Genomic DNA, 57,671 nt, shown 5'->3' with positions numbered 1-57,671 from the left:
AAGGAGGTCCACACCGCCCGCCGTAGCGAAGCGAAACGCCTGCTCACCGAGGCAGGACTCGGCCCGCACCAGGTGGAGACCACGGTGGCTGTGCTGCGGGCCATCGCAGGCGCCCGCTCGGTCCGCACAACCATTACCCCCGTCTGGACCATGCCCGGCTCCGAAGCCACGATCGGCCGCCTTACCAGCGAAGCGCAACGCCTCATCGAGGAAGCCCGCATGTCTATCGTCTGCTCCAGCTTCAACTTCACCCCCCATTCGGGCATGTGGCCCGCCCTACGCGCCGCAGCCACCCGGGCCGACCTGAGCGTGAAGGTCTACCTCGACGCACATGCTGGATCACCCACGGCCGTCGCGGCGCACCTGCCGAAAGCGACGGTCTTCCGAACGTTGACCTTGCCCGACGCGCACCAACCTCTCGTCAGCCACGCCAAGTTCATCGTGATCGACCGCGCGCTCACCCTGATGACCAGCGCGAACTTCTCCTACAGCGCCGAAAACACCAATGTTGAACTGGGCCTGCTGGTCCACGACACCAGCCTCGCGGAATCGATTGAGTCCCTGATGCGCAGCAAGCACGGCGTTCTCTACGAACGAGTGGTCTGACGAGGGTTGGAGCGCTGACATGACGGCTGCACCCGGCACAGTCGCGGATGAGGTGCCCGCGCCTCGCTGGATCGCGGCTTCCCTGCGGGAGAACGAGGGCCGCGACCCGCTCGGTCTGCAGACGACTACCCAAGATCGGCTCATGCCGCTGCTCCTGCCGGGCATCCTTGAACTGTCCCGACGGGCCCGATACTTCTTGTTCCATGCGTTTCTCCTCAACGAGTACAAGGTCCGACGGTTGCCGGCGGACGGTAAGTCGCTAGCCACATTCATCCGCCGACGCGAGTGGGAACTCGGCCTCGCGGTGCAGCGCTGCCCATACGGTTGTGGGTCGAGCCCGGTCGGTGCTCGGCGGCTGGGCGACGTCGCCGAGGGGACGGGGCCGTTCCCACGCGGGGAATCTGTGGAGAGCAGCCTGGGCGGATACGGGCTGTACTACCGATCGCCGCTGATTGAGCTTGGCATCGTCGCCAGAGCCGGCACCATGCTCGGCGACGAACCGATTCCGATCGATGTCCTTCGCCCCACCGAGCGGGCCGGACGTTTGGCGTCGACATTCCGGAGCGCGGTGGAGGGCACGGAGTACTACCAGCGATTCATGTGGACCAGCGAGCCGGTCCCCGCAGCCGTCATCGACGAATACGCCGGGGTCGCTTGCCTGTGCCGGCTACGTGAGCGGCCGGACGAACGTGACGCCGTGCACGACGCCATCTTCGGTAGCGACCCGCCCGTTGCTCGCGAGGACGACGAGTCCGGACCCGGCGCTAGCGCCACGCTGAACGCCGGTGCGGTCCAGCGCCGACGGAGCGTGGGGCACTATCTCAGCCTCGTCGCTGCCGATCCAAATGTGCCCTGGTCCGGCCGCGCGTACCGGGACGCGTTGTGGTCGTATCCGGACCCGCGAAGCGACGGGCACGCTCTCGTCGCCGGGCAGTGGGCGGCGCTGATAGCCAAGGATGTATGGCAGGAGGTCATCTGCTCGGTCTGGTCGCAGTTCTGCCGTGCCGGCCTGGCCCGCAGTCGCGATCTGGGTCGCGGGCTCACCCATGCCGAGGTACGTGAAGTGGCCTCAAACATGGTTGGCGGACCACCCGCCTGGGCCTCCGGCTACCCGACGGCTGCGATCGCCGCCGCGCTGGAGCCTGCGGCGTTGACCGTGCCTGACTGGGACGGCGAGGACATAGACGTCGCCACGGCGTCGCTGGATACTCTTCGGTGGTTGACCGCCGGTCTCGACACCGCCACCTCGGCTGTCGTGGTGCTGCTCGAACTTGCCCGCCGTACCAAGGGTCGCTCCGATCCCGGCTGGGTGAAGGCGTCGCGGGTGAGATCGGCATGGCAGCCGTCGGTTGCCGAGGTTCTGGCCGCTGTCGGTGAGCATCTCGACGGTCAGCCCTCGCTCGGTGAGACGCTGTGGTGGCTGGTGTCTAGATTCGTAGTCCCGGTGCATGAGCGCATCGCCTACTCCAAGCTGCCAGACTTCACCTTCCGGTTCCGTTGGGAGGAAGGGCTCCTGCGGTTCTACGACCACGGCATCGAGCGGTTCCCACTCGCCGCGATCCGCGCGGATCCACTGAGCTGGCTCACCTGGGACCTGGGCCTGTGGGAAGGCGACGAGCCTAGCGAATCACGGCTGACCGATCGTGGCGTCGCGTTCGCCACCGAGGTTCTCGGATGACCGACTCGGCGGCCGTTCCGGTGGAGCGATGCCGCCCGGTCCACGAACTGTTCACTGGCGCCGCGTCGGCGTTGTGGGCCACGACGTACAGCGTGGACCTGCCGTTGTTCAACGAGTTCCTGCTACCTCGATTGGGCGACCCGCCGCTCAACGTCGTTGTCCTTGCGGACCATCGCAGGCTCAGCGCCAGCCTCGACCGCCTCCCCGCCGATGCGGTCGAAGCCCTCGCCGCCGTGAACCGGCGTTGGCTGCTGCGCGGTGTACGGCCGGGCGGTCAGGCGTTCCACCCCAAGACGTATCTCGCGGTGACCGGAACGAGGGCGACTCTGCTGGTCGGCTCCGGAAACCTCTCGATGAGCGGGCTCGATCGCGGCAAGGAGGTGTTCACCGCCTTCCGATCCGGGACCCCCATCGGTGACGCAGCCATCGCGTCCTGGCGCACATGGATTCATCGCGTTGTCGGCCTCGTCGATGACACCACCCTCGTCCAGCGGCTACTCGATCTGGACGCTCGGCTGCCGCCCCAACCAGCCGGTACGTCACAGGCAGCCTCACCTTTGATTCATAACCTGGACACCTCGATCGCCTCCCAGTTCAAGGCGGCTCTTGCTATCCAAACACCGTCGGACATCGAGGAACTTCTGCTGAGCGCCCCGTACTACGACGACGATGCGGCGGCGGTCGGGCAGCTACTTACCGATCTACGCCCTCGACGCGTTCGCGTGTTCCTCACGAAGGCCACCAGCGTCAACGGCAACCGGCTCAGGGAACGGCTGATCGCCAGCGGCGCAACGACCGAGATCCTCATGTACCAGCCGGACGAGTTCGTGCACGCCAAACTGGTCGGTGCCGTCGCCGGTAATCAGGGATGGCTACTTTCTGGATCAGCGAACCTGTCCCGAGCCGCGATGACCCGCATCGTTGGCCACAGCGGCAATATAGAGGTCGCCGTCCTCACTCAGCTCACCGCAGAAGAGGTCCGAGCGGCGTTCACACCGCCGGAAACTACGGCCGTCGCCGCCACCCTCGATCAACTCCCGTCATGGTCATTTAGGCCAGATCCGGAACCTGTGGCGCCCGCCGTTCGCCTGATCTCCGCCGTCGTGACCGACGACGGACGTGTGGAGGTGGCCTGTGAGCCAGCCGCCAAGCCAGATTGGCTCCTTGACGATCTGACTAATCGACAGCCGCTCACCCGCCACGCCTCCGGAAGAACTGCCACCGTCGGCCCGGTGCATGGGCGACTCGTTCGCGTGGTCGACACAGACGGTTCGGTCCTGTCCAACCAGGTGGTCGTGGACGACACCATCGCACTCGCGGCTGCGCTCACCGGCACGGCGCGGCCCAGCAACGATCTACCTGACGGCCTCACCACTGGTGACCTCGACAGCCCGCTCGGCAAGATGCTCGCCTGGTTGCACCGCAATTTGGTGATGGAGGTGAGCGAACGGCAGTCGCCCGCCTCCGCCGGCGGCGTCACGGCCGATGAGGAAGCCGAACAGGGCAACGACGACCTATGGGTACGCCTCGAACGTGAACAGCTCGGTCGTGACCCACGCGCGAGCCGATACGGGAGAATCTGGAGCGACAGCCTCGACGCCAGCGAGCCGATCATTGAGCTTCTCGACGCGCTACGGGCGCGGACTCCATCCGAGCCTGCGCCGGGTCGGGCCGGGCAATCCCTTCTTGCGCGACTCCTCGACGACGCAACCGACGTCGATTCACAGGAGGCGTCGACACGACGGAGATGGCGGCTCGCTGCCCGCGTCCGGGTACGCGCCCGCAACCTCTTGCGACGCTGGGCCGGCGCACAAGGAGACCCACGCCTGGCATGGGTCGAGCCCCTTGCACCGGCCGGCAACTTCGCAACGATCGTCGGCGCGCTCGCCGAACTTCAACTCACCTCTGCCCAAACCCCCGATCGGCTGGAGTTGACCGGGGAAGACCTTGATGATCTTTGGCTGCGCTGGCTCGGCGGATTCTCGGGGGGCGATACCCGCCCCGGCTGGCTCAACCAAGTCGAACAAGAAGTCCGCGCGAACGCCAAACGACGACTTCCCGGATGGCTGCCCGAAGCTGCTGCGGCATTATGTTGGCTGACCATTCAGCCTGGTCCACACCGCCGGGAACGCGTAGTGGAAGCCCAGTCCATCATCATGGCCGCATTTGACAATGGCCTGCTGGAGCCGACCGACGAAACCGCCAGGTACCTTAGTGCCGTCACCGGACACGCAATCAGTCGAATTGATGTTGATCAGCAACTTCTCGACGCCATCGCATACATCGATGATGAACTGTGGTGTGCTCGTACGGCGGCCGAGCTTTATCTCGATGACCTCACACTCGAAGCACCCCCCGGCGCCAGGGCTATCCAGGTCCGCCTCGGTGTGCGCGGCGTCGCGGACCCTCTCCTCGATCCACGTATGCCACGCCTTCTCGCCGCAACACGCCAATACCGGCGTTGTCGCGGTATCGCCGTCTACGCCACCGACGGCACCTGGCGGCTCTCCCTGTCCGACGGTGAGACGATCGCCGTTCTCCCCGGCCTTGGCCAAGGAGTCATCGAGTCGACCAAACCGGTCGACGACCACATCCTCGGCCAGATCAACGCGGCCACGGGGGTCCTTGCCGACCTGTGCCGATAGTCCGGACTATCGCCCTATTGAAATTGGATGCGGTGTCATCTTCGATGAGGCAAGGCTGGTTCCGATGGCAGCAGCGAAGTCCGAAGCGGGCGGAGAAACGCTCAAGCGGCTACGCGCACGCGTCGCGTGTGAAGTAGTCGCCGCAGATGCGGGGTACTCGCATCGCGCATACGACCCATCCATTGCTCTCCTTTTGCACATCGATTTCCCACCGCTCCGGCGGTGTTCGGAAATGCCGGCTTCCATGCTGGTCGGTAAGCCTGACGAACGCCGAAACGTAGAATCCGACGGTTGCTCTCGCGCTTCCCCTGTAAACTACTTCCTCCTCCGCGTCAGGCTTAAGCTCCAGATCAATATCGTATTCATGTGCCTTCTCGATCGCATACAGTTCATCGATAATAAGATCTCTCTGGCTGGCGAGTCGCTTTTCGTTCTTTTTGCAGAACAGGTGCACGAAGCCTAGTTCCTTGTCCCGGCCGGCGTAGGCATCAAAGGATTGGACCAGTAAGAATGCGGCACTTGGCGGATCAGTTCCGGCCGCGTTTGCGTCCACGGCACCCTTGGCAACTACCGCGACCACGACCCCGACCGGAACAAGAACGACGAGGACGGCAACGCAAATTGCGATCGCCTGGCCCCGGCGAGCGCTCAGCCGCCGAAGCCAGCCGCGCCATCCAGGCATCATCACGGGAGGAATGGCAGGCAGTCCCGCCGGTCGGGGAGTGCCGATATTGAGATGATCCGGTCTGATGGAATCGGTCATGGAATCCATTCACGTGGCGTGGTGATGGTCGGGGCGATGGATCGGCCTTGCGGGTGTAGCAGCGAGGTCCTCGGACCGCCGGGTCGGTTGTCGCTGGGTTTTCTGGCGGATGAGAACGAGGCGACTAGTGGTGTTGGTGTTCGTAGGCGCCGGGTCGGACGAAGGGCACGATGAGTTGGTAGCGGTCGTCGTGGCGGTCGATAAGGAGTGCGCGGTTGGGGCGGTGGTGCCATTCAGTTTTGTAGTCGCCGGTCAAGTTGTTGAGGTCGTTGCTAGCGATGTTGAGGGCGATAAGGCATGCGACGTCCTCGAGGTTGCTGCTGCCGCCAATGTCGTCGATGAACCGTCGGGCGCCTCGCCACCAGGCGAGTAGGTGGATTCCGCGGGTGGGGCCGACGCGCAGCACGGTTCGCAGATCGTCGTGCCCGGATCGGAAGGTTGTCAGGTCTTTGGCGGCCAGCAGGGCGCTCGCCGCGTCGGCTCCGAAGACGACCAGATAGGTGGGCGGTGCCGTTGCGCTGTCGATCGCGGCGGCAAGGTGACCGAGTCGTGTCTGGAGTCCGGCGGCGTCGACAAGTTCGACCGGTTGGTCTACCGCGTGGATGGCTGCGGCGGTGGCGTCGGCAGCGGCGTCGGCGGACGCGACGAGGCAGGCGATAACGAACGTGACAGTGCCCGGTGGATGCTGACGGGCGACGGAAACCGCCCCGGCGTGGACGATGTCCGCTCCGATCGGGCTCGGGCCGAGGACGGCGATGTGCCGGCCCGGGGAGGTGTCGAGGGTGAAACCGGCGGAGGGCAGCCCGACATCGACGGCTCGGCCGACCAGGGCGTGGGGTCGGCGTACCTGTGGGTTCAGCGCCAAGTAGGCGGGGTCGCTGTCGATGTGGTGTTCGGCGTAGCCGGCGAAGACCGCCGGTGGCGGGGAGCCGGGGGTGCGGGCGTGCCACAGGCGGTGACGGTGCGCGGTGATGAGGGCCGGGTCGTTGTTCGGGAACCGCACGATCCGGTTCGCGCCCGCGACTCCGGCGGCGGTATTGATGACCGCGGAGCCTACCGGCAGGTTGTCCGCGTTCCTGTTGAGCTTGTCGAGGACGCCACCGCCACCGGCGAGGGCGACCCGGAGCGGAAATTGGCCGAAAATTGACTCGCCCTTGGTGAACAGGGCCTCGACACCGGCGATCGTCTGCGACGCCAGAATCAGATGGATGCCGTAGGAGCGGCCCTTACGCGCGAGCTCCTCCAGTACCGCGGCGGCGTGCCCGGCGATGCGGTCGTTGCCGGAGAAGAGCACGTGGAACTCGTCGATGACGGCGACGATGCGGGGCATCGCCAGATCGGGCCTGCTCGTGCGCAGGTCGGCAAGGCGGGTCACGCCGGCCTTTTTCAACTCCATCGCGCGGCGGCCCATCTCCTTGGCCAGTTCGCGCAACACGGCGAGGCCGTATTCACGGTCGGACTCGATACCGACGGTGCGCGCGTGCGGGATCCAGGTGCCGTCGATCGGCGTCGGGGTGAAGTCGGCGAACGACACGCCTTCCTTGAAGTCCAGCAGGTACAACGCCAACTCATCCGGGCTGTACCGCGACGCCAGGCCGTAGAGCACGTCGAGGAGGAAAACCGTCTTGCCGGAACCGGTACGTCCACCGACCAGCCAATGCGGCGTGCTGTCGTCCAGCGCCAGCTCGCACCACGCCCGTCCGTCACGTCCGACCGTGGTCCGTAGCCCGGACGCGGATGAGTGCGACCAGATCTCGGCCGGCAGCAACGCCGCGAAATCGACGGAACTGCTCACCCATGCCGCCGAGGCGAGCGGCCCGCACACCGTCTCGATCAGTCCATCGACGGGGCCGGCAGACAGCCGCACCGCAGTTGCGAATCCGCTACCACGGGTCGACAGGCGTTCTGGGCCGGGCGGCTCGGACATGGCGAATCCGTCCGCGATCGTGGTCAAGGCGGTGGTGAAGTCCAATCGCGCCGGGGTTTGTTGCCCGGCGCCCGGCGGTGGCGGGTAGCCGGCCAGCAGAAGATGAACCCGCGCTGCAGGACCGGCGTGCGCGATCGCCGCGAGCCGTGCCAGTTCGACCTGCCCGCAGCCGGTGGGCAACGCCCCGGACGTGATGAGCAGATACGGCAGATGATGGCCGCCGCCGGACTGCGCCACCGCGATCTGCGCCTCCGCCTCATCCAGGACCGCGTGCAGCCCTGCCACGTCGGTCACCGGTGGGCGCCACAACTCCGCTTCGACCAGCTGCCGAAACGGCGCGAAGACCGCGCCGAGCGTGCCGCCGTCGACCGTCAGTACCCGCAAGGCGCCGTCCGGAACGGCCGCGACCAGGCGCAGCAGCACCCCACGCAGCCACGCCGCCACCTCCGGCCGGCGCGCATCGGCGTCCACGGTCACATGACCGCCGCCGAGCAGCGGCACCACCACCGGAGCGGTGAACTTCTCAGCCAGGACGGTCACCCCGGCCAACACGAAATTCACACCGCCGGGTCGCACATCGACGCCGACCTTCAACGAGGCGGTGGACCCATCGAGGGGCCAGCCCAGCCAACCGGGAACCAGATCGAGGGCACCACGGGTCAACCGTTCGGCGAGCCGCCGGTAAGCCTCCACACGTTCCGGCGGCAGTACCAACCGGCTCGGCGCACCCACAATCTCCGCTCTCGCCGCCTCGGTGTGCGCGGCAGCTTCGCGGTGCAACGCCACGGCGCGGTCGAAGTACCACGACGCCGACCCCACCAGTCCCCCCAACGATCAACAACCGAACATGAACCGCGGCCGAGACTACCAACGAGAAGCCTGAACGCATCGATCGTCGGCCACCCCAGATCTGCCGCATCGCAGGTCACGGATGCGGCCCACCGGATCTCGTCATCACCGACAGCACGCCGACACACCCACGCGGCAGCTTCGACGGCACTCAGCGCAACACTGTCTGACTCCGTGCTGCGCGAAGCGTCACATTCCCGCCAGTTCCGGCGGGGCGGGCCTGACATGCAGCAGCGATATCGATACGGTGACCGCCGACCAAGTTCGACCCTGGGAGGGCGCCGTGTCCACGGCTGACGAGATCATGCACGCACTTCAACAGACCGGCACCGGCGTCGGACAGGGCATCGCGGCAGCCAACGGCGCCAAGGGCAAGACAGAGCAAGCCATCGCCCAGGCGACAGCACTCGGATCACGCGACAAGATCGCCGAATACAACGCCCTCAAAGCGGCGATCGAGGAAGCAATCACCGCTCTCAACGGCGGCCAGGAAAAGGTCGTCCAAGCGCTCAACCGGGCACGGGCCGCAGCTGGTTGAGGGCCGGACGGCGACTCGACGGGCAACGACTCGACGAGAGGATCGCCGACCGACACAGCGCCAACGTCTACACGACGACGAGCGCCAGTTAACAACAACCGAAGAAGCGGGGACGTCGACGGCCCGGCGGAGCCGCCCGGACGCCGAACGCCCAGTCCCGAAGGAATTGGATTCCTGGGGGCCGGTATAGGGCTTTTGGTATCGCCGATCGTCGAGTTTCTGCCTCTAGCCCCCAAAGTTGCTGTTGGGGTAACACTGGCGTTCCTTGGTGCGATCAGCGGTGGGCAATCTTGGTTAAAGTCACGGCAGGAACGGCGGAGGAACCGCGATGAAGATCGATAAGAATGTCGAGCCCCTCGTGCGTAAGGCGCTGGCTGCCGCCGTCAAGCGCGATCCCGACCTGCTGGCGACTGCGCTCCGGGCTTTTCCAAACGACGACGCCATCCGGCGAGGCTCCGAGCTCGCGATTGCAGTGGCCGGGCTCGTCGCTATTGACATCCACTCCGGACGGCCAACCGATTCAGAGCTGAGGACACTCGCGCAGGAGATCGCTGACTCAGAGGCTTGGGCAGGGTTCAGCGCTGACGATGTCTATACGTTCCTGGCGACGATGTTCGCTGGTAGGCCGGTTGCCGAGGTTCTGACTCCCGAAAAGGTGAGCGTCCTTATATTTCTCGTTCCTGCGACGCTGCTGTCCGCGTTCCGCCGAGAAGATGAGAACTGGTGGGATCACCTTGATCGCGCTGAGGCTGCTATTGAGCGTGAACAACAATAGGTCGCTCCACTCGTTGGCTGCAGCGACGGCTGCCGGTCGACCGTCCGCGTCATGTCCTGGCGGCGCGTTCGATGCGCCAGCATCGCCAAAACGGTGGATCTCCATCGTCAGCCACGTCAGCACGGGTGAGTTCAGTTTGGGCCGGTCACTGAGGTAGGCGATGGACGATGGGGTCGGGCGTAAGTCGGTGGCTGAGGGCGGTGTGTCGGCGTCCTGATCCGGCGGTGCGTACGGCGATGGCGAGGGCTTTGCGGCTGCCGGCGAGGACGACGAGGCGTTTGGCGCGGGTGACAGCGGTGTAGAGCAGGTTGCGCTGGAGCAGCGTGTAGGCCGACATGGTGACCGGGATGACCACGGCCGGGTATTCGCTGCCTTGGGAGCGGTGCACGGTGATGGCGTAGGCGTGTTGGAGTTCGTCGAGTTCGTCGAAGTCGTAGTCGACCTCTTCGTCTTCGTCGGTGCGCACGGTGAGCTGGCGCTCGACGGTGGACAGCGCGGTGACGACGCCGACTGTGCCGTTGAAAACCCCTGCGGCGCCTTTGTCGTAGTTGTTGCGCACCTGGATGACCTTGTCGCCGACCCGGAACACCCGCGCGCCGTGGCGACGTTCGGGGGCGCCGTCACGGGCCGGGGCGATCGCCTGCTGCAACGCCACGTTGAGCTGTCCGGCGCCGGCCGGGCCGCGGTGCACCGGGGTCAGCACCTGGATGTCGCGCGGGGCGATGCCGAACCGTTTCGGGATCCGGCGGGCGACGATGTCGACCACCAGCTCGGCGGTGGCTTCGGGCTCGTCGTGGGGAAACAGGAAGAAGTCGGGATGCTGCCCGAAGATCGGGGTTTGGCCGGCGTTGATGCGGTGGGCGTTGACGATGACGCCGGACTCGGCCGCTTGGCGGAAGATGCGGGTCAGCCGTACCCGCGGGACGGTGTCGGCGGCGAGGACGTCGCGTAGCACCTCGCCGGCGCCGACCGAGGGGAGCTGGTCGACGTCGCCGACGAGGAGCAGGTGCGCTCCAGACGGGATCGCATGGATGAGCTTGTTGGCCAGCAGCAGGTCCAGCATCGACGCCTCGTCAACGACGACCAGGTCCGCGTCGAGGGGGTTGTCGCGGTCGAAGCTCGGGTCACCGCCGGGACGTAGTTGCAGCAGCCGGTGCACGGTCGTGGCCGGCTGTCCGGACAGTTCCGCGAGCCGTTTCGCCGCCCGACCGGTCGGCGCGGCAAGGACCACCTTCGCCTTCTTGGCGACGGCGAGGGTGATGACCGAACGGACCGTGAACGACTTGCCGCAGCCGGGCCCGCCGGTGAGTACGGCGACCTTCGACGTCAGCGCGAGACGGACCGCCTCCTCCTGCTCGGGGGCGAGGTCCGCGCCGGTGCGGGTACGCAGCCAGGCGAGCGCCTTCGTCCAGTCGACATCGGTGAACGCCGACAGCCGGTCACTCTTGGCTCGTAGGAGTCGCAGGAACCCGGCCGCGAGGGAGCCTTCCGCCCGGTGGAACGGCACCAGGTACACCGCGGGGATGGTGGACCCGTCGGTGGACGGGTTCGGGACCGGTTCGGCGACGACGGCCTCCTGCGCGGCGAGGTCGGCCAGACAGGCGCGGACGAGGTCTGCGGGCACCTCCAGGATCCCGACCGCGTCGGTGACGAGGTTCGGCTCCGGCAGGTAGCAGTGGCCGCTGTCGGCGGCCTCGGACAGGGTGTACTGGATGCCGGCCATGACCCGCTGCGGGCTGTCGTGCGGGATGCCGACCGCTTTGGCGATGGTGTCGGCGGTGCGGAAGCCGATGCCCCACACGTCGGCCGCGAGGCGGTAGGGCTCGTTGCGCACCACCGTCACTGATGCGTCGCCGTACTGCTTGTAGATCCGCACGGCGAGGGAGGTCGACACCCCGACGCCCTGGAGGAAGACCATCACCTCTTTGATTGCCCGCTGCTCGTCCCACGCGGTGGCGATCATGGCGGTCCGTTTTGGGCCGAGGCCGGGCACCTCGACGAGACGGGCCGGCTTTTCCTCGATGAGTCGCAGCGTGTCGACGCCGAAGTGTTCGACGATCCGGGCGGCCATCCTCGGGCCGATGCCTTTGATGAGCCCGGATCCGAGGTAGCGCTCGATGCCCTGGACGGTCGCCGGCAGGACCGTGGTGAAGGAGTGCACCTCGAACTGCCTGCCGTAGCGCGGGTGCGAACTCCACCGGCCGACCAGGCGCAGGCTCTCGCCGGGTTGGGCGCCGAGCAGCGGTCCGACGACGGTGAGCAGGTCGGTCTGGGAGCGGTCGGTGGCGACGCGGGCGATGGTGTAGCCGGTCTCCTCGTTGGCGTAGGTGATCCGCTCGAGGACCGCGTCGAGGATGGCACCGGGATGTGTTGGTCCGGCGGTCACGGCAGGTCGTCGCTCCGGCACAGCCGCCTGGTCGCCGTCGCGCCATGGTGGGCCTGGTCCGGGAACGTCTTCGAGTCAGCCAAGGTAGGAGTCGTGAACGGGGCCTCGGGAGCCGCGCTTTCGCGGCTGCCGGGATGGCCGTGTGCACCGGGTAGCCAGACGTCGTTCGTGGCGGTGATCGGACCGGCGATCGCGCGAAGGCGGTGGCGGCGGATCGTGCCGGTGCGCAGCCGCGTGAAACGTGATGGCAATTCGGCGAGCCTCCTCGCGATTCGGTCTTGTGCGGTGCGCCAGGCGCCGTCGTGGTCGGCAGCCGCGACAGTTGTTGCGAGCACGATATCGGCGTCGAAGACGTAGGTGTCGGCGGGCAGCCGGTGCGGATGATGGATCCTTGCGGCGGTCCGTAGAGCGGTGATCACCTCGCGACCTTCGCCGGATCGGATGGGGTGGCGCGCGACGAGTTCGGTGCCGTGCAGATGTGCCAGATCGGCGTTGATCGCGGCAACGGCGTACTGCCCTGCGGCGGCGTCGTTGGAGGACGTGACCGTTGTCGAAACGGTAACGCGGGCGGATACCTGGTACCGGCGCCGTAACGGCAGCAGATCGAGCCGTTGCAGCATCTGATTCGCCTCGTGGAAGGTGATCGCTTCGGCGTACACGAGGTTGATCAGTTCGGCGCGCAGGTCGTGCGTGAGTTGCGAGACGGCGCTGTTGCCGGTGTTGGGGATGGCGTGGCGGGACGGGTGCACTGACATTGTCAGCTCCATTCGGATGTCTGATGAAGGCGGCACGGCCGCACAGCTGTGGGCCGGAGCAGAGTTCCACTCCGGCCCACAGCCGAGGTTTCTTTGTTGCGCCGAACGCCTACATGTGATCGTTCGGGCGGAACGGCGAGCGGCCCGCGCAGGTTACGACCGGTTCCGATTCACTAGTGTTCGCCGTCGATGGGGCCGGGCGTGCGGCCGTGTCGGATCGAGTCCGGGTGCGGTTTCGTGGGATTCGAGGAGGTGTGGTGTCGTCCCTGGTAGTCCGGGTCGCCGTGTCGGCCGATGTAGGGGTCGGGGTCGCGATGCCGTCCGGCGATGTCGGTGTAGGTGAAGACGAGTTGTGGCGAGAGGCCGTGATTGCTTGGCCGGTCCTTGCGGGTTACGAATACGTGGAGATCGCGTGGTGCCCGCAGTTGCAGGCGCCACTGGCGATTGTCGGCGTCGATGGCGAGTAGTTCTTCGTCGATGCCGTAGGTGTATTGGTCGGTGTCGGATTCGGTGTCGATCACGATGATGCGTTGCAGGTGGCGAAGGGCCATGGCGAAGATGTCTGCGTCCTGCTGCGGTGGTCCGTTGGTGAGAGGGTCGGTTCCTTCGGGGTGGTCGAGGATGAGGACGAGGCAGCCGTCGTTGCGGAGCAGGCTGCCGCAGACGGACACAAGTAGTTCCAGCCGAACGCGGTCGGTGGTCCTCATGTCGGGACGCAGTGGCAGGGTCGCGACCACCAGACTTGCCTGCCGGTGTACGTCGCCGACGGTGACGTGCTCGCGCAGGACGCGGGGGTTCCCGGCGAGGTCGGTGCCGAACCACTGCGCGACGTCGACGGGCTCGTGCGCCCCTCCGGCCGGGTCGGCATCGTCCGGCGAGTCAGGCCGGGTCGCGTTGGTGATGACCAGGTCCGCCGCGCCGTCGAAGTAGGCACGGTGGTGGCGCCGCCGGCCGCGGAGGCAGGCCGTGGTGATCGCGTCGCTGTTGGTCAGGTCGATGACCGTGGCTGCGTGGAAGCTGTAGGTGACGACGATCCGTTGGGCAAGGCTCGCGCTGATGCCGGTTCCGTCGGTGCCGGTGCGGCTGGTGCGCCAGACCGACACCGGCATCGTCGGGCCCTCGAAGGGTTGATGCCTCTGGTGGCGACCCGAAGCTGCGGCGCCAGGAGTCGGGTTCTCGTGCGGGTTCGATTCGGGGCTTCTCATGATGGTCACGGCTCCGCGCCGCGCCGTAATGCGCTGACACCTCTACATATGCGTGCCGGACAGCGGCGGCGAACAGCAGCACCGCTGTCCATCCACTGTCCGCTGCGCCCGTGCGGGTCCGCGAGGTGGACAGCGGCGTCCTGGACGGTCGCTTCGCGCATCTGGACAGTGGCGGTCAGCGACCGTTGTGCCTGGACAGTCCTGCACCGTGACTGTCCAGCGGTGCGCTACTCCGGAGGGCGCGTGGACAGTCGCCGTCTGCTGAGGGCTCGATCGTTGGCGCCGACGGCTGTGCGACACCCCGCTGGGCATCAACTCCCGCACGGTGGCGCGGAGTCCTCGCCTTCCGGCCTCGGTAGGCGACGCCCAGCGAGTCGACGCTTGCGTCTGGGCCGAGCGCGACGTCGTCACGTACAGCCGGGTCGCACACTCTCCACGCTTTGCCGTTCGTAGCTGGACAGTAGCGTTCCGTGTATCGGCTGCTGTCTGGGCTCCGCGCTGCGGTCGTAGACAGTTGCTCGTCGTGTCGCGGGTGCCGACTTCCGGTGACCGTTGCGGTTGGACGGTGGTGGACATCGGATTGGCTGCTGTCGGCTGCGCGGGTGGACAGCGGCTCCTGAATTACTGACGCGCGGCCGGGTGCAGGATTCCCGGTCTCGGCGCGCGACTCGTAGCGCCGCCAGACCCTTCTCGCCGGGAGTCCCTTGTGTCCACGATCGTTGCGCCTCGCCGTTTCAGCACCCGTGCCGGCTCGCACTTGCGTGCGGTCGAGGCCGCGTTCGCCGCGCAGGAAACGCCGCTGTTGCTCGACTGCGATGCACTGTCAGCCGCGGGCAACGGCTTGGGGCTGCCGGCGGGCGTGGTGTCGTTGGTGGCTCTGCGGCGGTGGCTGCTGGACAACCCCGGCCGTCATGACGCGGCGGACGTGGTGTGGCGGGAGCTGGTGACCCGCGCCCGGGTGGACGGCGGCGGTTGGCGGCTGGCCGTCATCGCGATGGCCGCGCCTGGCCTGTCGCGGGTGACCCGTCGCCTGCGCAACGGCTTCACCGGTGACGCCGAGGACATGGACAGCGAGGTACTGACCGGCTTCCTGGCCGCGGTCGACCACCGGTTGGACCTGGCCAAACCGGCCGTGTTCATCCGCCTGGTGCGGGCCGGCCAGGACGCGGGGCTGCGTCTGCGGACACGGACGCGCACCGACGATGCGGAGCTGGTCGAGGACGTCGACCTGGCCGTGGCTGGTTCTCGCACTCCGCAGCGGCCGTACGGACATCCGGATCTGCTGGTGCGCCGCGCCTGCCAGCTCGGTGTCATCGCCGCCGCCGATGAAGAACCGTTCCTGGAGGTACGGCTGGGCTACCGGGCGATCGAGCCGGTCGCCGCGCGGCTCGGGGTCACGGCCGACTGTCTGCGGATGCGGCTCAACCGTGCCGGTGACCGCCTCGCGGCGGCTCTCGCCTCCGGCTTGCTGACCGGCTCGGTCGTCCCGGAGGCCGCTCGCGCCCGCGCCACGGCCGTGGAACGCCGGGTGCGCGCGGACACCGGCATGTCTGGCGTGGCCGTCTCCGGGTCGGACACCGGCCGCGGCCGGACAGCCATCGGCGTGGCCAATCGCGGACAGGGCGCGCCGGACGTGGTCACGCCGGCTGGCCACGGGATGGCCGCCTGACCGACAGGCCGGATACGCGGGTGGGTCCCGCCGCACGACACGCGGCGCGGGCCCACCCGCGTTCGCGAGTCCGACCAGCACGTCCGTGCCGGCCAAGCCTGGACATGTCCATCCCGGCCGGACGCAGGCACTGTCCAGCGGCGGCCGTGGGCAGCCAGCGGTGTGCGGTCGGACAGCGGTGGACAGCGGGGCCGCTGTTCGCCGGCGCTGTCCTGGGCGGGATTGACGGGGTGCGGGATCACCGATCGGCGCCCAGAGGCGGACGGCGGGGTTTCGCCCGCCGCCGGCCCGGGACAGGTTCCCGTGGAGTGTGCTGCGTCTGCCCCGGGTTGCTGCGCTGTCGATGCGCTGACACCTCATCGCCCCGTTTGCCAGATCCCCGGTTGGGAGGACTGGCTCCACCCCGGGCCTGATGCGCTCACGCCACGCATGAGCTGACCCGCTTTGGGTCGGCGGCGGTTCCCTTTCCGATCTCGGATCGCCCCGCACCGCCCCGCCCAGCCCTTTGTGCTCCTGCGGGGGCGGGCGTGGGGCGGGAGGTGAACCCCCGCCATGCCCGGCCCTTCTGCGCTTCCGCGCGCCCTAAAACCGCTTTTTCGTCGGCTTTTTCGCCTCGGTGCTCATGTCGGCGTTGTTGTCCTGTTGCTGTCGGTGCCGACGGCGGCGTTCGCCGACAGCACCGGCCCGATGTACCTCGCGGCCAACGACCTGCCGACGGTCGTGAACAACCTCCGCACCTGGATCATGGGGATCCTCGCGGCGGTCGCCACCCTCTTCCTCGTCTTGGCCGGGGTGTACTGGGCGACCGCCGGTGGTGACCCGTCGCAGGTCGATAACGCGAAATCGGCGTTGAAGAACGCGCTGATCGGCTACGGCCTCGCCGTCCTCGCCCCGGTCCTGTTGTCGATCATCCAGGGCATTGTCGGGACGCCGTAGTGGACACGTTCCTGACCGATATTGCCGAATGGCTTGTCAACACGATCCTGGATGCGTTTTTGGCGATCCTGCGGATCATCGAAAACGGGCTGCTGCTGACCCCTGACGTGACCGCGTTGCCGCAGTTGCGGGCGTTGACCACGAAAGCGGTCCTGGTCGTGGACACCGTCTACGTGCTGGTGTTCCTCACCGCCGGGATTCTGACGATGACGGCGGGCGGCAATGAGAAGGCCCGCTACGAGGTGAAGGCCCTGATCCCGCGGGCGATCGTCGGGTTCGTGGCGGCGCACTTCTCGCCGCTTTTTGTCGGCAAGCTCATCGAGGTCGCGAACGCGTTCATCCGGGCGATCGCCGGCGAAAAGTTCGACCGCGATGGGGCGGTCGCGGCGATCGCCCGCCTGGTAAAGGCGGCCGGGAAGAATCCGGCGCAGCCGGTCCTGACCGCGATCCTGATCGGCATCATCGTGGTGTTGTTGGCCTCGACCGTGTTCGGGCTTATCACCCGGGTCGCGGTGCTGCTGGTGTTGGCGATGCTCGGCCCGTTCGCGTTGGCGTGTTACGGCCTTCCGCAGACGGAGCGGGTCGCCGTGTTGTGGTGGCAGTCGATCGGTGGCTGCCTCCTCACGCCGATGGTGCAGGCGTTCTGTCTCCAGGCCGGGGCGTGGCTGCTGCTCGACCCGGCCGCCATGTTGCCGTTTCTGTCCATCGGCGGTGATCCGTTGCAGACAGCGAATCTGATGGTGGTGATCGTGCTGCTCTACGCCACGGTCAAGGTCCCGAAGCTGGTGAAGCAGTACCTCGTGCGTGGCGCACCACCGCACAACCTCGTGACCGCCGTTCTGCGCACCACGGTCGTGCAGCAGGGCGCCCGTGTGATCGGTATCCCGGCGACTCTCCGCGGAGGAAAATAGCCATGGACAACACCCGCAACGATTCGGAGGCGCCGGTTAGGGCGAAGATGTCGGCCGATGTCGACGCCCCCGACAAGGTCGTCTACGGCCTCACCTTCCGCCAGCTCGCGATCGTCGCGGTCGCCGCGGTCGCGTTCTGCGGCCTCTACCAGAGCCTGCACCGGCTGGTGCCGCTGCCGGTCCTGATCGGCATCGGCGTGATCGGCGGCGGTCTAGCTTTCGGCCTGGCGGTCGGCCGCCGCGACGGCCTCGCCCTCGACGTGTGGCTGACCCACGCGGTGCGGCACTCGCGCGGGCCGAAAGCGCTGTCGGCCACCGACGTGTCCACCGCCGAGGTCCCCGACTGGGTCGAGGACCCTACGCCGAAGCGGGTGCCGTTGCCGGCGCCGCTTCGGCTGCCCGCGGACGCAGTCGCCGACAACGGCGACATCACCCTCGGCGCCACGACCGCGGCGGTGGTCGCGGCCAGCACCGTCAACCTGTCCCTGCGCACAAACGGGGAGAAGGCGGCGCTGATCGACGGTTTCGGCGCCTGGCTGAACTCGCTATCGGGGCCGACGCAGGTGGTCGTGTCGGCGCAGCCGCAGGACCTGGCCGCGCACGCCATCACCCTCGCGGAGGGCGCACCGGCGCTGGTGCACCCGGCGTTGGCGGCGGCGTGCGCCGACCACGCCGCGTTCCTCGCGGACCTGGCGACCCGGCGCGATCCGCTGCGCCGCCAGGTCCTCGTCGTGGCGCGCACCGCGCCCGGCGAGCGGCAGGACCACGCGGCTCGGCGGCGGGCCGAGGACACGGTGCGGCAGTTGTCCGGCCTCGGGGTCGACGCCGCGCCGCTGGACGGGGCGGCGGTCACCGCGGCACTCGCCGCCGCCGCTGACCCGTACCGGCCGCCTCGGCCGGGCGGGCTCGCCGGCCCGGCCACGACGATCACCCGTGCTCCCGGGCCGCGCCGCAAGGAGTCGGCGTGATCGGCCGCAACCGCCGGAACGCCGGCGCCGCGGTCGTGCAGGTAGGAACACTCGCCGACACGGTGGCGCCCGCCTCGGTGGAGGTGACCCCGCGGTATGTGCGCGTCGGGGACGGATTCGCGGCCACGCTGGTGGTGACCGGCTATCCGAGCGAGGTCGGGCCGGCCTGGCTGGAGCCGCTGCTGTCCTGGCGCGGCCGGCTCGACGTCGCGGTCCACATCGAGCCGGTGCCGACCCCGATCGCCGCGGACCGGCTGCGCAAGCAGCGGGCGAAGCTGGAATCCTCCCGACGCGCTGCCGCGACAGGCGGGAAGCTGTCCGACCCCTACGTCGACGCCGCGGCCGAGGACGCCACCGACCTGTCCGAGCGGCTCGCACGGGGCGCGGCCCGCCTGTTCCGCGTCGGCGTGTACCTGACCGTTCACGCCCGCAGCGAGGCGAAGCTGGTGCAGGCGTGCGCTCAGGTCAAGGCCGCCGCCGCGTCGACGTTGCTGGAGGTGCAGCCAGCGACGTGGCGGCACCTGGCCGGGTGGGCGTCCACCCTGCCGCTGGCGCATGACGGGCTGCGGATGCTGCGCACGATGGACACCCAGGCATTGGCGGCGGCGTTTCCGCTGGCGTCGCCGGACCTGCCGGCGCCGCTGCCGGGCCAGCCATCACAGACCGGCGGGGTCCTCTACGGTCTGAGCCCGGCGTCGAACGGGGTGGTGTGGTGGGACCGGTTCGCTCAGGACAACTACAACTCCATCGTGCTGGCCCGCTCCGGCGCCGGGAAGAGCTACTTCGTGAAGTTGGAAACGCTTCGCCTGCTCTATTGGGCCGTGCAGGTCGGCATCATCGACCCCGAGGACGAATACGTCCGCCTCGCGGAGGCCGTCGGCGGAACGGTGGTGCGCCTCGGCGCTGCCGGAGTGAAACTCAACCCGCTCGACCTTCCCGTCGGTGACACCCGACCCGGGGCGCTCACCCGACGCGGCATGTTCCTGCACACCCTGGTCGCGGTGCTGCTGGAGCAGACCCCACCACCGGCGCAGCGATCGGCGTTGGACCGAGCGATCTTACGGGTGTACGAAGATGCCGGCATCACCGCCGACCCGGGGACGCATCACCGGGCCGCGCCGCTGCTGGCCGACCTCGCCGCCGTCCTTGCCGCAGATGCGGACCCGGCGGGGCCGCTGCTGTCGGCCCGGCTCGCGCCGTGGGTGTCGGGCACCTTTTCGGAGGTGTTCAACGGGCCGACGACCTCGATCCCGCAAGGGCACCTGGTGGTGTGGTCGCTGCGGCAGCTTCCCGACGAGCTGCGCTCGGTCGGCACCCTCCTCGCGCTCGACTCGATCTGGCGCACCGTGGATGCCCCACCGGCCGGTGGGCCACCGCCGCGGCGGATCGTCGTCGTCGACGAGGCGTGGCTGCTGATGCGCTCAGGCGAAGGCGCACGGTTCCTGTCCCGGCTGGCCAAAGCCGGCCGCAAGCGCAACACCGGCCTGACCGTCGTCACCCAGGACGTCGCCGACGTGCTCAGCACCGATCTGGGGCAGTCCGTGGTGTCCAACGCCGCGACCCAAATCCTGCTGCACCAGGCGCCGCAGGCGATCGACGCCGTCGGCGACGCGTTCGGCCTCACCAGCGGGGAACGGCGGATGCTGCTGTCCGCCCGCCGCGGACACGGCCTGCTGATCAGCGGCGTCTCCCGGACCGCGTTCGAATCGGTGTCCTCACCGGCCGAACACATCCTGGCCGACACAACCCCGGCCGATACCTACGACGACGGCTACGAAGACCTGTAACCGTTACACCGCAACGACTTTCGCTGCTTCACCCCGAAGGCGTCCCATCCGAGCTGCACGCTCGGGCGGGGCGCCTCTTCTCATGCCCGCACCCGCGTAGAGGACATCCGTTATGAACACCCTGTGGATCGCCATTGCGTCCGCGCCGACACCGCCACCGTCGCCGCCTTCGCCTTCTACACCGGCGAGGCCGGAGCCGATCGCGCCGCCGTCGTTGGACGGTTCGTGGGCGGTGACCGCCGCGCTGTGGGTGTGGGACCGGCCGTGGCTGTTGACCGTCGTCGCCGCCGCGGCGATGTGCGTGCTGGTCGGCCGCGAGGTGCTCGCGTCGTGGCGGCACCGCCATCACGCCGCCGGTGCCCGGCTGGTGACGATCGCCCCGCCGCCGCAGGTCGAACCCGGCGCGGCGCAACAGCTGTGGGGCAACCTGTCCGGCGTGCTGGCCGGCTCCCGATGGCGGCGCCTGCTCTACGGCGTGCCGCACGTGGTGTGGCAGTACACCTGGACCGGCCGGCAGCTCCTGATCGCCGTGTGGGTGCCCGGCACCGTCGCCGCCGGCGCCCTCGAAGCCGCGATCCGCGGCGCCTGGCCCGGCGCCGCAACCACCACAACCCCTGCCACACCACCGATCGCGTACACCCCGGACTCGACCGCCGTTGGCGGGCACCTGGTACCGGCGTACGCCGAGTGGTTCCCGTTCGCCGACGACTTCACCGCCGACCCGCTGCGCGCCCTGATCGCCGCCGGCTCCCAGCTGAACGCCGACGAACGGCTGTGCGTGCAGATCCTCACCCGGCCAGCGAGCCGGCGGCGAACGCTGCGGGCGCGTAAGGCCGCCGCGCGGCTACGCGCCGGCAAGACCGGTGTGCCGACGTTCAACCCGGCCGGGTTGCTCCTGGAGTTCCTGTCCGGCCCCAGCCGCCCGACCGGCACCCGAGCGCCGGCCGCGGGCCGTGATCCGCAGACCGTCCGCGACGTCCGCGCGATCGTGGACAAGACGGCGCAGCCGCTGTGGCAGACCGCGATCCGCTACATCGTCGTCAAAACGAACGGGCGACGCTCCGGCAGCGCGGTCGGGCGGGTCCGCAACGTCGCCGATTCTGTCGCGGCGTCCTACGCCGTCTACGACGGCCGCAACCAGCTGCGGCACCGGCCCCGGATGCGCCACCCACAGGCCGTCCTCGACGGGCGGCGTCTTGGCGCCGGGTTCCTCACCAACACCAGCGAACTCGCCCGCTTCGCCGCGCTCCCGCAGGACCTGGCCGTGCCCGGCCTGGACCGGGCACGGGCCAGGTCGATGCCGGTCCCGGTCGCGGTCCCGTCCGGTGGGCGGGGACACAAGGTGCTCGGCGACGCGGAAATCGGCGGCCACGCCGTCGCCCTCGCGGTGCCGGATGCGCGCTACCACACGCACATGGTCGGCCAGACCGGCTCCGGGAAGACGACGCTGCTCGCCAACCTGATCATCGCCGACATCAAAGCCGGCCGCGGCACCGTCGTCCTGGACCCGCACGGCGACCTCGTCCTCGACGTCCTCGACCGGCTCCCCGCCGAAGTGGCCGACCGGATCGTGCTCTTCGACCCGGACCAGCCGGTCCCGCCGACCCTCAACCCGTTGCAGGGCAAGGACGCCGATCTCGTCGTGGACAACATCGTGAGCATCTTCGGTGCGATCTTCGCCAAGGCGTGGGGACCACGGATGGACGACGTCATGCGCGTTTCGTGCCTGACCCTGCTGCGCCATCCGAATGCGACCCTGCAAGGGATTCCCGCGCTGCTGACCGACCGGGCGTTCCGGGCCCGGCTGGTCGCCGACCTCGACGACCCCGATCTGAACGCTTTCTGGGTCTGGTACGACTCGATGTCCGACGGCGTCCGCGCCCAAGTCATCGGCCCGGTCCTGGCCCGGTTGCGGGCGTTCCTGTTGCGTGACTTCGTTCGTAAGACGATGCGCCACCCGGCGTCCAGCTTCGACATGGGCAAAATCCTCAACGGTGGTGTCCTGCTGGTGCGGATTCCGAAGGGCACTCTCGGGGAGGACACGTCGCGGCTGCTCGGCTCGATGATCCTGGCCCAGGTATGGCAGGCCGCCTCCGCCCGCGCGGCCGTCCCCGTCGAACGCCGCCGCGACTGCTCCATCTTCCTCGACGAATGTCAGAACTTCCTGACCCTGGCCAGTAGCTTGGACACGATGCTCGCCGAGGCCCGCAAGTACCGGCTGTCGATGACGCTGGCGCATCAGGACCTGGCGCAGTTCCCGCGCGAGCTGGTCGCGGCGGCGTCGGCGAACGCGCGGAACAAGGTGTTCTTCTCCGTCGCGCCCGAAGATGCCCGGGTCCTCGCCCGGCACACCGTGCCCGAGCTGGACGAGCATGACCTGACCCATCTCGATGCCTACACCGCGGCGGCGCGGCTCGTGGCCGGCGGTCGGCAGAGTGCGGCGTTCACGATGCGCACCAGGCCGCCGCTGCCGGTGCTCGGCCACACCGCGGAGATCCGCCAGCGCGTCGCCGAGCGCACGGAGGCGTTTCTCGCCGCGGCCGAAGCGGATGGGTTCGATCCGACCGCGCCGAACGACGCCGACCCGGCCGGTCCTGCCGAAAACCCGAAAGACGACGGCCGCCACAACGGTGCCAGCCGCCGCAGTCGCGGCTCCGGCGACCGCCTTCGTAGGCCGAAGGGCACCGGACCCTAGCCGGCCTGAGGTATCGACCTCTGTCGCGGTGGAGCCGGTGCGTTGCCCGGTTCGTTGGGGGGTTCGTTACCGGGTGCGCCCAGCGGCACCGATGCGGCCACCCCGCCCAGCGCCGTTCATCCACGTTCTGCCTGCTCAGCGCCGCTGGGCGGGTCGCTTCGGCATCGAGTGGTGCCGCGACTCCCTCCTTCGGAGGGAGTCTCCCTACCCCTTTTCCCTAGGAGCACATCCCTGTGATCGCCCGTATCCCTGCCTCCGGTCCCTCCGATCCGTTCGCCGATCTGCGTCGGCTCACCGGCCGGGATCTGCTGCTGCTGTCCTGGCTGGCCGAGCACTACGTCCTGTCCACCGAACAGATCGCCACCGCGCTGTTCCCCTCGACCCGCTCCGCGCAGAAGCGCCTCACCACCCTGCACCGCATCGGCGCGGTCTCGCGGTGGACGTTCGCGCGCACCGAGAAAACCAGCGGCTCCTACCGCTACACCCTCGGCACCCTCGGCGTACTGCTGCACCCGCACGCCTACACCGACCCTGACAACCCCGCCGCGGCACCGCCGCGCAGCCACCTCGAACGCCGCGCCCGAATACTGCGCAGCCCACGCCTGGAACACCTCCTCGGCGTGAATACGTTCTTCACCGACCTGCACGCCCGCGCCCGCACCTCCGGCGGCCGGGCAGAACTGCTGCGCTGGTGGTCGGAACAGCACGCCACTGCCGCGTTCCGGCTCCCACGCGTGGACATCCGCCCCGACGGGCACGGCATCTGGCGCGAGGGCAGCACCCACATCGGCCTGTTCCTCGAACACGACCGCGGCACCGAGGACATCGACCGGGTCCTGCGCAAGCTCGGCGCCTACGAACGCCTCGCCGCCGACGGCGGCCCCCGCTTCCCGATCCTGCTGTGGGTACCGGACCCGCGCCGGGAAACGAGCCTGCTGAACCGGCTGTCCGCCGCGCGGCTGCCGATGGCGGTAGCGACCGCCGTACACAACCGCAACCCGGCCGGACCGGTCTGGGCCCTCGCCGGCGCCAGCCGCGGCAAGCGCCTGTTCCTGTTCGAGCTGCCCAGCCAGCCCGGCAGCGGCCACATCACACACTTCGCGTAACCCGCCGCTGCTGGACAGCCGCCGATCGCGACCGCCGGCAGCCGCTGCCTTCCGTGGACAGTGAACGCCTCACTGTCCACGGAAGCCCGGGACACGCGCAGATTCCCTGGGCGCCCGATGTCCACGCAGGTCAACCCCTGTTTGAGGCGATCGCGACGGCCGGTGGCCTGGACAGCGACTGCCGCTACGGTTTCGGCTCCACACAGCACACGCAGCAGCACCACCAGGTCGGTCCCACCCTCGGACCCTTCCGCCGCACCACGGCAATCGGCACGCCCACCGCCCTCTACCGGCCGGTCGGCACCGATGTCCAGCGGCGACCCCGACGGTCGCACCACCACCCCGAACCAAACCCCATCCCCGACGCACCCACGCCCACGCGCGGGTCGTCCCACCATGCCCGGCCACCGCGCCGCACAACCCTTCTGGAGGCCCACCGATGCCGAACCCGTCGGGCACGCCGCTGAGCCGCTTCGGCCGCCGCGTCGCCGACCTGCTCCCACTTCCCACCCGAACGCCCGTGAGCCAGACCGCCTCCGACGTCGGCACCACCGACAGCCGCGACGTCCCCGTCGTCGACATCATCACGCCGACGATCCGCACGATGGTCATCGCCGTGCCGGACGAGGTCCCCAGCGACGCGCTCGCCTGCGGACACCTCGACCGCCACCTCGCGGTGACCGGCCGCCTCACGCCACGATTCTGGGCCACCCCGGCCCTGCACCGGTGGCAGCACCGCCGAATGTTCGGCCTCCGCCAAGGACGCCCGACGTACTGCGCCGGCGGACCCGTGCGGCTGCTCGACCTCGCCGGGATGCGCCACTCCGCTGCCGTGAGTGCGGGCCTGCGCCACCAGCGCTGGCACCACATCACCCGCGGCACCCGAGCGGCCACCCCGTGGCCGCAGTTCCTGCACCGCCACCACACCGACCCCCACCGCTATCCGCTGCACGTCGCACGGGCCGACTTCGAGCGTCAACCCCGTGTCCTGGCCATGCGGATGCACAACGCCGTGTCACCGCCCGCTGGACAGCTCGACATCGACGAACTCGAAGTGCTGCAAACCAGCGCCCACGCATACCGGCAATACCGCGCCGCGAGCGCGGTCACCGCCGATGCGGTCCTCACCGACGACGGCACCAGCATCGCCCCGAACAGCGACACCTTCGCCGACCGGGTCACCTACCTGCACCGCGCGGTCGACTACCTCGACTCGCTCCACGGCACGCAACGCCTGCTCGCTATCAACCTCTAACCAACCCACCGCGCGCACGCCGGGACCGCCTCACGCAGGCGGCCCCGGCCTCCGCGCGCCCGAACACCTTTCCCACGAACGGCAACCTTTCCGATCGGAGCACCGCGCTATGGCCACCCCCGGCTACGTCGGCCGGCTCAACGCCGACCACACCTTCACCGCACGGTACGTCCACTTCGACGCCACGCCGGCACGCCTGATCCCCGTCCTCGGCGGGATCTGGCACGACACCTTCGGCCGGGACACCGCCACGTTCCTCGATGTTTTGGTGCGGCACGACTGGATTGACCTGTCGCCGAACACCACCGCGGCCGGCGCTCGCCCGTTCCCCGGCGAGCAGACCGTCGACGGTGTCGGCACGGCGGCGATCGACCCCGCCACCGATCCGGTCAACGCCCCGATCGGCCACCTCGACCGGCTCGACGGCTGGGTGCTGCTGATCGACCCGGCCACCGACACCGTCACCGTCCACCACCGCGACAACGGAACCGTCCCCGCGGGCCGGCACCGCCTTGCCTGACGGCGCCCGCTCCCTGATCGCGGTCGCGGTGGCGATCCTCGCCGGCCTCGTGCTGTGCGCCGGCGCGATCGGCGCCTCCATCGGCGGTGACCTCAGCGTCCTGTGCCTTCCGGCAAACGACCCTTCGACTGCATCGACCGGACCGGTGGCGTCGTCGTCGCACGGGCCGATCGGCAACTGGAGCGCCGCGCAGGTCGCCAACGCCGCGACGATCGTCGCGGTCGGCGCACGGCTGGGTGTCCCCAGCCGAGGCCGGGTGGTCGCGGTCGCGACGGCGATGCAGGAAAGCTCGCTCACCAACCTGTCCGGCGGTGACCGGGACTCGCTCGGCCTGTTCCAGCAACGGCCGTCACAGGGCTGGGGAACGCCGGAGCAGATCCTCGACCCCGAATACGCCTCGCAGCAGTTCTACCGGCATCTGCTCGCTGTGCCGGGATGGCAGGACATGAGCGTCAACGACGCGGCGCAGGCGGTGCAGCGCTCCGCGACGCCGAATGCGTTCGGAAAGTGGGAAGCCGACGCTGTTGCCGTTGTGACAGCGGTGTCCGGCGGCGGTATCAGCGACTGCGGTGACGCGGTCGGAGTCTTCGGCTGGATCGCGCCGGTCAAAGCCGAGATCGTGTCCGGGTTCCGCACCGGCGCACGACCTAACCACCAAGGCGTCGACCTCGGTGCCGCCCGCCGGACCCCGATCCGTGCCGCGGCGGCCGGTGTTGTGTCGCGGATGCGGTGCAACGTGCCCGCCGGGCACTCGTGCGACGTGGACGGGTCACCGACCCTGGGTGGCTGCGGTTGGTACGTCGACATCACACATCCGGGAAACGTCATCACCCGCTACTGCCACATGCTCACCCGTCCCTACGTCGCCGAAGGCCAAACGGTCGCGGCCGGGCAGGTCATCGGGATCGTCGGCAGCAGCGGCAACTCCTCCGGACCACATCTGCACTTCGAGACACACCTCGGTAGTGCGGCAGCCGCCGACGCGGTAGACCCGGTGCCATTCATGAAAACCCGCGGGGCACCACTGGGTCCGTAGCGCCGTCACGGCGCAGCGATTGACCTACGGGATTTCGGCTGCCTGTCCTGGTCGTCCCGCGTCGTTCCGGCTCCGCGTTGAGGGCGGCTCTGCCGCGCGAACCTTGGTGTTTGATTCCGGGCGCGCATCGCCTCGACCAACGTGCTGCGCGGTTCGCGAGAACCCGCGTCCGCGTCCTGCGCTCCACTCACTCAGCTCCCGCCAGATGCGGGGATCGCGCACGAAGACGTCCAGCAACCAAGCGAAAGGAAGCACATTGCCAACGTTCACCATCTCCGATGTTCTGCACGCGGTTCGGCGTTTGGAGACCGCGTCCTCGGGCCGGTTGATCGGTATCGACCTGGCCGACACCTGGCGACGACCGACGGTCTCTCGTGGCGTCACCGGTTGGCCGGCGAAGTTCGCGGCGCTGGTCGCCATGGCCGACGACGGGACGATCTGTGGCGAGACGCCGAAGTATGCGGTGTTCTCCGACCAGTTCCCGGTCTGCTGGATCACCCACGACGGCGTCATCGTCACCCCGGACGGCACCGCCTTGTCGCCTATGCAGGTTCGGCACCAACGCCAGGCGATCGAGGCGCTGCGCGACCTCGCCCGCTACGCGATCGGCCGGTTGGCCGACCTGCACGCCGCGCGCAACGGCCGGCCCGACGACGTCGACAACGGCCACTGGGCCGACCGTGCCGGGGTGATCCGGGTGGCCGATCCTTCGGTCCCGGCCCGCGCGTGGTGGGTGCCGATCGACGCCGACCGCGACGAAGCTCACCGACGGGTACGCGAGGCCACCGGCGTCGACGAGCCGCTGATCCTCACCGCCTACGGCTACGGCGCCTACGGCCGCGCCTCCCACCGGCTGCACCTGGACGTGCTGTGCGCGCTCAACACCGCCGCCGACCGCCACGACGTGCCGGCCGCGGTGGTCGGTGACTGGCTCTCGTCCGAGGCCGGATTCGCCGCATCGGCCGCCGAAATCGTGTACCAGTTCGCGCAGGCGTATGTCGGCACGTTCGACCACGAGCGCCACTACACCGCCGTGCGGCTGGCCGAATCCGGCTGGGAGCAGGCGTTGCGGGACCTCGGCGCGTTCGAATTCTTCGACACCGACAAGTTCAACCGGCACCTGTTCACCTACGACGTACGCGCCATCGCCAACCCCACCGGCATGCGCGGCATCATCGTCTGCCGCCGCAGAAGCCAGTAGCGTTCTGTCCACTTAGGACTTTTGGTCCCACCTCGTGCCTACGGGCAGGCTGGGACCCGGGTCGGGGCCCAGCCTGCCCGCCGCCACGCGGCGGAGAACAGGAGACCCCCGATGGGAAAGCAGACTCCCGAGGAACGCGACGAGTTCCTCGCGGCAATCAAGCAGGACTTCGACGACCGCCTCGCGCAGATGGCCAAAGACCCCGCCCGATGGGTCGAGTTCATCGACCAGGCCGCCACGTTCGGCGCCCGCTACAGCGCCACGAACCATATGCTGCTGATGTTCCAGGCCGAAGAACGCGGGATCGAGCCGCGCTACTTCCTGCCGTACGGCAACAAACAGAAGACATCGGGCTGGCTCGCCGTCGGGCGGCAGGTTCGCGCCGGTGAGGCCGCGTTCAAGGTGTGGGCGCCGATCACCCGCCGACCGACCGAAGAAGAAGCCACCGAGTGGGAAGCCGCAGGCCGAAAGGTCAAACGCGACAGCCGGGGACGGCCAGCGGTTCAGGTCGTCGGGTTCCGGCTGATGAACACCTTCGAGCTGTCCCAAACCGACGGTGAACCGTTCGACGTGCCGACGGTGCAACGGATCCGCCGCATCAAAGCGGCGGCTGCCACACCGGCGTTGCTGACCGGTGACGACCCGACCGGCGCCTACGACGACGTCGTCGACCTGATCGAAGCGGCCGGGTACAGCTTCGCGCTCGTCCCGCCCCGCACCGGATATCTACGGGGCGCGAACGGGGTGACCGTTACCGGCCCAGGGCTGCGGGTCGTGCAGGTCCGCGACGACGTCGACGCCCCGCAAAGGCTCAAGACGACCGTTCACGAACTGGCCCACATCCGTTGCGGCCACACCGATTCCGACGGCGATCTGCACCGCGGGCGGATGGAAACCGAAGCCGAAAGCGTCGCACACCTCGTGTGTCGGGCGCTCGGGCTCGACAGCCGCGCCTACAGCGACGCCTACGTGTTCGGCTGGGCCGACGGCGACCTCGACCTGATCAAAGCCTGCGCCGAAACGGTCCTGCGGGTCTCCAAGCAGATCCTCACCGACCTCACCCCAGCCGACACCGACGCCGGAACCGGGGAGGTGGACGGCTTTCCCGCCGCGGCATAGCGCCCGCTCCCACCACCGCCGCATCGACCGCGCAGCGCCCGCGTACCGCGGACCACCTCGTCCGGCGAACACGGCGGTACCCGACCTTACGACCGCGACGGCCGGAACTCGCAGGCCGCCGCCCTTGGCCGGGCGGCGGCCTCCCCATTTCCAGGAGGACCTTCATGAGCAACGATCCTTTTGCCGGCCCTGGGCAGCCGCCTGCTGACCTGAGCTATCTGCACCCCGACAACGTGCGCATCGGCAGCATCGCCGTGTTCGCCGGCGATTGGGCCTGGACCGGCCAGCCACCCCGCATCCCCGTCGGTTTCGTCGGCACCCTCATCGACTACTGGAACGGCTTCGCGGTATGGCTGTGCGGACGCGAGGTCGCCGAAGCCGTTGTCGCCGACCAGCAGCGGCTACGCGACGCCGAACGTGTCCGTCTGGCCGAGGAGGGCGGCGGGCACGGATCTCGACCGCGCCGTGGACGAACGCTTCCCGCCGTTGTGGTTCGACGGTGATGACCTCGTCTGCGACGAAACCGTGCTCTACGGCGAACCCGCCATCGGCCGGCAAAGCCCCAGACGAGATGGCCGGTACTGCCCGATGGGGTTCCGCTGGACGTGGAGCATCGTCGACCCGGCAGACTGCGACCGCATCGTCGGCGACCTTCCCGCCCGAGGTGAGCACCGCGAATACGTGCTGGCCACCCTCCAGCCGCTGCGCATGCCACACGACCGGCTCGCTGTCACCGCGCTCACCCGGATCGGCGACGGCACCGCCTACACCGCCGCCCTGTGCCTCGACGGGCAGCCGGTCGGCACGATCGCGCGCACCCACGACCGCACAACGGTCTTCCGGCCAGCCGGTCTCGGATTCGGCCTCCCGGAGCTGGAGCGCTTCGTCGCTGCCTGCCGGTGGCGTGGCCGCGAGGTCACCACGCCGGAGGTGCTGGAGGCGTTGAAGACCGAGTACGAGATCGCCGCCCGAAGCGCCGCCGCAGCGGCCCAGGGCACTATGCCGGTCCTATTGCGCGACGACGACGAGCACCCGGTCTCCACCGCCTACCGGGTCGACACCGCCCGGCTGGCCGACCACCCCGCACACGAGCTGGCGGCGCAGCTGACCGCCGCCGCAGCAGACCAGCACCCCCACCTGGAGCACTTCGTCTGGCAGGTCTGGACACGTGGCCGGTGGCGGCTCATCGGCATCGTCGACGTGCCGCGCGACGGCACCCAGGCGGGTGACCGATGAGCGCGCACACCGGAGACGCTGCACCCGTGATCGAGCGGTGGATCTACGGCGGGCTGCGCCTCAACGGCACCAAGCAGGTCCACGCCTGGCTGCCCGAACCGCCGGCGAACACCCCGCTCGGCGAAGAGCTCTGGTACGGGCACCGGGGCAGGTGGGTCGTCGGCGGCATCTACCAGGCCAACGTCGCGCGGCACGAGCAGCGTGTGAGTCTGCACGGCAGACCCAGCCGGTGGTTGCAGCGCTACGAGGACCGGACGGCGGTCGGCCGCTGGGAGGTCCTCGACCGGCAGGCCCGGGACACGGTCGCCCAGCTCGCGCTGGAACGCCGGGCCGCGAAAGACACCGCCCTGGCCGAGGCGTTGGCACCGCTGCTGGCCATCGCGGCCACGCTGCGAACCGGCGAGCAACGGCGGGCGTTGCTGGCCTACGTCACCGCACAGGTCTACGCGGCACGGGCGCGCCGCGGATGACGGTCACGATCCGGCTGAGCGTCGACACCGACCTCCACAGCCTGGCCAAAGTCCTCACCATCGTGGACCTGCCAGAACGGCCGCGACTGTCGCAGGTGCGGGCCGCGGCCGGCGCCGTCCTGACCCGCGACGGCCTGCACGGTGCGCTGCGCCGCTATCACCGGACGCAGCACGAACTCACCGACGCCGACGACGTCCGCGACCACGAGACCCGTCTCGCCTGGTGCCGCGCCCTCGCCGCGCAGGCGTTCCGGCCACCCCGACCCCGCCGTCGACCGCCACGGCCGACACCGCTCGGGCGGCCCCTGATCGACGTCCTCGACCGCGAACCGTTCCCGGATCGCGGCTGCCACACCTGACATCCAACCCAACCGTTCGAACGGCCCTGGACCACAAGCGGTCCAGGGCCGTTCCCGTTTCTACGAAAGGCCAGCAGATGACCGGAGTTCCCAACGTGCCGCTGCACCTCGCCGGCAGGCCCACTGTCGGTGGACTTGTCGTTCCGTGGATCACCCCGACCACCGTGGCCGGGCTGCATCTGTTCGGGAAGATCACCGCCATAGTCCAGCGTCGGTGCCTGGCCGAACGGCGCTGCCAAGTCTGCGGGCAACGGCTCGGCGACCTGGCGGTGTTGTTCGCCAGGGACAGCGACCTGACGTACCAGTGCGCGCCGGAGCCGGCGACGTGTCCGCCGTGCCACGCCTACAGCGCCCGTGCGTGCCCAATGCTGTCGGGTCGGCGCAGCCACTACCGCGCCGGTGAACACCCTGCGTTGGCCGGGACGGTGTCCGATGACGCGCACCTGCGGCAGGGCGCACCGGCCGAGCTGTGGTCAGCGGTCTGGGTCCGTGAGTACGACGTGACCGTCCATCCCGCCGTGTCCGGCGCACTCGTCGCGTCGTGGGCCGTGCATCCACCCGCGCGGATCCGCCGCCTGCCCGCTGCCGGCTGATTCCGCACGGTCACGACCCGAACCACGCCGTCGCATCACACGGCCGAGCCCGGCCCGCATCGCGAAGTCCGGCACAGCAAGCGGCCATGCCCGGATCCGTTGGCCGTGGCCTGCCGCCGACCAGTCCGTCCAACGAAGTACCAGGGGGTAACAACATCGTGGCCCTACACCATCTACCAAAGCCGGGGAAGGCAGTGGCGTTCGATCCGGCGGCCACGCGAGCGTGGCTGCAACGTCCGAGCCGGAACAACGCGGACATCACCAGAGCGCAAGCCATCGGCGTCCTCGACGACCTGTCCTACAACGACACGACGTATCCGACCGTCGTCGAGATCGTGCTGATGACACAGCCGGAGGCGCTGCTCCTGGGCGAGGGCATCGCCGCAGTCCTGCTGTGGCCGGTGCGTGCCGAGCATGTGCCCGACGATGCGGCTCTGGTCACCGTTGATGTCAAGAAGGGCATCAGGCTGTCCAGCCGGATCCAGTACCTCAGCGACTCCGGGCGCAGCAACCGGGGCATTGCGGCAGTCCTTTCAGGGCTGGCACACATCGCCGAACAGGCATGCGGCCTCATCGCCGACTACGAGGCCGCGAACCCGCAGTTCCGTGCCGAACAGACCCAGCCCTGATCTGCCCGACCACCGGCCATCAGGAACCGGCTTGCCCACGTACCGACACCCCAAGGGCTTCCCGGAGGTGCGATGCGCGGCACGCGACGTCACCGATGTCCAAGGACCACCGAAATCCGATCTTCAACCGGAAGGAACATTCCGTGAACGACACCGATCGCCCCGTCATCCGGATCAGCAACCCCAACGACCTGCTCGGGCTGATCCCGTACATCCTCGGATTCGAACCGGCAGACAGCCTGATCCTGATCGGCGTGCACCACGGCAGCATTGCCGTCAGCGGCCGGCTGGACCTCCCCGACGCGAACGCGCCGGACCCGCTGCACGACACCGCCGCAGCACTCCTGACCCGGCGACTGATCGAAGCCGGAGCTGGGATGCGTGTACTCGCCGTTGGATACGGCACCGCAGAGCCAGTCGAGCCGGCGATCACGACGGCTGTCGCCCAGCTCGAAGACGCCGGTATCCCGACCGACGTGGCGTTGCGGGTCACCGACGGCAGGTTCTGGGCGCTGCACGAGCCGACGTGGCCCGCCGACGGTGTCCCGTTCGACCCGAGCGCCAGCGCGGCGGCGGCCAGCGCCGTCTACGCCGGTCTGGTCGCCCTGCCCAGCCGCGACAGCATCGCGGAAAGCCTCGCCCCGGTAACCGGCGCGGCCCGGGACCGGATGACCGAGGCCACCGGCGCCGCCTGCACCATGCTCCTGGACATCCTCGGCGCCACCGACGACCGCACCGACGACGAGGTTCTGGACACCCCCGAATGGCGCAACGTGCTCACCGCCGGCCGTAACTGCCTCGCCAGCGCCGCCGAGAAGTACCGCAACGCAACTGCCGTCGATGACGACCACGCCGCGCTGCTCACCGTGCTCCTGGCGCTGAAACCGTTACGCGACAACGCCATCCGCGCCACGACCGCCGACGCGTGGCAGATCACCATGTGGAGCGACCTGGTCCGCCGGGCCGAACCCGCGTTCGTCACCAACCCGGCCGTCCTACTGACCCTGTGCGCCCTGCAATCCGGCAACGGCGTTCTCGCCAACGTCGCCGTCGACCGCGCAGTCCGCAGTAATCCGGACGACCGGTTCGCCGGTCTTCTCGCCCACGCCGTCGTGGCCGGCATCGATCCGCAGACCGTCAAGGCGTTCGTCACGAAGTAGGTCCGACCGCGGCGCGAGCGGTTGCGTCGCAACGTCATGCGCCCCACCTGACCGTATCTCTCAGCAGCAGGCACTTCTTGGCCGTTGCCCGGCCACCCTCTCGTGCATTTGCGCGCACCCCGGGCGCGGCTGCCAGGCCGGGCCCGGGATCTGTCTTCGAACGGAGTCCCGACATGGCGATCCAACCCCCACACCTTCCACCAGCCCGTCCGAACGGGCCAGACGCGGCTGACACCTCTGGAATCGCGGCAGACGCGGCGATGGCAGTGCACCGGCTGTGCGTGTTCGAACTTGACCTGAACTGTGGGCACTGCGTCACGGTCAGCCTCGACGGCTGGTACCCGGTCACCGTGTCCTGCTGCGACCGGCTCGGCGGCACCTGGCTCAGCAGAACCTTCTACCCGATCGCGTCCGGCGTCGACTACGTGCGATGCCTGTCCGAACGCTACGAGAACCGACCCGACGGCACACCCCAGGACCCGCTCGTACTGCTGCACCGACGAGACCGCACCGACAGCCCACGCATCCCACAGCAGCCGTGGCAGATCGGCACCGCCGGCCGGTTCCCCGCCTGGATCGGCGCCGCCAGCGGCTCCCTGACGACACCTTCGAAGGCGTCATGACCGGCCCCGTTTCCGACGTCGCTGAGATCTTCGGCAGCCTGCCCGGTGGCCTCCCGGCCGTGTGGCTGCCCAGCGATGCCGCGACCGGTGTTCTCGTCGGCGCCACCAGCACCGGGCACATCGAGGTCGCCGCCCGCGGCGTCGTCCTGCCGGTCGAACCCGACACCCCCGCGACCCTGATCACCGATCCGGCCCAGCGCGCCCAAGCGTTGACGGACGCGTTCGCCGGGACACGGAGAATCTACCTGTGGCACCTCGGCCAGCAACGCCGCTCCCAAAACGCTGCGGCGAGCGCCCGCACCGCACGAGAACGACTCGCCGCCGACGTCCGCGAACTTCTCGACGACCTCGTCCACACCGGCCACATCGAGCGCCACCAGATACCCGGCTTCCTCAACGACGCACTGCACACCACCGACGGCGACCCGACCCCGTACGGCAGCAGGGACCGGGACATCGCTGACGCCTACCGCCGGTACCGGGCCTACTTTCCCAGCGGTACGCGCGCGTTGCTGCACCTGTGCAACGAGGAAGGGATAGCCGTCGCCTACCTCGACCGGCAGGCGATCGAGGCCGAACGCGGCGGCCCGCTCACCGACCGGCAGTGGCACGACCTGCGCTCCCACCTCGACGCCTACGGCAGCGGCGTGTCCGCCGGGATGACCAACGCCGAGTTCCTCGACCACGTCTTCCACGACGCACGCATCCCACGACATCCAGCCGAGACCACACCGGACCGCAGTCCCTGACCTGCGTCTCGACCCCCGTCCCGGGGCACAAGCTCCTCGACCAGCATCCCGCTCGACGGGCGCCGCAGCTTCCTGCGCCCCGACAGGGGCGCGCAACGCTGCGGTGCCCGTCCACATCGGACGGACGACGCCATAGACCCACCACACACGCCCGCGTCGGCACCACCGCGCACGCGACCGCGCCTCGACCCGCCTGCGCCGGCCGAGGCAACCCTGAACCCCTCGCGAACCTCAGCCGACCGACGGCCGCAACGGCTAGCGGTATCGCGATGATCGATTCCTTCCGCCAGCGGCACGTCCAGCTCCTGCATGGACCGGTCGGCCCACGCGCGCCACCGCCTGAGCGATAACGGACCGCCGAGCACCACTGATCAACACCGACATACCCATTCGTTCTTTCGCCCACAGGGCAGACAGGAGGCGCCTCAACAAACTTCCGAGCGGAACCGCGCCTCCGTTTGCCTCATCCTTTCTGGAGGCGTGGCCATGCCACACAGCATCGGCGTCGCGGAACCCACCGACGCCCACCAGCACACCAACCGAATCGACGCCGCACACCACAGCCAGACGTGCGCCTATTGCGCCCCGGCCAGCGTCAGCGAAACTCCGTCCCAGGTCGAACTCAACTGCGACCGGTGCCACCAAGACGTCGCCAGCAACGACACCATCGAGACCGTTCGCGGCTCGACCATCTGCAACGACTGCCGTAGCTCCTACCGGCAGTGCGAAGGGTGCGACGGCTGGAACCCCATCGAGCGCAGGTGCGCCAACGGCTGCTGCGACCCGTACGACTGCGACTGCTCCGACTGCCGCCCCGACGACGATGACGATGACGACGAGGACAGTGGCGGGCTGGTCCACGACTACGACTACAAGCCGTACCCCGACTTCTACGGCACCGGCCCGCTGTTCCTCGGCCTGGAAGTCGAGATCGAAACCCCGTACGACGACGGAGACTGCGCCTCCGAAGCCATCGACCAGCTCGGCGGCGTCGGCTACCTGAAGAACGACTCCTCGATCGGGCACGGCTTCGAACTCGTCACCCACCCGATGTCCTACCAGTGGGCCATCGCCAACTTCCCGTGGCGCCTGTTCCCCCGACTCGACAAGTACGGCTGCGGCACCTCGGACAGCACCGGCATGCACGTGCATGTATCCCGGGCGGCGTTCACCTCACCGTGCCACGCCTACCGGTGGCTGAAGTTCATCTACCGCAACGAACACCCGATCACGCTGCTCGCCGGTCGCAGCTCCGAGCAGTGGGCGGCGTTCACCGACGACGACCGCCGCGCGGTCAAGGACTACGCCAAAGGCGCCGTCGGCGCACGCTACCGCGCGGTCAACACCGGCAACAGCGACACCTTCGAGCTACGGATCTTCGCCAGCACCCTCGACCCGCTCCAGATCCAGGCCGCGCTCGGCTTCGCCGCCGCATCCGTGGAATACACCGGCGAACTGACCTACCAGACGATCGCCCACGACGGCGGCTGGACCTGGCCGGCCTTCGTCGACTGGGTCAACGCCCGCGCGGACTACGCCCCGCTGGCACAGCAGATGGAGGCACTGACATGTGCCTGCTGACCTTCTACCCCGACGGCGTCCTACCCGACATCGCCGCCCTCCACAACGGCGCCGCAGGGAACCCGGACGGGCACGGCTTCGCGATCGTCGCCGACAACGAACTCATCGTCCAGCGCGGCATGGACGCCGAGGACATGATCCTCGCCTTCGACGACGCCCGCCGCAGGCACCCGGACGGGCCGGCGCTATTCCACTCCCGCTACACCACCCACGGCCGCACCGCGGTCGACAACTGCCACCCGTTCCCCGTCGCCGGAGACGGCCGAACGGTGCTGGCCCACAACGGCGTCCTACCTGCCAACGTGCAACCCGGCAAGGGCGACCTCCGCTCCGACACCCGCATCGCCGCCGAGGACTACCTGCAAGGATTCGGCTCCCTACGGCTTCGCCGCACCCGGCAACGGCTGGAGAAATGGATGACCCCGCACAACAAGATGGTCATCCTCACCGTCGACCGCCGGTTCAAGGACAACGCCTACATCCTCAACGAAGACGCCGGCATCTGGAACGGCGGAATCTGGTACTCCAACGACGGCTACCTCCTCGACGACTGGGCCCACTACTACGGCTGGGACGACGAACGGCTCCTCATCGGCGACGGACGCGCAGAATGCGTGCACTGCCGGACACAAGTCGACACCCTCGCCCGCGACTGCTGGTGCTGCGGCATGTGCTTCGACTGCGACAACCCAGACGGCACATGCCAGTGCTTCAACCCGACCCTGCCGATGAGGCCCCTGAGTATGCGTACGTAGCCGGGGGCGGCCGCGCGGACAACCGGTGGCGACCGCTCCTCGACGGCTGCGGCATGAGCCCGCACACGGACGTTCTGCTTCCCGCCAACCGTTGTCGACGGCCCGAGCGGGGCACGGCGGATCCTCCTGGGATCTTCCGTGCCCTGCTCGGGCCGCAGAATAGGGCCATCGTGGCGGCGGGAACCGCTACAGAGCAAGAAGATAGGCCTTTTTCGTGTTCAGGACCTGATCGCCATCGTCACCCGGGACGCCCAACTCGACTGCCGCAACCCCGTTCGGGTCCACATCGGCAGTGCCGTCGAACGCTACCGCCCAGCTCGGGCCGCGCCGGCTGCGTCCTGGGCGACGAAACTGCTGGCGCTCATCGAGCGGAAGACATATTCTGCAGGGCTTTCTCCACAACGGCTTACGCATCTTCCACGAGAAGGGGTCCGAGGATGATCGAGGAGTGGCAGCGGCGCTTCCCGGGCACATGTGTAGATCCGCAACTACGACCGGTTTATCCGTTCGATGAATCCGGAAGTTCTATCATCATTTACGACGGAAATGTGGGCGGTGTCGCGGCGCATGAACAGCGTGGTTCGGTCGAGCTGTCCCTTAACGGCAAGCCGTCCCTTCGTTGGAGCGTCGAACCGGACCCGGACAACTTCTCGGTCAGCATGGATGACGTTGAGTTGGGGCTGCGGCGCGGGTCGCGGGACTGGATGGTGTCCGCGTATCGCACCACTCCGGACAGTGGCTGGTTCAATCGTGCAGAACTCGCGACGCCTGACGCGCAACTGCAACGCGTGATAGTCCATTGGATAAATCTGCCGGATATTCAAGCTTATGGCAGGATCGCTACCGAAAACGATTGCTGGAACGGGCGCTGGCAGACGGAGGTGGATGGTTGGCGCGTGACGCTCGACAGGCGTCACGACCACGCCCACGTCACGGAGAAGGCTACTGCGCCTGTGTTCGTGCTTACGCACGTCATGGAAGTGCGCCGCGTTGGCGGCGACGATTTCGATGTGGCGTCCGTGCGGCAAGTGCTGGAGTGCCTTCGGGTGTGCTTTTCGTTCGCGTTCGGGCGATGGGTTGCGCCGGCGTTGCCGGTCGGCTTCGACTCCGCAGACGAAGTCGTGTGGGAGGAGTGGACGGCGCCCATCTGTGATCCATACCGGAAGATCGGCGCCGCCTGGCTGTACCGACTTCGGGCGGACGATCTCATGGAACTTGTCGAACGCGCATTGCCGGCCTTCCTCGATCCAGATCGGCCGGGTGCGACACGGTTCCAGATGGTCTTGGCAGTCCAGGCTGTCGAAACCGGATTCCTGGAGCAGCGGATCATGTCCGCCTTTCCGGCGCTTGAGAACCTGGCGTGGATCACGCTTGCGCTCAGCGGACTGGTCACGCGCAGCGAATATCGAAACTCTAAAACCTGGCCCGGCGAACGGCGATTGCGACGGCTACTGGAACTTGCGCAGGTACCAATCGACATCGACAAGGCAGAACTTCCCGCGCTGGCGGATTTTGCCGCCGCTGAGAAGCTCGATGACGGGCCGGCCGCCGTGGTGAAGGTTCGAAATCGACTCATTCATCCGAAGAGTCCGCATGACGAGATCTACCAGCTTGATGGGCTCGTCAAGGACGCCTGGTTCTTGTCACGGCACTACCTGACCTTGCTGATCCTGCACTCGATCGGCTATCAAGGCTCCTACGTGAAGTTGTTCCCGCCCGGCGGCTCGGCTGGCGACGCCAAACCAGTCCCGTGGGCGCAACTCCAGCCCCGCACCGACGCCGCCGGCTGATGAAGGATCCAGCCAGCCGCTTGAACCCGCGCGACGTTGTACCTGCGCCCGATAGACCGACCTCCCGCGAATGGACCCGACGATGGATGACGCGATTCAGCTGATCAGCGACGGTGACGGCCTAGCGATCATCGGGGGCTCGGCAGCTGTCGAAGAGCTCCTACTCGCGGAGGGCCTGTGGTCGTCGTCCAGAGACCTCGGACAGCGGCTCGGGTCTGTCCTCGGAGTAGGCACCGCAGTGGCGGTGGCGGGCTCTGAAATTGCCGCCCACTCGGGTCGCTGGGTGAAGTTGACTGAAGAATCGGCACAGCTCGTCAAGCGGTTCGGGCTGATGGACAGCAAGACCCCAGGCATCAGTCATGCGATGGTGGGCGAACCGGGCTCGATCAAGTCATGGCTCCAGATCGCGAAGGGCTCACGAGCGTTTCTAAACGCGGGAATGCTTGCGGGTGTCGCAGGGCTCATGCAGCAGGCCGCGATGCAACAGTCGATGGCCGAGATCACCGCCTACCTCGCCAGGATCGACGAGAAGATCGACGAGCTGATGCGCAAGGTCGATGACACCGTGCGGAAGGACATGATCGGGGCGGGCGCCATGATCGCGCGCGCCATGACCATGCGGGAGGAGGTCGGCTGGGTCACCGATGACTCGTGGTCGACGGTGCAGGACATACCGGGGAAACTCGCGGACGTTCAGGGCTATGCGTTGCTTCAAATTGAAGCAATCACGGCGAAGCTGGAAGATAAAAACAAGATGGGCGGCCTCGCTCAGACGGCCAGGGAGGCCGAACGCGAAGTTCAGGGGTGGCTGACACTCCTGGCTCATTGCTTCCAGATGCAGGACGCGTTCGATGTGCTTGAACTCGACCGGGCGCTCGACGCATCCCGGGAAGAGCTGGAGGCGCGTCTTCGGGGCGTGAAGACTGACCGGCAGAACCGGTTGGAGATCATCGCGCGGACCCTGGAGTCCTTGTTGGTTCGCATGGATGCGGCTGTCAGCACGGCCAATGCGAAGGTGCTGCTGCATCGAACTGCGTCCCGGGCCGTGGTGGATTCGGGCAACCACGTTGCGGCCGGCATCCATGAATTCTTCGGGTTGCTTGGCATCGCAGCTGGCCTTCAGTCCTGGCATGCGAGGCGATGGAAGGACGCAGCCGCGGAGGCGAGAGACAAGGTTCTCGAAAAGGCGGGGCCCGCGGCGGCTGGAATAGCCGTCGGAGGTATCGCAATCGCCCTCAAAGTCCTCCACGATCGAGACAGGAAAGGCTGAGCCAGGACTCCGTTCGTCGGCGACACGTAGCCGCGTCAACGCGCGTGATGGAGCCCCGGCCGGTTGTTCGTGGGATATGGGCCCGGCAGTTCAGGGCGAACGCGGCAAGGTCCTCGCACGGCGGGCGGCCTCAGCCCGCACGTTCATATCGACGACTGCTGGCGTCGGGCGGATCGAAGTCCGGTGTCAGAGCTTGCCCATGTGGATTTGCGCGATGATGCTTCGGCCAATTTCGCCGTACGGTTCGCGGCGAGCGGCCGATCTTCTTGGCGATCTCGGCCGCGCTCAGCCGAGGGTTCTTGCTCAGCCAGAAGGCAACCGCATCGGAGGTGGCTACCGGTAAGGCATCCTCTGCGAAGCCGTCCGGATCGCCTGTGCCGGGCTCGGCGTCCGTGTTGCACTCGTTCGATGTCAGAGGCGGGACCTCAGGACGGTGGACGCTAATAGCCTCGGGCGGAACGTTTCTGGGTGAGTCAAGGTCAGGCGCCGCGGACTGCGGCCGCATGGGCTGCTGGCGGATGTCGGCGACATCGGCCGGTAGTTGGGCCGCCTGAGGTCCATCGGCTTCGATGTGGCGGATGCGGGCGGCGAGTTCGACGAGGCTGATCGAGGCCACGATGACGAGCCCGTCGACGGAGATCGGCAACAGGTACGCGGCTGGGCCGCCTTCGCCGAATCTGGCGGCGACCTCTGCCATATGGCGGTAGGACACGTAGGCGGCAATGCCGGCAATGGCCGCCGTCGCGGCCAGCCTGCACGCAGCCAAGGCTTTGTGGTGTACCGGTACTCGCGCGATGAGTTCGATCGTCAGGAGCAACGCCACCGGCGGCCAGGCGGCGATGGCCTGACTCACCGGGTGTGGTCTGGCGTGCAGGATGTTCGCGGCGGTGGAGGCGAGCACGCCGAGGGCGAGGACGGCGCGAATCGCCCACCGCACCCGCCGCAACTCCGCGACGGCGTCGCTGTCGTGGGCCGCAGCCGGCAGCGGCGCGGCGGTCATGTCGGACCGCCTGCGGCGTGGGGGGAGCGCTGCTGTTGCGGCAGTCCGGCGAGGAGTTCGTCTGCCAGCGCGAGAGTTTCGTCGCCGGCTTCGGCGTCGATGTCGTCGAGACGTCGACGTAGGGCGGTGCGGGTGGCTCGGATCGCGTCGGCGTCGCTTCGGCCGGCGTGGATGCGCATGATGGCGCGGGCGATCTGTTCGGCGTGCGGGTGGTGGGCGGTGGCCGCGTCGAGGACGGCCAACGCCTCCATGGTCTCCCCGGTGACGGTAAGGGTTTCAGCGAGGGTGAGGACGGCGTCCACGGCTTGGCGGCGAGCGGCCTCACGGTACGTTTCGGCCCAGTCGTAGCGGCGGGTGATGTCGGCGAACGGGCCGGTATAGAGGCCGACTGCGCGCCGCAAGGCGGCGATCCTTCCGTTGGAGTCGGTCGCGGTGAGCGCGTCGCGGATGGCGTCCTGCATCTGCCACAGGTCGATTCGGAACGCGTCGCGGTTGAGCCGGTACTGCTTGGTCCGGGTGAACTCGATGTAGTCCTGTGTTCCTCCGATGAGGGTGGCTATTCTGCGGAGGTTGGACACGATGGTGTGCAACCGTTGCGGTGCGCTGCGGGCGGGCATCTCCGGGATCAGGTCTTCGAGAATGTCGTCCTGGCTGGCGGTGCCGCCACGCGCGGCGAGGTAGGCGAGGAGTTCCACCGCTTGGGGGCGCAGTCGCTCGTCTTGCGGTGCGTCGACGATGTGGGGGCGTCCGAGCAGGTGCACCGTGACCGGCGTGCATCCGTTGGCGGCTCCGAGGTTGGCGGGCCGCTCGCCGTCGTCTTTTTCCCTGCGCTCCTCACCGCTGCCGAGCGGCTCCAGGCCCTGCGCCGGTCCGGTGGTGCGAGCAGGAAGGTCGTCCCTCCCGTCACGCACATCGGATTGGTCCGGCACCACCGCGTCGTCGGTGGTCTCGGCTGGGTTTGCCGACTCCGTGGCCTCGGCGTCGGCAGCGGCGATCATCGCTTCGTCGGCACTCGGCGCGGTCTCTGCGGGCGAGTCGGGGCGGTCGTAGGCGGTGCCGATGGGTTCACCGTTGTGCGATTCGATGAGGACGCGCAGCAGGTCGGTGGCTTCGTCGGGGGCGAGGATGGTGAGTCGGCCGGTGTCGGCCAGGTGTGCGCCGTGGCGGGCGGCGTCGGACGTGGCGGGGGTGAGGGTGCCGTCTTCGGCGACGATGACGGTGTTTCCGTGTGGCCAGTCGCCGAGCAGGACGCCGTGGATGTCCACGTGCGGGCTCGCGGACAGCAGGGCGGCGATGCGGACCCGTTCGTGGTCGGCGTTGACGTCGGTGATGAGCACGGTCGGCGGCATGTACGGGGCCATGGGGTCGGTCTCGCGCAGCGCGGTGAGGTTGTCGACCTCGTTGTCGTAGAGGATCCGGGAGCGGGTTAATGCTTCCTGTTCGAGGATCGTGAGGCCGTGGTTGAGGTCGGCGGTCACGGTGAGGCGGTCGCTGTCGGGGAGCAGGACGGCGTCGGCGCCGAGGAGGGTGGCCAGGGTCGCGGCGGGGATGACCACGTATCCGCGCGAGTGTGGTTCGTCGACGCCGCCGGCGGCGAGCGCGGCGACGAGGAAGCCGCGGGCGGCGGCTTCGGCGGCGGGGCCGGTTAAGCCGATCCCGGCCGGTGGCCACATGTCCACGATCGGGTTCGTCAGTGCTGGGGTGACCGGCGGTGGCGGGTCGGCCAGCAGGTCCCACAGATCGTCGCCGTCGCCGTCGCCCTCGCCGTCGCCCTCGGCGCCGTCCTCCTCGGCAGTGGCGTCGGGATCGCTGGTGTCGCTGGTCGGGGTGTCGGCGACCAGCGGCGCGGGGAAGTCGACGGTGTCGTCATCCGCAGCCGGCGCGTCGTCGGTGCCGGCGGTGCGCAGGTCGTCGAGGAAGGTGCGGTAGGCGTGGAGGTCTCGGACGCTGGCTGCGGTGACTCGCTCGCCGGTGCGGAGGCCGCGCCGCAGGTGTGTGACGACCGGGGGCATCGGGTCGTCGACGATCAGGTCGGCGGACAGGTCACGGCGCCGTTGGTGGCGGCGTCGGTGTGCCCAGACCAACGCCACTGCGGCCAGTAGGGCCGCGACGAGGCCCACGTCGACCCAGGAGCCGCTGCCCAGGTGGACGCCGGGCACCGGCGCGGACGTGGACGGAGCCCGGTCGTCATCGCTGTTCTGCGACGGCGTCTGCGGTTGCGTGGAGTCCTGCGGTGGCGGGTCGGCGATCACGCCGTCATCGACCGGGACCGACGGCGGCGTGCTGTCCACCGACGGCGCTGTGGACGTTGATGGTGTCACTGGCTCGGGATCTGGTGGTGGGGCGGCTTCGGGCGCGGAGCTGGGCGGGTCGCTGCCGGCGGGGGGTGTTGGTGCGGCCGGGGTGAGGCCGGCGGGTGGGGTGGCGTCGTCGGGGAGGTCGAGTGTCCATCCTGGACGGATGATGTCCGGGTTTCGTAGGGTGCCGCCCGGGTTGGTGAAGTGGACGCCACGGTTGAGGGCGAAGATCTCGGGCCACCGGTTGGCGTCGCCGAGCCAGGTCTTGGCGATGTCGGAGAGGCTGTCGCCTGGCCGGACGGTGTAGCTGTAGCGGTGTCCGTTGGCTACCAACGTCACTTCACCACCAGCAACAGATCGTGCGGCGCCCGCGTGCACGTCCATCATCGCCGGAGACGTCGCCGCGAGCGTCACCGAGGTCGGTGTTGTTGCGGTCGAGGTCGTGGCGACGGCGTCCACTGTGACGGTGCCTGCGTCGGTCGCTGTCGGTGTGGCCGGCGAAGTCGAGACAGCGGAAGCGGTCGGAGTAGGTGTGGCAGCGAATGCGGCCCCTGCTGGTGGGTGTGCCTGGGCGGCGGTGGCGAGGATGCCGCCGGTGATCGCGGCGACGAGTACGGCTGCCAGGCCGCGGGTCGGGGTGAACGCGCGCGGCTGCGGAAGCCGTACACCGGCGAGGACGGCGAGGAGTTCGGCGGCGACCGACCAGGCGAAGGACAGCCAGGTGGCCCACAGTGCGGCGACGAGGGCAAGTCCGAGGGTTTCGTCGGTGAGATGTGTCGTCAGGGCGTCGGCGACATCGGTCCAAGACGGGACTTCGTGCGGTAGCGGGCTGGGCAGGTAGGTGAGCAGGGCGTACGGGACGCCGATCAGGAGGAGCGCGAGTGCTGCCAGGCCGGCGATGCGGCGGGCGAGTGAGGCAAGCGTGGTCAGCACGGCTCAACTCCTGAACGGGTCGTGAACGACGGGGATGGTTCAGCGGGTGGTGGGTGACGCGGTTGCGGTGGCCGCGATCGGAATGCTCGTGACACCGACGAGGGTCAGCAGTTGGGTGCGGCGTGTGCCGGTGACGGTCACCGTGACCGTGGTCGAGGTGGTGGACACCGCGCCGGGTTTGCCGCGGGTGGTGAGAAACGCGCGGGCAGCGGCTGCGGCGGCCGGTTGGTCGAGCCGAACCACGCCTGCGGCGCGGTGGGCGGCCATGTCCAGTCGTTGGGTGCCCGCGCGGGCCGCGGCCTGGGCGATGTCCAGAAGCCGGACCTTGTCGGCCATCACTAACCCTTGGTCGAGGACGAGACCGGCCAGCACGAGCACGATGACGGCACCGAAGATCGTCCAGAGACTGACCTGCCCCCGGTCGTCGCGCCACGACCGACGTCTGCGCACGGGCCGAGCCGCCGTCATTGCAGCACCTCGCCGTCGGCCCGCGCCCGAGCCGGCGAGCCGGTGTTTGCCCGGGATGGCCTCGCCGTGGCGAAGGTTCCGGATCGGCTGTCGGCGCGGTAGGTGTCGACCGGCTGCACGGAGCTGCCGGTGATGGTGACGGTGCCGGGTAGCCCGAGCCCGTACAGATCGGAGAGTTTGACGGTGCATCGGACTGTGACGCTCACCGTGCCGCCGGGCCGCATCGAGGCGAGGTCGACGACGACGGTCCGGGGCCGGCAGGTGATCTGCCGGTCGGCGAGCATCGTCGCGGCGAGGTCGCGGGCGCTGCTCGACGCGCCGCCCGCGGTGCGGGCGATCGACGCCTGCCGGGCGGCGGCTGCTGCGGCGGCGTTGACGTCGATGGCGGCCGAGGCGTAGCGGACGCACACCACCACGACCAGTGCGACGAGCACCATGATCGGCACGTAGCCCACGGCGAGGTCGACTGCGACGGAACCGCGTTCCGCCTGATCCCGCGACGAACGTGGCCGGGTTGTCATGCGACCGGTCCCTTCCGGACCGGCACGTCGTTGCCAGCGTCGAATTGGGCCGCGCGGAAGCGTTCCACCGGCGCGCGGACCTGAGTCGACACGCTCAGGTGCACGAACGGCACGACCGAGGGCACTCGCCCGCGGATGCTCACCTGCGCGGTCGTGGTGTCGCGTTGGACGGTGATCTGCGGTGCAAGCACCGTAGTTCCGCCGACCTGTGCCAGCACGGCGCGGGCATCGGCGTGTCCGGCGCGGGTCGTGCCGCCGGTGATCCGGGTGGTTTGCAGCGCGTGGTTCGCGGCGTGTTGGACGGCGAGCTGGGCGATGCCCCAGACGGCGAATTGCACGCCGAGGAGGATCAGCAGGAACACCAGCGGTGCGGCGAGAACCTGCTCCACGGTCGCCGATCCACGTTCCCTGGCATCCCACCGCCGGCCGATCGGCGGCCGTCGCCGGTCAGAGCGAAACACCGTTGATCTTTGCGAGGATCTTGGTGCGGAAGACGGCGTAGACCGCGAGGACGATGACGACGGTGAGCGCGATCCACAGGACCTTGTCGACGGTTTCGCTACCGCGATCACGACTGGAACGCAGCCGGTCGAAACGGTCGGTCACGGTCAACGCGAGCATGGTCAGCAGGGCGGCGAGGCGGGCAGCGGGCATCGTGGACTCCAACGGGTTTCGTAGGTGGGAAGAGCTGTCAGAAGGTGTCGATACCGGCGACAGCCGGATAGAGGAGAAACAGCATGTAGGCGGCGGCCAGGAGCATGACCGGCATCGACATGCGTTCGGTGGCGGAGTTCGCTTTGGCCTCCAGGGCGGCGGCTTGGTGCGCGCGGAGGGTGGCGCAGCGCACCGCGAGGGAGTGCCGGATCCGGGCGCCTTCGGTGCCGGCCAGGCTCATCGTCGCGGCGAGTTCCTCCAGCTCGACGACGCCGGTTTCCTGGCCGAGGTCGCCGAGGGTCTGCCACGGCGGCACGCGCAGGACGCGGGCGGTGGCCACGGCGCGGTTGAGGCGGTGGGCGGCCCAGCCGTTGGTGTCGGCGCACGCGTCGTCGAGGGCCTGTTCGAGACCGGCGCCGCCGGCGAGGGAGATGACGACCAGGTCGAGCACGGCGGACAGGGCATGACGCAGTTCGTCGCGGCGGCGTGCGGCTTCGGCGTGCACGGTGTACTCGGCCAGCCACCACCCACCGGCGCCGCCGAGCAGGCACGCCCACAACGGTGCGGCGGCGCCGAACAGTTCGCCGTTGCCGTCGAGGACGACCAGCGCCACCGGTGGCAGGAACAGCCCGGCGAGAAACGCGATCGCCTGGTCGGCCAAATGCTTGGCCACCGGCCGTTCCAGCACCGCGAGGTCGGCGCGGGTCGACGCCCGTGGCAGGCCGAGCGCCCGCAGCGGCGCCGACAACAACCGCACCCGCAACGCCAACGGCTCCACCGCGGTACTGGGCGTGCGGCGCAGCCGATCGAGGGCCTGGGTCAGGGTCGGCCGCGCCGGCACCAGACCGGACACGATCAGCAGTAGGCCGAGGCCGGCGAGTACGCCGAAGCTGAGGGAGACGTTGAGCCCGGTCATGACGACGGTCCTTGGCCGGTGAGAATCCGGGGTGGTTGCCCGACTGTTGAGGCGCGGCCGAGCCAGATGAAACCGGCCCCGAAGATCGCGCCGACGCTCAGCAGCACCATCTGTCCGGTGACCGTTGAGTATGGGGCGAGGAAGCCTTGGTTGAACACGATCAGCACGGCGATCATGACGACCGCCGTCCCGGCGATGACGCGGGCCGCGGTGCGGGTCGATGCGCGTTTCGTGGCTACCCGCAGCCGGATCGACGCCTGCTCGCGGGCGGTCCCGGCGAGACTGGTCAGGCACTCGGTGAGCTGCCCGCCGTGGTATCCGGCCGCCTGAGCGAGCGCACGGACAACGAGGTCGGCGGTCGGGTCGGCCAGATCCTCAGCGAACGCCCGCAGCGCGTCAGAAAGCCGTGCACCGCTGCGCACCGCGTGCGCGAGCGCGCGCACATGGACCGCGATCGGCGGCGGGGCCACCGCGGCGGTGGCAATGATCGCCTGCTCCAGCCCGGCGGCGGAGGACAGCGTGTCGCGCAACAGTTCCGTCCACGTCGCGACCGCCTCAATCCGCGCCACCACGACCGTATGCTCGCGGTCCGGTCCGAGGACCTTCGGTAGCGCCCACACCGCCGCCGCGGTGAGCACGGCCGCGACCGGCCAGCGGGTCACCACCGCGACCGCGATCCCGCCGAGAACCCCGGCCACGAGCCGATTCCGGTCCGCGCGGGTCAACACCCGTCGGCGCGGGCGGGACACGGTCGGTTCGCGACGGCGTAGGCCGTCAACGAACAGCGCGAGGCCGGCGGCGCAGCCGAGCCCGAATAGCACAGCGGACAGGTTCATCCCGCTCACCACCTGTCCCGTAGCAGCAGGTCCGGGTCGAGGCCGGCCGCGGCGAGTTCGGCGAGCGTTTCGGCGCGGATCGGCGCCGCAGGCACCGCTCGACGGTCCGGTCCCGGCCGGTAGATTTCGTTGGACGGGACCTGGGTGCCGTCGCCTTCGAACACCTGCCGGATCGATGAGACGACCCGGGTGCCGTCGGTCGCGGTGGCGATGAACACGACGAAGTCCACGGCCTCACCGATAAGGGTGTTCGCGGCGTGGAACGTCAGGTTCTCCGGCGCCTGCAACACATACATGGCCAGCCGGGACAGGGCCTGCTTCGACGACGAGGCGTGGATCGTGCACATCGAGCCGTCGTTGCCCTGCGACATCGCCATCAGCATCGGGACCGCCTCGGCGCCACGGGACTCGCCGACGATCACCCGGTCCGGGCGCATCCGAAGCCCGAAGCGGACCATCGCCGACATGTCGATCCCGCCGACGCCTTCCAGGTTCGGTTCGCGTTGCTGCAACGCCACCGTGTTCGGATGCGCCTCGACGTCCTCGTCCAGGCCGAGTTCGTAGGCATCCTCGACCGTCACGATCCGCTCGTGCGGCGGGATCGCACCCGCACACGCGCGCAGCAGCGTGGTCTTGCCGGCGCCGACCCCGCCGCAGATCACCAGGTTCTTCCGCGCCCGCACCACCGCGCGCAGCAAGTCGCGCATCCCGCCGGTCAGCTCACCGCGGCCGACGAGGTCGTTAAGGGACACCCGGTGCAGGGAGTTGCGGCGGATCGACACCGACGGACGTTTGGCCACCGCCATCACCGCGAACAATCGCTGACCGCCCGGCAGCTGCAACGACAGCGCCGGCGAGCCACGGTCGAAACGGCGTTCCTCCTGCCCGGAGCGGGCGGCGGCGACACGGATCAGCTCGACCAACTCGGCGTCCGATGCCGCGACCGGTGGCGCCTGGTGCACGGTGCCGTCGGTGCGGCGGATCCACACGTTGTCGAACCCGTTGACGAACACGTCCTCCACCAACGGGTCGTCGATGTGGCGTTGGAGACCGCCGAGGCCGGTGAAACTGTCCCGCACAGCGCGGGCCGCAGCCGCCTCGGCCTGCGGTGTCAACGGCGTGCGACCGGCGGAGATGTCCGTGTGGGCGTTGGACACCAATTCCTCGGCGATGTAAGCCGCGATCAGTGCTTGCCGTTGCTCGTCGGGAAGGTCCGCGCCACGCGCGGCGAGCCGTTCCGCGACGCGAGTCCGGATGCGGGCGATCAGCTCGGGTGATACGACGGTTGCCGTGCTTGTTCGGGTCGGCGTGTGGTCGAGGGCCGTCACGATGCCACGTCCATAGGTGCGTGCGTTTCGGCTTCCAACGCGGTCACGGTGTCGTGGAGAGCACGTGCCAGGCGGGTCCGGCGCCAGCCACGGCCGGTCAACCGGCCCGCGAGGACCCCCGCGCCCCACCGGTCCCGCGGCAGTTCGGCCTGGACCGCAACATCGAGCCGGTCTCCGACCTCGTCGACGGGGAACGGGCCTTTGCCGGCCACCAACAATCCGAATCGCGCACCAGGGGCGGCATCACGCAGCGCACTGATTCGGGAGTCCGCGTGGTCGAGTGCCTCCATCGTGGGGCTTACCGCCAGCAGCACGACATCGGCTGCCGCGAGCAGGCCCCCCGCCGGAGTTCCCGGGAAAAGCCGTCCGACATCGACGATGACCGCCGGGGCCAAGGCGGCCACCGTCGTGTCCGCGTGTGCGGACAACACGGCGACCGCGCCGGTCGCGGTCTCAGCTGAACCCGGCCCCACCACCGCAGTAACGCCGAGGCCGAGGTGCTGAACATGATCCGCGGTGGTTACCTCGCCGCCGTGGCGCATGGCCGCCGCGAGCGACGCCAGCCCTGGCTGCTGCGCCACACCGAACCGGGCGGCCACCACGCCGCCGGACGGGTCCGCCTCCAGGAGCAGCACCCGCGATAGGTCGCTCCACAACGCGGCCAAGCCGACCGCGGCCGTTGACACCCCGGGGGCGCCGGACACGGATCCACACACCACCAACATCGCGGCTACTCCTTCGCGCCAGACTGGACCAGCGACACGTCACCGGCAGCACCCGCGACCGTCTCGGCCGCCGCAGCGCCGAGCAGCAGCGTCACGACCTGACTGCCCGGCTCCTGCTCACCTGGCACGGCCGAGACCACCATCGCTGTCGCCCGACGCACCTGCACCGCCGCGTCTGCCGGACTCGACGCGGCGGTAGCCGGCTGGCCTGCTGCCGGGGCCACCAGGACCACGACGTTCGTGCCGGCGGCCAACGTCGCCGGAGCCTTCCCGGCCTTCACCAGAACGGCGATCACCGCTTGCCCCGCCGGCGGCCACGCCGCCGGACCGAGCTGGCCTTCCACCAACAAGCTGTTGGCCGCCAACGGCACCGCCGCGGTCCGCCCCACGAAATCGCTGCGCCGCGACGCCGGCAGCAACGCCAGACCGGACGCGCTCGCCACCTGCACCGTCGTCAGGTCCGCATCGGTCACCACCTGCCCGGCCGGCACCGCACGGGTCGTGGCCACGTACGCCTCTTCGGCGTGCCGGCGCAGATCGATCTGCCAGAACGCGGCAACGGTGGCGACCACGAGCAGAGCGCCGACAGCGGCACGCCTGCCGTTTCGCCGACCAGCCTTGTCTCCCGCCGGAGCGCTTGCGGCCGTCGATGTCGACGCAGGACGCGGCCGTTCCGTCGTCACACTCATGATTCCCCGTTTCGTCGGCGGCCGAGCGCCGCTGTCCCTTATCGACCGACGATGCTCGCCGGACCGCGTCTTGGTGATCGTGATGCTCGGTCAGCCGGTGACGACGGACTGCGCCTCGTCGACCTGTTGAAGGGTCGACCAGGTCGCGGTCAGATCGCCGACGGTCCCGGACTGGCCACCACCGGCCCACGTCACCCGGTACGTCACCGTCGCCGACACCGTGAACTGCCTGCCCTGCGACGAGCGGCGGTAGGTGAACCCACACGTCGGCGAACCGGCGTTCGGGTCGTGGACCCCGAACGTGAACACCGTCCCCGGCCCCGCGCACGTGACCGTGCTTCCCTCACCCATCCGCCACGTCACCCGCACCGGCGTCGCCGTCGCGATGACCGTCATCCCCGGCACACTGGCCGAGGCCGACACCGGACTGAAGCCCCGGGACAGCGCCAACCACACCGGTACCCCGACCAACGTCCGTCCGTGCGGGCTGAGCACACCGGCCAGCGGCGGCGGACGAAGCGCCGACCGCGCCCGCCGCGCCAACACCACCGGCGAGATCATCGGCGGCGCGGACGCCAGCCACCTCAACTCCGCCAACGAATTCTGCGCACCGGTCGCCGTGTCGTAACACGTCCGCCAATACCAGCGCCCCGGACCGTCCAACGGATGCCCCAGCTCCGCAGCCTGCTCCGCCGACACGTTTGCCGCGGTGAACAGACAGTTGTTCACCGGCCCGGAATCCCCACCGCCGTTACCACCACCGCCGGGACTCCCGCCGCTACCGCCGCCACCGGAGCCGGGCGTACCGACATCGATGTCACAATGCGACGGGCCGCACGTCACACCGTCACCCGGACCGGGCACGTTGTTGTCCGCGTGGGCCGGCGACCCGATCGCGAGTGCAGCCGCCAGGCTGGCGATCGCCGCCGACCTACGGCAGGTCAACACGCCTCGACCCCACCCGTCATCGCGTCGACCTTCCAACCACGATCAGTCAGCCGGACGATGGACTTCATCAACTTCCGACTGCCCGGCTCGTCGTCCCACAACTCGCCGGTGGTCCTGTAGCTCAACCAATTCGTCCCGTCGAGACAGTCGCTGACGACCACATCCCGTGGGACATCGACCGGCCGCGCGTCGAACGCCGTCGGTGACGACCCGAGCGTCCCCAGAACGACCCTCTGATCGAGCTGCGCGTCGATCAGCGTTCCGACAATCAACCGGAGCGCCTGCCCTTGCCCGAACTCGGCGAGCCCTGGCGCATTCGGATCCGACGTCTTCGCCGCCTCCACCCACGCCTGAACAAACTTGGAATACGCCACGACTGCATCACGCTCCGCAATCGCACGTGGTGATGCTGCGGTGGGGGCGCTAGCCGACGGCGAAGCGAGAACAGGAACCACCGGCGGTGCCGCCGACTCGTCGGTGCTGGGCCTGCCGCACGCCGTGAGCAGCACAGACGTGTACAGGACGGCGGCGAGAGCATAGCCGCGAACTATCCGGACATTCATGTAACTCACCCCGTAAACCCGAGTGCACCCGATTTGCACCCCCGAGTGACTCGAAGAGTGTTACCGAGAGTGCTCGCCTGCCGCTGTCATCTAGCGGGCCGACCTACCCGGCCAAGACGCCGGTCCCTCGTCGGCTATCTGTCCGGCTTGGCGGGTGCCCCGATCGCGGGCATGACCTGGCCACAGCGCGGATCACCGGTCTCAGCAGCAACGTGAGCATCGCTTCGGCAGGTGAACTCGAACGCTAAGCCGCACGAAGACCAGCCACGCTGCGCGGCGGACACGCCGCACACCGCATCTGAGGAGCCACCGTTCCGCCGACATGGCGGACCGGCGAACGACTCTGCAATTCCAGAAAGGAGACGATCCGCGATGGACGAACACCTCGCCACCCAGTCGAGTGTCCACAGTGGAGGAACATGCCCCCGCGCCACACCGACACCCCCGGTAACCGAGCACGGCCCACGACCGGCGTGCCCCGACCCGCCGGCCGCCAGATCGAAGCTACCGAGTCATTAGCCGGGCCGCCGAACGGGGACATTGACGCGCAACGCGCGGCGAAAGTCGCCGCGCTGCACGCAATGGCACAACCTCAACCGGCCGACACCCCGGAGATGTCGGCGTTACGGCAAGCGCTCCGCGACCAGTACCTGATGGCCCACATCGCGTCCATGGTCGATCAATGGCCCGCGCTGACGGCCGACCAACGCGAAACGCTGTCCGCGTTGTTCAACCCGCGACCTGCGAAACATTAACGCCACACTACGCAGGGCCGTCCCCCTGCCGGGGACGGCCCTGCGTGCACAACGGATTCGCGCTCCGGGATCGTGAGATCCGCCGCCCGGCGGCTCTTTACGCGTCCGAACGCCTCCAGCGGACCCGGTCGACGACCGGACACCGATGCCCAGGCGTCGGCGACCGACGGACTCGTAGCTCGCCACATGCCTTCGGCGAGAGCAGCAACCGCAACGCTTGCCGACGGGCCGGCATCGGCGCATCCTTCCACCGCTGCACCGGATCCATCCCCGGCCCGAAGAAGTCGTGCAACTCCGCTGGGGTCGACAACTCCGCCTCCCGCGCCTTGGCCGCCTTCAGCCTGGACAGAATTCCCGGCTCGGCCCGCGCCGCGAGCATCACTGACAACGTTCCCGCCCCGACCTGGTCGGCCAACGTGTCCAACTCGTGCTGAAGCTCCGCCACCTGCTCCTGAACAGCGAGCAACTCCGTGTCGTCATGCGCAGCGGTCAGCCACGCGAGGTTTTCCGGCCGAGCAAACAGGTCCATCACCGCCGCCTCGGCGAACGTATTCAGCCCGTCGTAGTCGATGCGGACACAGCTCTTACGGTGACACGTGTACTCCCGGCCCCGCTCGGAGTTACGCGCCGCGAGCGGCCCGTCGCACACATCACATACCGCGATCATCGACAACATGTGCACACCCCGCCCAGGGCGGGTCGTCACCCGCTCTGGCGCCGTCAACTTGCGCTTCACCGCCAGAAACACCGCGCGGTCAACCAGTGCCGGCCACTGCGCCTGGGTGTAGGTCGCCTTCGCCGACAAGGTGTGCCCGTTGGTTCGGCCGGGATCGTGGACCCGCTGTCCGCTGTAGGCCGGGTTCAGCGCCATCGACCGCAGATGCTGAGCGCTGAACACCAAACCCGTCCGAGTCCGTACCCCACGCGCCTCCAAGTCCTTCTCGATCGACCGCAATGAGTGACCCTTCTGGATGCGCTCGTACAGTTCCCGAATCACCGCAGCCTCGGCCGGCTCCTCCTCCTGCGCTACCAGCTTGCGAGTGACCGGGTCGTAGCGACGCCGGTAGCCGTACGGGCAGCGACCAAACGGCGTGCCTTCTGCCGCGCTCGCCGCAGCCGCACGGCGAGTCCGCTTCGACGTTTCCGCCGACGCCAGCTCGCTCTTGATGGCCAACTCCAACAAGTCCGCGCGATCGTAGGGGTTGCGCGGGTCGAAAACTCGGTCGTACGTAAAGATGAAGATCTTGACGTCGCGTTCCTCGCACAGGTCGATCAGCAGGACCCACTCGTTCGTCTTACGGGAACCGCGCGACCCCTCCCAGAGAACCAGTACCTCGGCGCCGAACCGGTCCTTCTGCAGGTCGGCGATCAGCCGATCGAAGCCCTCACGCGCCCGCGTCGCGTACCGCGATGCGCTACCGATGTCGCGGTAGGCGTTACCCAGCGTCCAGCCCCGCTCGGCGGTCGCACCGACATGATCGCGGTGCTGCTCTTCTGGCGATCGCTCTCGTCCCGACCGGTCCCTGCTGACTCGCAGGTATTCGCGTCCACGGGTGCTGACCTGGTGTTCTAAGGCGGGTGGCATGAGTTGATCATACCAACTAGTAAGGCATTGGCAACTCGGTCCTGCTGTGCGGCACCCACCACCGCCTCATCCACAAACAAGCGTGGGAAGTCCGCATGGCCGACGACGGACGGCCCGAGTTCCTCCCACCCGCCTACCTCGACCCACAGCGAAAGCCACGCCGGCACGTCTACCACCGGCGGCCGTGAGGTCAGTGCAGGTCGACGACCTCGGGCTCGCCGACGGGTGGGGTGCGGTGCAGGGCCGCCGACGCCACGCACCGGGTGAGCGGGAGACCCGGCGTGTCCAGGCCGTCCGGGAAGCGCGACTTCGGCGGTGCGCTCCACAGCTGTTCGGCCTCCGCGCGGTCGCGCACGATCACCCTGCCGGATCTCCCACCGGTCTCGCGACGGCACCGGCCCTGGCGGGTGTCGCCACCAGGATCAGCAGGCCGGCCGCGCACAGCACCGCGCCGGCGATGTACGCGGTCCGGTATCCCCAGCCCTGCGCCAGACCGAGGATCGGGCCGGCGAGCATGTTGCTCACCCGCTGGGTGTTCGCGAACGTCGTCGTCGCCTTGCCCGCCTCGCCCGGGCGCAGTTCCTGGAAGTAGGAGATGCCGAGGCCGGCGGCGGCGGCGACGAAGCAGGCGTTCAGCAGCTGTGCCACGCCGACCTGCCATCCGGCGTGCGCGACGGCGACCGTGGCGTAGTAGGCGACGCCGACCGCCGTTCCGACGATCACCAGGCGCCGCAACGGGAACCGGGCCGTCAGCGCACCCATGCCGAGCATCAGCGGAATCTCCAGGATCGCGCAGACGGCGAGGATCCAGCCGGCGTCGTTCACGCTGCCGCCCAGGTCGTGCGTGACGTACAACGACATGGCGAGCGTGCCGAGCGCGGCGGCGCACTGGATGAGCGTGAACGCGATCGCCGGCAGCAGCATGCCCCCGCCGCCGCCTTCGATCGGCGCCACGGTGGACACCACCCGCGGCATGCGCAGCACGATCAGCGCCGCCAGCGCGTACCCCGCGGCGACCGTGAGATAGAAGCCGGTGAAGCCCACCCCCGACAGCACGAACGCGGCCACCGGCGGCCCCACCACCCAGGCGAGCGAGACGAGCATGCGCAGGGCGTTCGTCACGGCGGGGGCATGGGTCGAACCCTGCTTGTCGAGCAGATCGCGGGCGAGTGCGAAGCCCTGCGGGAAGCCCGCGCCGGACGCCGCCACGAACGTCACCGCGACGATCAGCAGCAGCGCGTACGAACGGGTCAGCCCGTAGGCCGCGTAGCCCAGCACCCCGGCGCAGAGCGCGAGCAGCAGGATCTGCCGGCGCCGGCCGCCCCGGTCGGAAAAGCGGGCGAGCACGCTGCCGAGCGCCACCGACGCGCCCGCCGCCAGGAACAGGAACACCGCCGTGCGCACCGGTGAGGCGTGCACGGCGGTGTTCAGGTACAGCGGCAGGAACGGCAGCGTGAAGGCGCCGACGAAACCGACGATCGTGATGACGGAGCCGATGGGCAACAGCTCCTTGAAGCGCAGCGATCCCTTGAAACGCAGCGATTCTCTCAAGACCACCGATCCCCTGAATCCCACCAGGCGATTGTTCCCGTTACCGCGCTTCCCGTTCTCGTCACGTAGTACGTGATCGTCGTCCCACTCCACAGGTGGAGCAGCGGGCTTATCCGTTGGTGAGGGCCGCGGCCTTGCGGAGCAGCACCTCGCGTTCGCGCTCGTTGCGGCACAGTTCGGCGGCCTGCGTCAGCTCCCGGCGGGCCTCGTTGGTGCGGCCGAGGCGGGTGAGCAGTTCGCCGCGGACGCTCGGCAGGAGGTGCGAGCCGGCCAGCCGGTCGGACGCCACCAGTTCGTCCACTATGGACAGTGCGGGCAGCGGCCCGTGGGCCATCGCGACGGCCACCGCCCGGTTCAGCTCCACGACGGGCGACGGCGCCACGCGGCCGAGCGCCTCGTAGAGCAGCACGATGCGTTCCCAGTCGGTCTCCGGCACCGACGGCGCGTCCGCATGGCACGCGGCGATCGCGGCCTGCAGCCCGTAGGGGCCGAGGCCGCGCCCGACCCGTTGCGCGCGCCGCAGGGCCGCCGTACCGCGCCGGATCGCCGAGCGGTCCCACCGCCGCCGGTCCTGATCCTCCAGCAGCACCGCCGCGCCGTCCGGGCCGGTCCGCGCGGGGAAGCGCGCCGCGGTCAGTTCGCAGAGCGCGAGCAGGCCGTGCACCTCGGGTTCGTCGGGCAGCAGCGCGGCCAGCATCCGGGCGAGGCGGATCGCCTCATAGGCCAGGTCGGTGCGGAGCAGGCGGTCCCCGGCCGTCGCGGTCGAGCCCTCCGTGAAGATCACATATAGAACGCTCAACACGCCGCCCAGCCGTTCGCGGCGCTCCTCCGGCGGCGGCAGGGCGAACGCCACCCCGGCCGCCCCGATGGTCTTCTTGGCCCGGGTGATCCGCGCCTGGATCGTCGGCACCGGCACCAGGAACGCCCGCGCGATCTCCTCGGTCCCGAGGCCGCCCACGGTGCGCAGGGTCAGCGCGACCCGCGACTCCGGCGACAGCACCGGATGACACGCCACGAACATCAGCGCCAGGATGTCGTCGTCCACCCGGTCCGGATCCCAGGGCAGTTCGTCGTCGATGCGCTCGCGCGGGGCCGCGCCCGTGGCGGCCTCCCCCTCGCCGAGCTGCCCGGCCAGCGCCGCGTACCGCTCGTCCCGCGCCGAACGCCGCCGGAAGCTGTCGATCGCCCGCCGCCGCGCGGTGGCCAGCAGCCAGCCCACCGGGTTGGCCGGTGCGCCGTCGCGCGGCCACGCGACGAGCGCCTCGGCGAGGGCCTCCTGCGCCACGTCCTCGGCGAGCGCGAAGTCCCCCGTGTAGCGGGCCAGCGCACCGACGATCCTCGCGGACTCGATGCGCCA

54 protein-coding genes (2 of these 54 only partly in view) are annotated in these 57,671 nt (G+C 69.0%); 32 read left to right on the top strand and 22 right to left on the bottom strand.

All coding sequences use genetic code 11. The features are described from left to right. The 3 genes in view from drmC to Val02_RS31410 are tightly spaced (at most 19 nt apart) and all read left to right on the top strand, a layout consistent with a single transcriptional unit that may run on beyond the window. Positions 1-606, top strand: the 3' portion of a protein-coding gene (gene drmC, locus Val02_RS31420; RefSeq protein WP_203902873.1) for a DISARM system phospholipase D-like protein DrmC. 105 nt of this gene lie to the left of the window's left edge; only the last 606 of its 711 coding nucleotides appear in the window; its start codon lies beyond the left edge, outside the window; it ends in the stop codon at positions 604-606. A gap of 19 nt (positions 607-625) precedes the next feature. Beyond that, positions 626-2,284 carry a hypothetical protein gene (locus tag Val02_RS31415; RefSeq protein WP_203902872.1) on the top strand — a complete coding sequence of 553 codons (1,659 nt, stop codon included), beginning with the start codon at positions 626-628 and terminating at the stop codon, positions 2,282-2,284. Then, complete coding sequence (locus Val02_RS31410; RefSeq protein ID WP_203902871.1) at positions 2,281-4,929, top strand: phospholipase D-like domain-containing protein; 2,649 nt, start codon at positions 2,281-2,283, stop codon at positions 4,927-4,929. Before Val02_RS31415 ends, Val02_RS31410 begins: the two co-directional genes overlap by 4 nt. A 109-nt stretch (positions 4,930-5,038) precedes the next feature. Here the strand turns inward: Val02_RS31410 and Val02_RS31405 are convergent, their stop codons facing one another. Both Val02_RS31405 and Val02_RS31400 read right to left on the bottom strand, forming a co-directional pair. Then, a complete protein-coding gene (locus Val02_RS31405) occupies positions 5,039-5,692 on the bottom strand; it encodes a hypothetical protein (protein ID WP_203902870.1) in 654 nt (217 codons plus the stop codon). Between the two features lie 124 nt (positions 5,693-5,816). Next, positions 5,817-8,282: an FtsK/SpoIIIE domain-containing protein gene (locus tag Val02_RS31400; RefSeq protein WP_373317967.1), complete on the bottom strand. Its 2,466-nt coding sequence runs from the start codon at positions 8,280-8,282 to the stop codon at positions 5,817-5,819. Positions 8,283-8,751: 469 nt separating this feature from the next. Here Val02_RS31400 and Val02_RS31395 point away from each other — a divergent pair, with 469 nt between their 5' ends. Together Val02_RS31395 and Val02_RS31390 are read left to right on the top strand one after the other, a co-directional pair. Continuing rightward, positions 8,752-9,006, top strand: coding sequence for a hypothetical protein (locus Val02_RS31395; protein ID WP_203902868.1), 255 nt, complete (start codon positions 8,752-8,754; stop codon positions 9,004-9,006). A gap of 328 nt (positions 9,007-9,334) precedes the next feature. After that, positions 9,335-9,781 (top strand): hypothetical protein, encoded by a 447-nt coding sequence (locus tag Val02_RS31390; RefSeq protein WP_203902867.1) that lies wholly within the window; start codon positions 9,335-9,337, stop codon positions 9,779-9,781. A 145-nt stretch (positions 9,782-9,926) separates the two neighbouring features. Here Val02_RS31390 and recD2 read toward each other — a convergent pair whose 3' ends face one another. The 3 genes from recD2 to Val02_RS31375 form a co-directional block, all read right to left on the bottom strand. Next, complete coding sequence (gene recD2, locus Val02_RS31385; protein ID WP_203902866.1) at positions 9,927-12,167, bottom strand: SF1B family DNA helicase RecD2; 2,241 nt, start codon at positions 12,165-12,167, stop codon at positions 9,927-9,929. Next, positions 12,164-12,922, bottom strand: a complete 759-nt coding sequence (locus tag Val02_RS31380) for a hypothetical protein (RefSeq protein ID WP_203902865.1) — start codon at positions 12,920-12,922, stop codon at positions 12,164-12,166. The genes recD2 and Val02_RS31380 overlap by 4 nt, the downstream gene beginning before the upstream one ends. A 173-nt stretch (positions 12,923-13,095) precedes the next feature. Further along, complete coding sequence (locus Val02_RS31375) at positions 13,096-14,031, bottom strand: hypothetical protein (protein WP_203902864.1); 936 nt, start codon at positions 14,029-14,031, stop codon at positions 13,096-13,098. 802 nt (positions 14,032-14,833) lie between these two features. Here Val02_RS31375 and Val02_RS31370 point away from each other — a divergent pair. From Val02_RS31370 to Val02_RS31250, 25 genes are all read left to right on the top strand, one after another. After that, positions 14,834-15,796 carry a hypothetical protein gene (locus tag Val02_RS31370; RefSeq protein WP_203902863.1) on the top strand — a complete coding sequence of 321 codons (963 nt, stop codon included), beginning with the start codon at positions 14,834-14,836 and terminating at the stop codon, positions 15,794-15,796. Between the two features lie 552 nt (positions 15,797-16,348). After that, positions 16,349-16,732: a pilin gene (locus tag Val02_RS31365; RefSeq protein ID WP_203902862.1), complete on the top strand. Its 384-nt coding sequence runs from the start codon at positions 16,349-16,351 to the stop codon at positions 16,730-16,732. Continuing rightward, on the top strand, positions 16,732-17,643 hold the full coding sequence (locus Val02_RS31360; protein ID WP_203902861.1) for a conjugal transfer protein TrbL family protein: 912 nt from the start codon (positions 16,732-16,734) through the stop codon (positions 17,641-17,643). Before Val02_RS31365 ends, Val02_RS31360 begins: the two co-directional genes overlap by 1 nt. A gap of 2 nt (positions 17,644-17,645) precedes the next feature. Next, positions 17,646-18,611, top strand: a complete 966-nt coding sequence (locus Val02_RS31355) for a PrgI family protein (RefSeq protein WP_239153472.1) — start codon at positions 17,646-17,648, stop codon at positions 18,609-18,611. A gap of 35 nt (positions 18,612-18,646) precedes the next feature. Next, the gene (locus tag Val02_RS31350; protein ID WP_203902887.1) at positions 18,647-20,398 is read left to right on the top strand and encodes a VirB4 family type IV secretion system protein; all 1,752 of its coding nucleotides are present in this window, start codon (positions 18,647-18,649) and stop codon (positions 20,396-20,398) included. 112 nt (positions 20,399-20,510) lie between these two features. Further along, the gene (locus Val02_RS31345; RefSeq protein ID WP_203902860.1) at positions 20,511-23,093 is read left to right on the top strand and encodes a type IV secretion system DNA-binding domain-containing protein; all 2,583 of its coding nucleotides are present in this window, start codon (positions 20,511-20,513) and stop codon (positions 23,091-23,093) included. A 233-nt stretch (positions 23,094-23,326) separates the two neighbouring features. After that, a complete protein-coding gene (locus Val02_RS31340; protein WP_239153471.1) occupies positions 23,327-24,199 on the top strand; it encodes a replication-relaxation family protein in 873 nt (290 codons plus the stop codon). Between the two features lie 439 nt (positions 24,200-24,638). After that, complete coding sequence (locus Val02_RS31335) at positions 24,639-25,454, top strand: hypothetical protein (protein WP_203902859.1); 816 nt, start codon at positions 24,639-24,641, stop codon at positions 25,452-25,454. 109 nt (positions 25,455-25,563) lie between these two features. Then, complete coding sequence (locus tag Val02_RS31330; RefSeq protein WP_203902858.1) at positions 25,564-25,974, top strand: hypothetical protein; 411 nt, start codon at positions 25,564-25,566, stop codon at positions 25,972-25,974. Between the two features lie 28 nt (positions 25,975-26,002). Further along, positions 26,003-27,010, top strand: a complete 1,008-nt coding sequence (locus tag Val02_RS31325; protein ID WP_239153470.1) for a M23 family metallopeptidase — start codon at positions 26,003-26,005, stop codon at positions 27,008-27,010. A 256-nt stretch (positions 27,011-27,266) separates the two neighbouring features. Then, positions 27,267-28,211: a hypothetical protein gene (locus Val02_RS31320; RefSeq protein ID WP_203902856.1), complete on the top strand. Its 945-nt coding sequence runs from the start codon at positions 27,267-27,269 to the stop codon at positions 28,209-28,211. Positions 28,212-28,400: 189 nt separating this feature from the next. Further along, complete coding sequence (locus tag Val02_RS31315; protein WP_203902855.1) at positions 28,401-29,330, top strand: ArdC-like ssDNA-binding domain-containing protein; 930 nt, start codon at positions 28,401-28,403, stop codon at positions 29,328-29,330. Between the two features lie 164 nt (positions 29,331-29,494). Next, positions 29,495-29,833 (top strand): hypothetical protein, encoded by a 339-nt coding sequence (locus Val02_RS31310; RefSeq protein ID WP_203902854.1) that lies wholly within the window; start codon positions 29,495-29,497, stop codon positions 29,831-29,833. Beyond that, positions 29,796-30,566, top strand: coding sequence for a hypothetical protein (locus tag Val02_RS31305; protein WP_203902853.1), 771 nt, complete (start codon positions 29,796-29,798; stop codon positions 30,564-30,566). The genes Val02_RS31310 and Val02_RS31305 overlap by 38 nt, the downstream gene beginning before the upstream one ends. 26 nt (positions 30,567-30,592) lie before the next feature. Beyond that, positions 30,593-31,036: a hypothetical protein gene (locus Val02_RS31300; RefSeq protein ID WP_203902852.1), complete on the top strand. Its 444-nt coding sequence runs from the start codon at positions 30,593-30,595 to the stop codon at positions 31,034-31,036. Then, on the top strand, positions 31,033-31,395 hold the full coding sequence (locus Val02_RS31295; RefSeq protein WP_203902851.1) for a hypothetical protein: 363 nt from the start codon (positions 31,033-31,035) through the stop codon (positions 31,393-31,395). Before Val02_RS31300 ends, Val02_RS31295 begins: the two co-directional genes overlap by 4 nt. A gap of 77 nt (positions 31,396-31,472) precedes the next feature. Further along, positions 31,473-31,988, top strand: coding sequence for a hypothetical protein (locus Val02_RS31290; protein ID WP_203902850.1), 516 nt, complete (start codon positions 31,473-31,475; stop codon positions 31,986-31,988). 194 nt (positions 31,989-32,182) lie between these two features. Beyond that, the gene (locus tag Val02_RS31285; protein WP_203902849.1) at positions 32,183-32,617 is read left to right on the top strand and encodes a hypothetical protein; all 435 of its coding nucleotides are present in this window, start codon (positions 32,183-32,185) and stop codon (positions 32,615-32,617) included. Positions 32,618-32,760: 143 nt separating this feature from the next. Then, on the top strand, positions 32,761-33,777 hold the full coding sequence (locus Val02_RS31280; protein ID WP_203902848.1) for a DUF4192 domain-containing protein: 1,017 nt from the start codon (positions 32,761-32,763) through the stop codon (positions 33,775-33,777). Positions 33,778-34,058: 281 nt separating this feature from the next. Continuing rightward, entirely contained in the window at positions 34,059-34,400 is a 342-nt protein-coding gene (locus Val02_RS31275) for a hypothetical protein (RefSeq protein ID WP_203902847.1), read from the top strand. Next, a complete protein-coding gene (locus tag Val02_RS31270; RefSeq protein ID WP_203902846.1) occupies positions 34,397-35,149 on the top strand; it encodes a hypothetical protein in 753 nt (250 codons plus the stop codon). The genes Val02_RS31275 and Val02_RS31270 overlap by 4 nt, the downstream gene beginning before the upstream one ends. 486 nt (positions 35,150-35,635) lie before the next feature. Continuing rightward, positions 35,636-36,730 carry a hypothetical protein gene (locus Val02_RS31265; protein WP_203902845.1) on the top strand — a complete coding sequence of 365 codons (1,095 nt, stop codon included), beginning with the start codon at positions 35,636-35,638 and terminating at the stop codon, positions 36,728-36,730. After that, positions 36,718-37,485: a class II glutamine amidotransferase gene (locus tag Val02_RS31260; protein ID WP_203902844.1), complete on the top strand. Its 768-nt coding sequence runs from the start codon at positions 36,718-36,720 to the stop codon at positions 37,483-37,485. The genes Val02_RS31265 and Val02_RS31260 overlap by 13 nt, the downstream gene beginning before the upstream one ends. Before the next feature lie 437 nt (positions 37,486-37,922). Then, a complete protein-coding gene (locus tag Val02_RS31255; protein ID WP_203902843.1) occupies positions 37,923-39,275 on the top strand; it encodes a YopA family protein in 1,353 nt (450 codons plus the stop codon). Between the two features lie 82 nt (positions 39,276-39,357). After that, positions 39,358-40,545, top strand: a complete 1,188-nt coding sequence (locus tag Val02_RS31250; RefSeq protein WP_203902842.1) for a hypothetical protein — start codon at positions 39,358-39,360, stop codon at positions 40,543-40,545. Between the two features lie 130 nt (positions 40,546-40,675). Here Val02_RS31250 and Val02_RS31245 read toward each other — a convergent pair whose 3' ends face one another. From Val02_RS31245 to Val02_RS31190, 12 genes are all read right to left on the bottom strand, one after another. After that, the gene (locus Val02_RS31245) at positions 40,676-41,545 is read right to left on the bottom strand and encodes a DUF2637 domain-containing protein (protein ID WP_203902841.1); all 870 of its coding nucleotides are present in this window, start codon (positions 41,543-41,545) and stop codon (positions 40,676-40,678) included. Beyond that, positions 41,542-44,775, bottom strand: coding sequence for an AfsR/SARP family transcriptional regulator (locus Val02_RS31240; RefSeq protein WP_203902840.1), 3,234 nt, complete (start codon positions 44,773-44,775; stop codon positions 41,542-41,544). Before Val02_RS31240 ends, Val02_RS31245 begins: the two co-directional genes overlap by 4 nt. 39 nt (positions 44,776-44,814) lie before the next feature. Further along, positions 44,815-45,243, bottom strand: a complete 429-nt coding sequence (locus tag Val02_RS31235; protein WP_203902839.1) for a pilus assembly protein TadG-related protein — start codon at positions 45,241-45,243, stop codon at positions 44,815-44,817. Then, on the bottom strand, positions 45,240-45,764 hold the full coding sequence (locus tag Val02_RS31230) for a TadE family protein (protein ID WP_239153469.1): 525 nt from the start codon (positions 45,762-45,764) through the stop codon (positions 45,240-45,242). Before Val02_RS31230 ends, Val02_RS31235 begins: the two co-directional genes overlap by 4 nt. Further along, positions 45,761-46,153, bottom strand: a complete 393-nt coding sequence (locus Val02_RS31225; RefSeq protein ID WP_239153468.1) for a TadE family protein — start codon at positions 46,151-46,153, stop codon at positions 45,761-45,763. The genes Val02_RS31230 and Val02_RS31225 overlap by 4 nt, the downstream gene beginning before the upstream one ends. A 58-nt stretch (positions 46,154-46,211) precedes the next feature. After that, positions 46,212-46,418, bottom strand: a complete 207-nt coding sequence (locus tag Val02_RS31220; RefSeq protein WP_203902838.1) for a hypothetical protein — start codon at positions 46,416-46,418, stop codon at positions 46,212-46,214. Positions 46,419-46,455: 37 nt separating this feature from the next. After that, positions 46,456-47,334, bottom strand: a complete 879-nt coding sequence (locus Val02_RS31215; RefSeq protein ID WP_203902837.1) for a type II secretion system F family protein — start codon at positions 47,332-47,334, stop codon at positions 46,456-46,458. Then, positions 47,331-48,170: a type II secretion system F family protein gene (locus tag Val02_RS31210; protein WP_203902836.1), complete on the bottom strand. Its 840-nt coding sequence runs from the start codon at positions 48,168-48,170 to the stop codon at positions 47,331-47,333. The genes Val02_RS31215 and Val02_RS31210 overlap by 4 nt, the downstream gene beginning before the upstream one ends. Positions 48,171-48,175: 5 nt before the next feature. Beyond that, positions 48,176-49,498, bottom strand: coding sequence for a TadA family conjugal transfer-associated ATPase (locus tag Val02_RS31205; RefSeq protein ID WP_203902835.1), 1,323 nt, complete (start codon positions 49,496-49,498; stop codon positions 48,176-48,178). Then, positions 49,495-50,133 carry a CpaE/TadZ family protein gene (locus Val02_RS31200; RefSeq protein ID WP_239153467.1) on the bottom strand — a complete coding sequence of 213 codons (639 nt, stop codon included), beginning with the start codon at positions 50,131-50,133 and terminating at the stop codon, positions 49,495-49,497. Before Val02_RS31200 ends, Val02_RS31205 begins: the two co-directional genes overlap by 4 nt. Positions 50,134-50,228: 95 nt before the next feature. Further along, positions 50,229-50,912, bottom strand: a complete 684-nt coding sequence (locus Val02_RS31195; RefSeq protein WP_203902833.1) for an SAF domain-containing protein — start codon at positions 50,910-50,912, stop codon at positions 50,229-50,231. A 90-nt stretch (positions 50,913-51,002) separates the two neighbouring features. Next, positions 51,003-51,308, bottom strand: coding sequence for a hypothetical protein (locus Val02_RS31190; protein WP_203902832.1), 306 nt, complete (start codon positions 51,306-51,308; stop codon positions 51,003-51,005). Here Val02_RS31190 and Val02_RS31185 point away from each other — a divergent pair. Further along, positions 51,298-51,540, top strand: a complete 243-nt coding sequence (locus tag Val02_RS31185) for a hypothetical protein (protein ID WP_203902831.1) — start codon at positions 51,298-51,300, stop codon at positions 51,538-51,540. The genes Val02_RS31190 and Val02_RS31185 overlap by 11 nt on opposite strands. Before the next feature lie 313 nt (positions 51,541-51,853). Here the strand turns inward: Val02_RS31185 and Val02_RS31180 are convergent, their stop codons facing one another. Further along, positions 51,854-52,423: a hypothetical protein gene (locus Val02_RS31180; RefSeq protein WP_203902830.1), complete on the bottom strand. Its 570-nt coding sequence runs from the start codon at positions 52,421-52,423 to the stop codon at positions 51,854-51,856. A 419-nt stretch (positions 52,424-52,842) separates the two neighbouring features. On the opposite strand from Val02_RS31180, the gene Val02_RS31175 reads away from it, so the two are divergent. Further along, on the top strand, positions 52,843-53,178 hold the full coding sequence (locus Val02_RS31175; protein ID WP_203902829.1) for a hypothetical protein: 336 nt from the start codon (positions 52,843-52,845) through the stop codon (positions 53,176-53,178). Between the two features lie 97 nt (positions 53,179-53,275). On the opposite strand, the gene Val02_RS31170 is transcribed toward Val02_RS31175, so the two are convergent. From Val02_RS31170 to Val02_RS31155, 4 genes are all read right to left on the bottom strand, one after another. Beyond that, entirely contained in the window at positions 53,276-54,763 is a 1,488-nt protein-coding gene (locus tag Val02_RS31170) for a recombinase family protein (protein ID WP_203902828.1), read from the bottom strand. A 190-nt stretch (positions 54,764-54,953) separates the two neighbouring features. Then, the gene (locus Val02_RS31165) at positions 54,954-55,118 is read right to left on the bottom strand and encodes a pyridoxamine 5'-phosphate oxidase family protein (RefSeq protein WP_203902827.1); all 165 of its coding nucleotides are present in this window, start codon (positions 55,116-55,118) and stop codon (positions 54,954-54,956) included. A gap of 2 nt (positions 55,119-55,120) precedes the next feature. Beyond that, positions 55,121-56,314, bottom strand: coding sequence for a sugar efflux transporter (locus Val02_RS31160; protein WP_203902826.1), 1,194 nt, complete (start codon positions 56,312-56,314; stop codon positions 55,121-55,123). A 109-nt stretch (positions 56,315-56,423) separates the two neighbouring features. After that, positions 56,424-57,671: the 3' portion of an RNA polymerase sigma factor gene (locus Val02_RS31155; protein ID WP_203902825.1), read on the bottom strand. Its footprint extends 39 nt past the window's final position; 1,248 of the gene's 1,287 nt are visible here — the last part of the coding sequence; its start codon lies beyond the right edge, outside the window — the gene reads right to left on this strand; its stop codon occupies positions 56,424-56,426.

Source organism: Virgisporangium aliadipatigenens (assembly GCF_016863615.1).
Classification (GTDB): Bacteria; Actinomycetota; Actinomycetes; order Mycobacteriales; family Micromonosporaceae; genus Virgisporangium; species Virgisporangium aliadipatigenens.
Note: the sequence above shows the minus strand (reverse complement) of the source record. Positions and strands in the feature narration are given on the sequence as shown.

Coding starts and splice junctions, on each gene's coding strand:
- Val02_RS31415 (WP_203902872.1), top strand. CDS start 626: ATGACGGCTGCACCCGGCACAGTCGCGGATGAGGTGCCCGCGCCTCGC.
- Val02_RS31410 (WP_203902871.1), top strand. CDS start 2,281: ATGACCGACTCGGCGGCCGTTCCGGTGGAGCGATGCCGCCCGGTCCAC.
- Val02_RS31405 (WP_203902870.1), bottom strand. CDS start 5,692: ATGACCGATTCCATCAGACCGGATCATCTCAATATCGGCACTCCCCGA.
- Val02_RS31390 (WP_203902867.1), top strand. CDS start 9,335: ATGAAGATCGATAAGAATGTCGAGCCCCTCGTGCGTAAGGCGCTGGCT.
- Val02_RS31380 (WP_203902865.1), bottom strand. CDS start 12,922: ATGTCAGTGCACCCGTCCCGCCACGCCATCCCCAACACCGGCAACAGC.
- Val02_RS31375 (WP_203902864.1), bottom strand. CDS start 14,031: ATGCCGGTGTCGGTCTGGCGCACCAGCCGCACCGGCACCGACGGAACC.
- Val02_RS31365 (WP_203902862.1), top strand. CDS start 16,349: ATGCCCGGCCCTTCTGCGCTTCCGCGCGCCCTAAAACCGCTTTTTCGT.
- Val02_RS31355 (WP_239153472.1), top strand. CDS start 17,646: ATGGACAACACCCGCAACGATTCGGAGGCGCCGGTTAGGGCGAAGATG.
- Val02_RS31345 (WP_203902860.1), top strand. CDS start 20,511: ATGAACACCCTGTGGATCGCCATTGCGTCCGCGCCGACACCGCCACCG.
- Val02_RS31335 (WP_203902859.1), top strand. CDS start 24,639: ATGCCGAACCCGTCGGGCACGCCGCTGAGCCGCTTCGGCCGCCGCGTC.
- Val02_RS31330 (WP_203902858.1), top strand. CDS start 25,564: ATGGCCACCCCCGGCTACGTCGGCCGGCTCAACGCCGACCACACCTTC.
- Val02_RS31315 (WP_203902855.1), top strand. CDS start 28,401: ATGGCCAAAGACCCCGCCCGATGGGTCGAGTTCATCGACCAGGCCGCC.
- Val02_RS31310 (WP_203902854.1), top strand. CDS start 29,495: ATGAGCAACGATCCTTTTGCCGGCCCTGGGCAGCCGCCTGCTGACCTG.
- Val02_RS31295 (WP_203902851.1), top strand. CDS start 31,033: ATGACGGTCACGATCCGGCTGAGCGTCGACACCGACCTCCACAGCCTG.
- Val02_RS31290 (WP_203902850.1), top strand. CDS start 31,473: ATGACCGGAGTTCCCAACGTGCCGCTGCACCTCGCCGGCAGGCCCACT.
- Val02_RS31270 (WP_203902846.1), top strand. CDS start 34,397: ATGACCGGCCCCGTTTCCGACGTCGCTGAGATCTTCGGCAGCCTGCCC.
- Val02_RS31265 (WP_203902845.1), top strand. CDS start 35,636: ATGCCACACAGCATCGGCGTCGCGGAACCCACCGACGCCCACCAGCAC.
- Val02_RS31260 (WP_203902844.1), top strand. CDS start 36,718: ATGTGCCTGCTGACCTTCTACCCCGACGGCGTCCTACCCGACATCGCC.
- Val02_RS31255 (WP_203902843.1), top strand. CDS start 37,923: ATGATCGAGGAGTGGCAGCGGCGCTTCCCGGGCACATGTGTAGATCCG.
- Val02_RS31250 (WP_203902842.1), top strand. CDS start 39,358: ATGGATGACGCGATTCAGCTGATCAGCGACGGTGACGGCCTAGCGATC.
- Val02_RS31245 (WP_203902841.1), bottom strand. CDS start 41,545: ATGACCGCCGCGCCGCTGCCGGCTGCGGCCCACGACAGCGACGCCGTC.
- Val02_RS31235 (WP_203902839.1), bottom strand. CDS start 45,243: ATGACGGCGGCTCGGCCCGTGCGCAGACGTCGGTCGTGGCGCGACGAC.
- Val02_RS31230 (WP_239153469.1), bottom strand. CDS start 45,764: ATGACAACCCGGCCACGTTCGTCGCGGGATCAGGCGGAACGCGGTTCC.
- Val02_RS31220 (WP_203902838.1), bottom strand. CDS start 46,418: ATGCCCGCTGCCCGCCTCGCCGCCCTGCTGACCATGCTCGCGTTGACC.
- Val02_RS31215 (WP_203902837.1), bottom strand. CDS start 47,334: ATGACCGGGCTCAACGTCTCCCTCAGCTTCGGCGTACTCGCCGGCCTC.
- Val02_RS31210 (WP_203902836.1), bottom strand. CDS start 48,170: ATGAACCTGTCCGCTGTGCTATTCGGGCTCGGCTGCGCCGCCGGCCTC.
- Val02_RS31195 (WP_203902833.1), bottom strand. CDS start 50,912: ATGAGTGTGACGACGGAACGGCCGCGTCCTGCGTCGACATCGACGGCC.
- Val02_RS31185 (WP_203902831.1), top strand. CDS start 51,298: ATGACCGTCATCCCCGGCACACTGGCCGAGGCCGACACCGGACTGAAG.
- Val02_RS31190 (WP_203902832.1), bottom strand. CDS start 51,308: ATGACGGTCATCGCGACGGCGACGCCGGTGCGGGTGACGTGGCGGATG.
- Val02_RS31180 (WP_203902830.1), bottom strand. CDS start 52,423: ATGAATGTCCGGATAGTTCGCGGCTATGCTCTCGCCGCCGTCCTGTAC.
- Val02_RS31175 (WP_203902829.1), top strand. CDS start 52,843: ATGCCCCCGCGCCACACCGACACCCCCGGTAACCGAGCACGGCCCACG.
- Val02_RS31170 (WP_203902828.1), bottom strand. CDS start 54,763: ATGCCACCCGCCTTAGAACACCAGGTCAGCACCCGTGGACGCGAATAC.